58 protein-coding genes, 2 pseudogenes and 1 riboswitch (2 of these 61 running past the window's edge) are annotated in these 54,660 nt (G+C 63.4%); of the genes and pseudogenes, 21 read left to right on the top strand and 39 right to left on the bottom strand.

Going from position 1 to position 54,660, the window contains the following annotated elements; all coding sequences use genetic code 11:
* The 3 genes in view from LB556_RS18005 to LB556_RS17995 are tightly spaced (at most 11 nt apart) and all read left to right on the top strand, a layout consistent with a single transcriptional unit that may run on beyond the window.
* On the top strand, positions 1-195 hold the end of the coding sequence (locus LB556_RS18005) for a M16 family metallopeptidase (RefSeq protein ID WP_224569066.1). 1,098 nt of this gene lie to the left of the window's left edge; the window shows 195 of its 1,293 coding nt (coding positions 1,099-1,293); its start codon lies beyond the left edge, outside the window; it ends in the stop codon at positions 193-195.
* Between the two features lie 11 nt (positions 196-206).
* Entirely contained in the window at positions 207-803 is a 597-nt protein-coding gene (locus LB556_RS18000) for a GNAT family N-acetyltransferase (protein WP_224569065.1), read from the top strand.
* A gap of 2 nt (positions 804-805) precedes the next feature.
* Positions 806-3,694, top strand: coding sequence for an EAL domain-containing protein (locus LB556_RS17995; RefSeq protein WP_224569064.1), 2,889 nt, complete (start codon positions 806-808; stop codon positions 3,692-3,694).
* A gap of 15 nt (positions 3,695-3,709) precedes the next feature.
* Here LB556_RS17995 and LB556_RS17990 read toward each other — a convergent pair whose 3' ends face one another.
* Positions 3,710-4,318 (bottom strand): YqgE/AlgH family protein, encoded by a 609-nt coding sequence (locus LB556_RS17990; protein WP_224569063.1) that lies wholly within the window; start codon positions 4,316-4,318, stop codon positions 3,710-3,712.
* A gap of 172 nt (positions 4,319-4,490) precedes the next feature.
* Between LB556_RS17990 and LB556_RS17985 the strand changes: the two genes are divergently transcribed.
* The 3 genes from LB556_RS17985 to LB556_RS17975 all read left to right on the top strand — a co-directional run bounded on the left by LB556_RS17985 (position 4,491) and on the right by LB556_RS17975 (position 6,446).
* Entirely contained in the window at positions 4,491-5,297 is an 807-nt protein-coding gene (locus LB556_RS17985; RefSeq protein WP_224569062.1) for a protein-disulfide reductase DsbD domain-containing protein, read from the top strand.
* Positions 5,298-5,393: 96 nt separating this feature from the next.
* Positions 5,394-5,876, top strand: a complete 483-nt coding sequence (locus LB556_RS17980; protein ID WP_224569061.1) for a peroxiredoxin — start codon at positions 5,394-5,396, stop codon at positions 5,874-5,876.
* A 93-nt stretch (positions 5,877-5,969) separates the two neighbouring features.
* Positions 5,970-6,446 carry a DUF2938 domain-containing protein gene (locus LB556_RS17975; RefSeq protein WP_224569060.1) on the top strand — a complete coding sequence of 159 codons (477 nt, stop codon included), beginning with the start codon at positions 5,970-5,972 and terminating at the stop codon, positions 6,444-6,446.
* A gap of 82 nt (positions 6,447-6,528) precedes the next feature.
* On the opposite strand, the gene rnhA is transcribed toward LB556_RS17975, so the two are convergent.
* From rnhA to coxB, 12 genes and pseudogenes are all read right to left on the bottom strand, one after another.
* Complete coding sequence (rnhA, locus tag LB556_RS17970; protein WP_224569059.1) at positions 6,529-7,062, bottom strand: ribonuclease HI; 534 nt, start codon at positions 7,060-7,062, stop codon at positions 6,529-6,531.
* Positions 7,059-8,021, bottom strand: coding sequence for a homoserine kinase (locus LB556_RS17965; protein WP_224569058.1), 963 nt, complete (start codon positions 8,019-8,021; stop codon positions 7,059-7,061). The genes rnhA and LB556_RS17965 overlap by 4 nt, the downstream gene beginning before the upstream one ends.
* A 6-nt stretch (positions 8,022-8,027) precedes the next feature.
* The gene (gene ispH, locus LB556_RS17960) at positions 8,028-9,038 is read right to left on the bottom strand and encodes a 4-hydroxy-3-methylbut-2-enyl diphosphate reductase (protein WP_224569057.1); all 1,011 of its coding nucleotides are present in this window, start codon (positions 9,036-9,038) and stop codon (positions 8,028-8,030) included.
* An 87-nt stretch (positions 9,039-9,125) separates the two neighbouring features.
* Positions 9,126-9,881 (bottom strand): SURF1 family protein, encoded by a 756-nt coding sequence (locus LB556_RS17955; RefSeq protein ID WP_224569056.1) that lies wholly within the window; start codon positions 9,879-9,881, stop codon positions 9,126-9,128.
* Positions 9,878-10,288 (bottom strand): DUF983 domain-containing protein, encoded by a 411-nt coding sequence (locus LB556_RS17950; protein ID WP_224569055.1) that lies wholly within the window; start codon positions 10,286-10,288, stop codon positions 9,878-9,880. The genes LB556_RS17955 and LB556_RS17950 overlap by 4 nt, the downstream gene beginning before the upstream one ends.
* Positions 10,285-10,578, bottom strand: a pseudogene (locus tag LB556_RS17945) (L,D-transpeptidase family protein); the annotation flags it as partial. The gene LB556_RS17950 and the pseudogene LB556_RS17945, both read right to left, overlap by 4 nt.
* Before the next feature lie 62 nt (positions 10,579-10,640).
* The gene (locus LB556_RS17940) at positions 10,641-11,522 is read right to left on the bottom strand and encodes a cytochrome c oxidase subunit 3 (RefSeq protein WP_224569054.1); all 882 of its coding nucleotides are present in this window, start codon (positions 11,520-11,522) and stop codon (positions 10,641-10,643) included.
* 1 nt (position 11,523) lies between these two features.
* Positions 11,524-12,156 (bottom strand): cytochrome c oxidase assembly protein, encoded by a 633-nt coding sequence (locus LB556_RS17935; RefSeq protein ID WP_224569053.1) that lies wholly within the window; start codon positions 12,154-12,156, stop codon positions 11,524-11,526.
* Complete coding sequence (locus LB556_RS17930) at positions 12,156-12,317, bottom strand: hypothetical protein (RefSeq protein WP_224569099.1); 162 nt, start codon at positions 12,315-12,317, stop codon at positions 12,156-12,158. Before LB556_RS17930 ends, LB556_RS17935 begins: the two co-directional genes overlap by 1 nt.
* Positions 12,318-12,319: 2 nt before the next feature.
* Entirely contained in the window at positions 12,320-13,264 is a 945-nt protein-coding gene (locus tag LB556_RS17925) for a heme o synthase (RefSeq protein ID WP_224569052.1), read from the bottom strand.
* Between the two features lie 74 nt (positions 13,265-13,338).
* Positions 13,339-14,991 carry a cytochrome c oxidase subunit I gene (gene ctaD / locus LB556_RS17920; RefSeq protein ID WP_224569051.1) on the bottom strand — a complete coding sequence of 551 codons (1,653 nt, stop codon included), beginning with the start codon at positions 14,989-14,991 and terminating at the stop codon, positions 13,339-13,341.
* A gap of 38 nt (positions 14,992-15,029) precedes the next feature.
* Positions 15,030-15,914: a cytochrome c oxidase subunit II gene (gene coxB, locus LB556_RS17915; protein WP_224569050.1), complete on the bottom strand. Its 885-nt coding sequence runs from the start codon at positions 15,912-15,914 to the stop codon at positions 15,030-15,032.
* Positions 15,915-16,290: 376 nt separating this feature from the next.
* On the opposite strand from coxB, the gene LB556_RS17910 reads away from it, so the two are divergent.
* The 3 genes from LB556_RS17910 (at position 16,291) to LB556_RS17900 (ending at position 19,339) form a co-directional block, all read left to right on the top strand.
* A complete protein-coding gene (locus tag LB556_RS17910; protein WP_224569049.1) occupies positions 16,291-16,851 on the top strand; it encodes an invasion associated locus B family protein in 561 nt (186 codons plus the stop codon).
* A 170-nt stretch (positions 16,852-17,021) separates the two neighbouring features.
* Entirely contained in the window at positions 17,022-18,434 is a 1,413-nt protein-coding gene (gene tldD / locus LB556_RS17905) for a metalloprotease TldD (RefSeq protein ID WP_224569048.1), read from the top strand.
* 371 nt (positions 18,435-18,805) lie between these two features.
* Positions 18,806-19,339, top strand: a complete 534-nt coding sequence (locus tag LB556_RS17900; protein ID WP_224569047.1) for a transglutaminase-like cysteine peptidase — start codon at positions 18,806-18,808, stop codon at positions 19,337-19,339.
* A gap of 29 nt (positions 19,340-19,368) precedes the next feature.
* Here the strand turns inward: LB556_RS17900 and LB556_RS17895 are convergent, their stop codons facing one another.
* Together LB556_RS17895 and LB556_RS17890 are read right to left on the bottom strand one after the other, a co-directional pair.
* Complete coding sequence (locus LB556_RS17895; RefSeq protein WP_224569046.1) at positions 19,369-20,610, bottom strand: class I SAM-dependent RNA methyltransferase; 1,242 nt, start codon at positions 20,608-20,610, stop codon at positions 19,369-19,371.
* The gene (locus tag LB556_RS17890) at positions 20,607-21,371 is read right to left on the bottom strand and encodes a TlyA family RNA methyltransferase (RefSeq protein WP_224569045.1); all 765 of its coding nucleotides are present in this window, start codon (positions 21,369-21,371) and stop codon (positions 20,607-20,609) included. The genes LB556_RS17895 and LB556_RS17890 overlap by 4 nt, the downstream gene beginning before the upstream one ends.
* A 191-nt stretch (positions 21,372-21,562) precedes the next feature.
* Between LB556_RS17890 and LB556_RS17885 the strand changes: the two genes are divergently transcribed.
* Complete coding sequence (locus LB556_RS17885; protein ID WP_224569044.1) at positions 21,563-21,964, top strand: GFA family protein; 402 nt, start codon at positions 21,563-21,565, stop codon at positions 21,962-21,964.
* Here the strand turns inward: LB556_RS17885 and LB556_RS17880 are convergent.
* The 6 genes from LB556_RS17880 to LB556_RS17855 form a co-directional block, all read right to left on the bottom strand.
* Complete coding sequence (locus tag LB556_RS17880) at positions 21,961-22,254, bottom strand: hypothetical protein (protein WP_224569043.1); 294 nt, start codon at positions 22,252-22,254, stop codon at positions 21,961-21,963. The genes LB556_RS17885 and LB556_RS17880 overlap by 4 nt on opposite strands.
* A gap of 148 nt (positions 22,255-22,402) precedes the next feature.
* Positions 22,403-24,340 (bottom strand): 1-deoxy-D-xylulose-5-phosphate synthase, encoded by a 1,938-nt coding sequence (dxs, locus tag LB556_RS17875; protein WP_224569042.1) that lies wholly within the window; start codon positions 24,338-24,340, stop codon positions 22,403-22,405.
* Between the two features lie 75 nt (positions 24,341-24,415).
* On the bottom strand, positions 24,416-25,336 hold the full coding sequence (locus LB556_RS17870; RefSeq protein WP_224569041.1) for a pirin family protein: 921 nt from the start codon (positions 25,334-25,336) through the stop codon (positions 24,416-24,418).
* Between the two features lie 40 nt (positions 25,337-25,376).
* Positions 25,377-25,643 carry a DUF2277 domain-containing protein gene (locus LB556_RS17865; protein ID WP_224569040.1) on the bottom strand — a complete coding sequence of 89 codons (267 nt, stop codon included), beginning with the start codon at positions 25,641-25,643 and terminating at the stop codon, positions 25,377-25,379.
* A gap of 91 nt (positions 25,644-25,734) precedes the next feature.
* Entirely contained in the window at positions 25,735-25,986 is a 252-nt protein-coding gene (locus tag LB556_RS17860; protein WP_149904061.1) for an exodeoxyribonuclease VII small subunit, read from the bottom strand.
* A 3-nt stretch (positions 25,987-25,989) separates the two neighbouring features.
* Entirely contained in the window at positions 25,990-26,916 is a 927-nt protein-coding gene (locus LB556_RS17855) for a histone deacetylase family protein (protein WP_224569039.1), read from the bottom strand.
* A gap of 174 nt (positions 26,917-27,090) precedes the next feature.
* Positions 27,091-27,273, top strand: a riboswitch (cobalamin riboswitch).
* A gap of 47 nt (positions 27,274-27,320) precedes the next feature.
* Here LB556_RS17855 and bluB point away from each other — a divergent pair.
* A pseudogene (gene bluB, locus LB556_RS17850) lies at positions 27,321-27,980 on the top strand (5,6-dimethylbenzimidazole synthase); the annotation flags it as partial.
* 86 nt (positions 27,981-28,066) lie between these two features.
* Here bluB and LB556_RS17845 read toward each other — a convergent pair.
* The 3 genes from LB556_RS17845 to aroC all read right to left on the bottom strand — a co-directional run bounded on the left by LB556_RS17845 (position 28,067) and on the right by aroC (position 31,581).
* On the bottom strand, positions 28,067-29,050 hold the full coding sequence (locus LB556_RS17845; RefSeq protein WP_224569038.1) for a hypothetical protein: 984 nt from the start codon (positions 29,048-29,050) through the stop codon (positions 28,067-28,069).
* Between the two features lie 224 nt (positions 29,051-29,274).
* The gene (gene ribB / locus LB556_RS17840; RefSeq protein WP_224569037.1) at positions 29,275-30,375 is read right to left on the bottom strand and encodes a 3,4-dihydroxy-2-butanone-4-phosphate synthase; all 1,101 of its coding nucleotides are present in this window, start codon (positions 30,373-30,375) and stop codon (positions 29,275-29,277) included.
* Positions 30,376-30,465: 90 nt separating this feature from the next.
* On the bottom strand, positions 30,466-31,581 hold the full coding sequence (gene aroC, locus LB556_RS17835) for a chorismate synthase (RefSeq protein WP_224569036.1): 1,116 nt from the start codon (positions 31,579-31,581) through the stop codon (positions 30,466-30,468).
* 183 nt (positions 31,582-31,764) lie between these two features.
* On the opposite strand from aroC, the gene LB556_RS17830 reads away from it, so the two are divergent.
* A complete protein-coding gene (locus LB556_RS17830) occupies positions 31,765-32,028 on the top strand; it encodes a DUF1344 domain-containing protein (RefSeq protein ID WP_224569035.1) in 264 nt (87 codons plus the stop codon).
* A gap of 59 nt (positions 32,029-32,087) precedes the next feature.
* Here the strand turns inward: LB556_RS17830 and LB556_RS17825 are convergent, their stop codons facing one another.
* The 4 genes from LB556_RS17825 to LB556_RS17810 form a co-directional block, all read right to left on the bottom strand.
* Positions 32,088-32,675, bottom strand: a complete 588-nt coding sequence (locus LB556_RS17825; RefSeq protein WP_224569034.1) for a histidine phosphatase family protein — start codon at positions 32,673-32,675, stop codon at positions 32,088-32,090.
* A gap of 49 nt (positions 32,676-32,724) precedes the next feature.
* Entirely contained in the window at positions 32,725-33,543 is an 819-nt protein-coding gene (gene fabI, locus LB556_RS17820; protein WP_224569033.1) for an enoyl-ACP reductase FabI, read from the bottom strand.
* 105 nt (positions 33,544-33,648) lie between these two features.
* Positions 33,649-34,581 (bottom strand): DnaJ C-terminal domain-containing protein, encoded by a 933-nt coding sequence (locus LB556_RS17815; protein WP_224569032.1) that lies wholly within the window; start codon positions 34,579-34,581, stop codon positions 33,649-33,651.
* Positions 34,582-34,681: 100 nt separating this feature from the next.
* A complete protein-coding gene (locus tag LB556_RS17810; protein WP_224569031.1) occupies positions 34,682-35,143 on the bottom strand; it encodes an RT0821/Lpp0805 family surface protein in 462 nt (153 codons plus the stop codon).
* Between the two features lie 40 nt (positions 35,144-35,183).
* On the opposite strand from LB556_RS17810, the gene pdxH reads away from it, so the two are divergent.
* Complete coding sequence (gene pdxH, locus LB556_RS17805; protein WP_224569030.1) at positions 35,184-35,801, top strand: pyridoxamine 5'-phosphate oxidase; 618 nt, start codon at positions 35,184-35,186, stop codon at positions 35,799-35,801.
* Here the strand turns inward: pdxH and LB556_RS17800 are convergent.
* Together LB556_RS17800 and LB556_RS17795 are read right to left on the bottom strand one after the other, a co-directional pair.
* Positions 35,792-36,562, bottom strand: a complete 771-nt coding sequence (locus LB556_RS17800) for a crotonase/enoyl-CoA hydratase family protein (RefSeq protein WP_224569029.1) — start codon at positions 36,560-36,562, stop codon at positions 35,792-35,794. The genes pdxH and LB556_RS17800 overlap by 10 nt on opposite strands.
* A 19-nt stretch (positions 36,563-36,581) precedes the next feature.
* Positions 36,582-38,351: an acyl-CoA dehydrogenase gene (locus tag LB556_RS17795; RefSeq protein ID WP_224569028.1), complete on the bottom strand. Its 1,770-nt coding sequence runs from the start codon at positions 38,349-38,351 to the stop codon at positions 36,582-36,584.
* A 208-nt stretch (positions 38,352-38,559) separates the two neighbouring features.
* Between LB556_RS17795 and LB556_RS17790 the strand changes: the two genes are divergently transcribed.
* Together LB556_RS17790 and LB556_RS17785 are read left to right on the top strand one after the other, a co-directional pair.
* Positions 38,560-38,796 carry a hypothetical protein gene (locus tag LB556_RS17790; protein WP_224569097.1) on the top strand — a complete coding sequence of 79 codons (237 nt, stop codon included), beginning with the start codon at positions 38,560-38,562 and terminating at the stop codon, positions 38,794-38,796.
* A 152-nt stretch (positions 38,797-38,948) separates the two neighbouring features.
* On the top strand, positions 38,949-40,049 hold the full coding sequence (locus tag LB556_RS17785) for a glycoside hydrolase family 25 protein (RefSeq protein WP_224569027.1): 1,101 nt from the start codon (positions 38,949-38,951) through the stop codon (positions 40,047-40,049).
* 17 nt (positions 40,050-40,066) lie between these two features.
* Here the strand turns inward: LB556_RS17785 and purD are convergent, their stop codons facing one another.
* Together purD and LB556_RS17775 are read right to left on the bottom strand one after the other, a co-directional pair.
* Positions 40,067-41,344 carry a phosphoribosylamine--glycine ligase gene (purD, locus tag LB556_RS17780; RefSeq protein WP_224569026.1) on the bottom strand — a complete coding sequence of 426 codons (1,278 nt, stop codon included), beginning with the start codon at positions 41,342-41,344 and terminating at the stop codon, positions 40,067-40,069.
* A 152-nt stretch (positions 41,345-41,496) separates the two neighbouring features.
* Positions 41,497-42,318, bottom strand: a complete 822-nt coding sequence (locus tag LB556_RS17775; RefSeq protein ID WP_224569025.1) for a phytanoyl-CoA dioxygenase family protein — start codon at positions 42,316-42,318, stop codon at positions 41,497-41,499.
* A gap of 89 nt (positions 42,319-42,407) precedes the next feature.
* Here LB556_RS17775 and LB556_RS17770 point away from each other — a divergent pair, with 89 nt between their 5' ends.
* Positions 42,408-43,319, top strand: a complete 912-nt coding sequence (locus tag LB556_RS17770) for a LysR family transcriptional regulator (RefSeq protein WP_224569024.1) — start codon at positions 42,408-42,410, stop codon at positions 43,317-43,319.
* Positions 43,320-43,387: 68 nt separating this feature from the next.
* Entirely contained in the window at positions 43,388-44,371 is a 984-nt protein-coding gene (ubiA, locus tag LB556_RS17765) for a 4-hydroxybenzoate octaprenyltransferase (protein ID WP_224569096.1), read from the top strand.
* A 122-nt stretch (positions 44,372-44,493) separates the two neighbouring features.
* Here the strand turns inward: ubiA and LB556_RS17760 are convergent, their stop codons facing one another.
* The 3 genes from LB556_RS17760 to LB556_RS17750 all read right to left on the bottom strand — a co-directional run bounded on the left by LB556_RS17760 (position 44,494) and on the right by LB556_RS17750 (position 47,658).
* Positions 44,494-45,060, bottom strand: a complete 567-nt coding sequence (locus tag LB556_RS17760) for a DUF6101 family protein (RefSeq protein ID WP_224569023.1) — start codon at positions 45,058-45,060, stop codon at positions 44,494-44,496.
* Positions 45,061-45,243: 183 nt separating this feature from the next.
* Entirely contained in the window at positions 45,244-46,674 is a 1,431-nt protein-coding gene (locus LB556_RS17755; RefSeq protein WP_224569022.1) for an FAD-binding oxidoreductase, read from the bottom strand.
* 9 nt (positions 46,675-46,683) lie between these two features.
* A complete protein-coding gene (locus tag LB556_RS17750; protein ID WP_224569021.1) occupies positions 46,684-47,658 on the bottom strand; it encodes an L-threonylcarbamoyladenylate synthase in 975 nt (324 codons plus the stop codon).
* Positions 47,659-47,811: 153 nt separating this feature from the next.
* On the opposite strand from LB556_RS17750, the gene LB556_RS17745 reads away from it, so the two are divergent.
* Both LB556_RS17745 and LB556_RS17740 read left to right on the top strand, forming a co-directional pair.
* Positions 47,812-48,267 (top strand): hypothetical protein, encoded by a 456-nt coding sequence (locus LB556_RS17745; RefSeq protein WP_411908595.1) that lies wholly within the window; start codon positions 47,812-47,814, stop codon positions 48,265-48,267.
* A 173-nt stretch (positions 48,268-48,440) separates the two neighbouring features.
* Positions 48,441-48,827 carry a hypothetical protein gene (locus tag LB556_RS17740; RefSeq protein ID WP_224569019.1) on the top strand — a complete coding sequence of 129 codons (387 nt, stop codon included), beginning with the start codon at positions 48,441-48,443 and terminating at the stop codon, positions 48,825-48,827.
* A gap of 80 nt (positions 48,828-48,907) precedes the next feature.
* Here the strand turns inward: LB556_RS17740 and LB556_RS17735 are convergent, their stop codons facing one another.
* Positions 48,908-49,201 carry an ATPase gene (locus LB556_RS17735; RefSeq protein WP_224569018.1) on the bottom strand — a complete coding sequence of 98 codons (294 nt, stop codon included), beginning with the start codon at positions 49,199-49,201 and terminating at the stop codon, positions 48,908-48,910.
* A 170-nt stretch (positions 49,202-49,371) separates the two neighbouring features.
* Complete coding sequence (gene glyS / locus LB556_RS17730) at positions 49,372-51,603, bottom strand: glycine--tRNA ligase subunit beta (RefSeq protein WP_224569017.1); 2,232 nt, start codon at positions 51,601-51,603, stop codon at positions 49,372-49,374.
* Positions 51,604-52,035: 432 nt separating this feature from the next.
* Between glyS and LB556_RS17725 the strand changes: the two genes are divergently transcribed.
* Complete coding sequence (locus LB556_RS17725) at positions 52,036-52,212, top strand: hypothetical protein (RefSeq protein ID WP_224569016.1); 177 nt, start codon at positions 52,036-52,038, stop codon at positions 52,210-52,212.
* A gap of 3 nt (positions 52,213-52,215) precedes the next feature.
* On the opposite strand, the gene LB556_RS17720 is transcribed toward LB556_RS17725, so the two are convergent.
* Entirely contained in the window at positions 52,216-53,136 is a 921-nt protein-coding gene (locus LB556_RS17720; protein ID WP_224569095.1) for a glycine--tRNA ligase subunit alpha, read from the bottom strand.
* Between the two features lie 219 nt (positions 53,137-53,355).
* On the opposite strand from LB556_RS17720, the gene LB556_RS17715 reads away from it, so the two are divergent.
* Positions 53,356-53,817, top strand: coding sequence for a GNAT family N-acetyltransferase (locus tag LB556_RS17715; RefSeq protein WP_224569015.1), 462 nt, complete (start codon positions 53,356-53,358; stop codon positions 53,815-53,817).
* Positions 53,818-53,908: 91 nt separating this feature from the next.
* On the opposite strand, the gene LB556_RS17710 is transcribed toward LB556_RS17715, so the two are convergent.
* Positions 53,909-54,660, bottom strand: partial view of a tetratricopeptide repeat protein gene (locus tag LB556_RS17710; RefSeq protein ID WP_224569094.1) — the final stretch only. Its footprint extends 1,024 nt past the window's final position; 752 of the gene's 1,776 nt are visible here — the last part of the coding sequence; its start codon lies off the right edge, out of view; its stop codon occupies positions 53,909-53,911.

Genomic DNA, 54,660 nt, shown 5'->3' with positions numbered 1-54,660 from the left:
CCGATCGCAAAGGAGGAGCTCATGGAGCGGCTTGCCGCACTGACGATCGAGCGCCTGACCGACCTGTCGGCGCGGATGTTCTCGACCAAGCCGACGCTTACCGCCGTCGGGCCCGTGGGTACGCTGGCACCATATGAGGCGATCCTCGATTCGCTTCCGGGTACGCAGACCACGGCCCGCAGGCTCGCCGTCTAAGTCCAAGCGCCGTGTTCGCGCTCCCTTTCTTTCGCCGTGACCTGCCGGCACTGAAGGGCAACTTCGTCACGCTCCGCGTACCGTTCACCAACGACTATCGCGAGTGGGCGGCGGTTCGTGGCGAAAGCCGGGCGTTCCTGGAGCCGTGGGAGCCGCGCTGGACCCCCGACGAACTCGACCGCACGGCATGGCGCCTGCGCATCAGCCGCTACCGTGAGGACTATGCACAGGGAACCGCGATCGCCTTCTTCATCTTCGAGAAATCGAGCGGCAAGCTCGCCGGCGGCATAACGCTTGGCAACATACGCCACGGCGTCTCGCAAAGCGGCCATGTCGGCTACTGGATCGGCGAACGCTTCGGCGGCCGTGGCCTGATGACCGACGCGGTCAAGGTGGTGGCCCGCTTCGCCTTCGATACGCTGAGGTTGCACCGGATCGAAGCCGCCTGTATTCCCGACAATATCAGGTCGATCCGCGTGCTTGAAAAAGCCGGATTCCGGCGCGAAGGACTTCTGCGATCCTATCTCAGGATCAACGGCATCTGGCAGGACCATTACCTCTACGCCCGGATCGCCGACGATCCGCCGGGCGCTGGAACGAAGGACTGATTTTGACGAAATTCCTGCGAAACGGGCCGCTGTTCGCCTTTCTGCTGGCGACGATGCTGACGCTGTGCGCGGCTTCGTCGGCCTTCGCCGTCGAACCCATCAAGATTGCCCGCGACGATGTCGCGCTCGACCTTTCGCGCGCCGTCGAGATCTACCGCAACCAGGGCGAGAACTTCCAGGTGTCGACCGCGCCCGGGCCGGACGGCATCGTACGGCGCATCGAGGTCGAGGCCAACGACGCCCGTTCGACCGGCGACTGGGCCGTGTTCGCACTCGCCAACACCACCGACCAGCAGCTCGACAGGCTGATCGTCGCGCCGCATTTCCGGCTGGTCAATTCCGGCATCTTCTGGCCGGACCTGGGCTCGACGCGCATTGCCGCCATCACGCCGAGCGAAGGCTTCGCGCTCGACCGCCAGACCAGCCCCGACGCCGACGTGTTCCGGGTGACGCTGAACCCCGGCACGGTGATCACCTTCATCGCCGAACTCGCCTCGCCAAAGCTGCCCCAGGTCTACCTCTGGGACCCGGAATCCTACAAGGATTCGGTCAATTCCTACACGCTGTTTCGCGGCATCGTCATCGGCATCGCCGGCCTTCTGGCGCTGTTCCTGACCATCCTGTTCGTCGTCAAGGGAACGTCGATGTTCCCGGCGACGGCAGCTCTTGCCTGGGCGGTGCTTGCCTATATCTGCGTCGATTTCGGCTTCCTCAACAAGGTGATAGAGATCTCGCCCGGCAACGAACAGATGTGGCGAGCCGGAACGGAGGTGGGACTGGCGGCGACCTTCGTGGTTTTCCTGTTCGCCTATCTCAACCTCAACCGATGGCACGGCCATTTCAGCTATGGCGCCCTGGTCTGGATACTCGGCCTGCTGCTGATCGCCGGCGTCGCCATCGTCGATCCAGCGGTCGCCGCGGGCATTGCCCGCATCTCATTTGCCGCCACGGCGCTGACCGGGCTCGGCCTGATCATCTTCCTCGGTATTCGTGGTTACGACCGAGCGATCATGCTGGTGCCCAGCTGGGTCATGGTGCTGTTGTGGTTATGCGGGTCGTGGATGGCGGTTACCGGCATGCTTGACAACGACATCGCCCAGCCAGCCCTTGGCGGCGGGCTGATCCTGATCATCCTGTTGATCGGCTTCACCGTCATGCAGCACGCCTTTGCAGGTGGTGCGCTGCATCAGGGGCTGTTCTCCGACCTCGAGCGACAGGCGCTGGCCGTCGCGGGATCGGGCGATACGGTTTGGGACTGGGACGTGCTGCGCGACCGCGTGGTGACCAAACCCGATGTCAGCATCCAGCTCGGCCTTGCCCCCAACAGCCTGGGGGGCGCCGCGCGAAACTGGCTGCCGGTGCTGCATGCCGATGACCGCGACACGTTCCGCACGACGCTCGATGTGGTGCTGGAGCATCGGCGCGGCCGGGTGGCGCAGAACTTCCGCCTGCGCGGCGCCGACGGGCATTATCACTGGTTCGCCTTGCGCGCGCGCCCGGTGATCGGGTCGGACGGCGAGGTGATCCGCTGCGTCGGCACCATGGTCGACGTCACCGAACAGAAGAAATCCGAAGAGCGGCTGCTGCACGACGCCGTGCACGACAACTTGACCGGCCTGCCGAACCGCGAACTGTTCATGAACCGGCTGGAGGCGATCATCTCGATCGCCCGCACCGAAGAGAAGGTGCGTCCGACCGTCTTCGTCATCGACATTGATCGTTTCAAGCAGGTCAATGACGGGCTCGGCATCTCCGCCGGCGACACCATCCTGCTTACCATAGCACGGCGCCTGCACCGGCTGTTGAAGCCGAAGGACTCGCTGTCGCGGTTCGCCGGCGACCAGTTCGCGCTTATGCTGCTGTCCGAGCAGGATCCCGCCCGCATCGCCGGCGTGGCCGATGCGATCAAGCATGCGATAAACAATCCGATCACCTTTGCCAAACGCGAGATCGTGCTGACCGCCTCGATCGGCCTGATCACCTGGACTTCGGCGCAGACCTCGGCCGAGGACATGGTCAAGGACGCCGAACTCGCCATGCATCAGGCCAAGCGCTTCGGCGGCGACAGGATAGAGCCGTTCCGTCCTGCGTTCCGCACCGTCGGCACCGACCGCCTGCAGTTCGAATCCGACCTGCGGCGCGCCATCGAGCGGCGCGAGTTCACGCTGGCCTACCAGCCGATCGTGCGGCTCGAGGATGGCAGTGTCGCCGGCTTCGAGGCGCTGCTGCGCTGGGACCATCCACGCCGCGGCATGATCCCGCCGGCGGATTTCATCCCGGTCGCCGAAAGCTGCGGGCTGATCGTGCAGCTTGGGCTGTTTGCGATGCAGCAGGCGGCCGAGGATCTCGCGGGATGGCAAAAGCAGATCGGCGACGCGCCGCTGTCGGTTTCCGTCAACCTGTCCAGCCGCCAGCTCATCCGCCGCGACCTGGTCAGCGATGTGCGTTCGGTGATCGCACGCGCCAACCTGAAGCCGCGCTGCTTCCGGCTCGAACTCACCGAGTCGCTGGTCATGGACAATCCCGAACAGACGGCCCATGTGCTGACCAAGCTGAAGCAGCTCGGCATTGGCCTGTCGTTGGACGATTTCGGCACCGGCTACTCCTCGCTCGCCTATCTGACGCGGTTCCCGTTCGATACGATCAAGATCGACAAGAGCTTCGTCGACGACAACACGCCCAAGCGCGCCGTACTGCTCAAATCCATGGTCAACATGGCGCATGAGCTCGGCCTGTCGGTGGTCGCCGAGGGCATATCGGACGAGCGCGATGCGCTGGAGCTGCGCCAGATGGGCTGCGAATATGTGCAGAGCTTCATGTTCGGCGCGCCGATGCCGGGCGACCAGGTGCTGAAGACGCTGAAGGAGCAGTATCCGCTGACGCAGGCTTAAAAGCCTTCCGCGTCGTCAGGCGTGTCCGGCGGCCAGGCTGAGATGGGCAAGATCGATGCCGATCGAGGCGAGAATCCGGTCGTATTTGCGCTCGATGTCAGCGTCGAACAGCAATTCCGGCGTCGCCGGGCAGGTCAGCCAGCCATTCTCGGCGATCTCGGTTTCCAGTTGGCCGGCGCCCCAGCCGGAATAGCCGAGCGCCATCAGCGCGCGGCGCGGCCCGCGCCCTGACGATATTGCCCGCAATATGTCGACGGTCGCGGTCAGGCAGATGTCGTCGGAAACGGTGAGCGAGGATTCCACGCGGTAGTCGCCCGAATGGAGGACGAAGCCCCGGCTGCGGTCGACGGGTCCGCCATTGCGCACGACGAAATCGCGCGCCTGCGCCGGCAGGCGGATCGCCTCCTGCTCGTTCATGATGCCGAGTTGCACCAGAAGGTCCGGAAACAGCATCTGCTGCGTCTGGTTGATGATCAGGCCCATCGCGCCTTCATCGCTGTGCGCGCAGATATAGATGACCGAGCGCGTGAAACGGTCGTCCTTCATACCAGGCATGGCAATCAGGAACTGATCGTCGAGAAAGCCACGGCCAGCGGCTGTCTTCTTGTGGCGCAACAAATCCATGCCAGGGAGGGTAACGTGTTTCCCGGGCGCCGAAAAGATGGGCCGTACCGGATTCGACCAAAGCCCATATCGGCAGGCCGGGCTTGGCTTGCCCGCGAAGGTCACGCAAATATGATAACAGCAAGGCGATGAAATCATTGCGCGGCCACGAACGGACGATCAAATCACCACCATGCAAAGCTTGAAAATCCTGTTGCTCGGCGCGGTCATCGCATTGGCAACCGCCCTCCCCGCCACCGCCTCCTCATCAGCCTGGTACAAGAGCGAAGGCGGCAAGGTGCGGCTGGTGACCAGCGGCAGGCCGGACGACGCCGGTCGCATCCAAGGCGTTCTCGATATCGCGCTCAAACCGGGCTGGAAGACCTACTGGCGCGACCCTGGTGACGCAGGTGTTCCGCCGCAGCTGGACATTTCGGCCAGCACCAATATCGCCGATGCGATACTGTCGTTTCCCGCGCCGCAGCGCCACGACGATGGCTATGGCAAATGGGCCGGCTACAACTATCCCGTTTCGCTGCCTGTAACATTCACGCTGGCGACGCCGAACCGGCCGGCCGTCATCGATGCCGACATCTTTCTCGGCATTTGTGAGACCATCTGCATCCCCGTGCAGACACGGCTGAGCGTCGACCCCGCCTCCGATCCTGACAATGCCGACGACGCGGCATTGGTGAAGGCGAGTTTCACGGCATTGCCGGCGCCGGCAAAGCCTGACTTCGGCATCAACGTGCTGCCGGGCGATCACGAGACGCTGGTTGTCGAGGCGAGCTTTCCCGGCGACCCGGCGGCGGCGGATTTTTTCGTCGCCGGCGAGCGCGATTACATGTTCGGTACACCTTCGCGCGCGGAAAAGGACGGCAAGTTGATCTTCACCGTACCGATCCTCGATCGCCCTTCGACGACGCCGACGGAGGGCGGGCTCCACTACACGCTGACAAGTTCGGCCGGCGCGGTCGCGGGGTTGCTGCCTTTCCCTTGATGTTGGCCGTCTTGATAGCGGCTGCTGGCCAGTTGCGGAAACAACCCTGTTTCGCTATCGCAAAACACGTCCTTCCACTCCCCAAGCGAGGAATTCATGACCATCTCCGTTGGCGACAAGCTGCCCGAAGCGACCTTCAAGACCATGACCGCCGACGGCGCCAAGCCGATCACGTCGGCGGAGATTTTTGCGGGCAAGAAAGTGGTTCTGTTCGGCGTGCCCGGCGCCTTCACGCCGACCTGCAGCAACAACCATCTGCCCGGCTATCTCGAAAACCGTGACGCGATCCTGGCGCGCGGCGTCGACACCATCGCTGTCGTTTCGGTCAACGACGTTCATGTCATGGGCGCATGGGCGCGCTTCACCGGCGGCGAGGGCAAGGTCCTGTTCCTCGCCGACGGCAACGGCGATTTCGCCAAGGCGATCGGTCTCGACGCGGACTACTCCGGTGGCGGCATGGGCCTGCGCTCGAAGCGGTTTTCGATGATTATCGAGGACGGCAAGGTCTCCGCGCTCAATGTCGAGACCAAGCCCGGCGTCGACGAGTCCGGCGCGGCCCACATTCTCGGCCAGCTCTGAGCTTCGACGGCCGGGTCATGCGAAGCCGCAACGGCTGCTTCGTATGACGGGCGGCTACGCTGCGGAACTGCCGGCGTTCCGGGGGGACCAAGAATGTTTGACATCTTCTGGCGCGGTATCGCGATCGGCGTCGGCGCCACCATCCTGATGGATCTCTGGGCCTTCTTCCTGCACAAGGCATTCGGCCAGCCACGGCCGAACTGGGGGCCGGTCGGGCGCTGGGTCTGGCACCTCGGCGACAAGGTTTTTCACGACGATATCGGCGATGCGGCGCCCTACGCGCATGAGGTGCCCCTAGGCTGGGCCTTTCACTACTTTGTCGGCATCGTCTACGGCATCATCCTGGTCGTGGTGGCAGGAACGGGCTGGCTGGCCGCGCCGACCTTCCTGCCGGCCTTCATCTTCGGCATCGTTACCGTCGGCGCTGGCTGGTTCCTGCTGGCGCCAGGCATGGGCGCCGGCTGGGCGGCTTCAAAGCGGCCGAACCCGATGCGGATCCGCGCCTTCAACCTGGTGTCGCACACTGTGTTCGCGCTTGGGCTTTGGGGCACGGCGCTGCTGATCCGCTAGACGGTTCAGTGCAGGCTGTCGATCGGCCGCCATCCATGGATGATGTGGCGCGGGCCGATATCGTAGCCGAAATGGTTGGAGCTCAATAGCTCTGGGTCGAACGACGTGTTTTCGGAGCCAGGGGCTGCTTTGCCTGGACGTCAGGCTTTGGCGCCGACGCTACCGGCCTGAAAGGCCCCTTCTTGAACGGCGCCATGCCTTCCCTTGCAAGTTCGTCGGCGCGCTCGTTCTCGGCATGGCCGGCATGGCCCTTAACCCAGTTCCAGGTGACTTTGTGGCGCCGGTTGGCCTCGTCCAGCGCCTGCCAGAGCTCACCGTTCTTGACGGGCTTCCTGTCGGCGGTCTTCCAGCCGTTCTTCTTCCATCCATGGATCCATTTGGAAATGCCGTCCATGACGTATTTGCTGTCGGTGTGGAGCTCGACCGTGCAAGGTTCCTTCAAGGCGTTCAGCGCCGAGATCGCCGCCAGCAATTCCATGCGGTTGTTGGTCGTCTCGGCCTCGCCGCCTGAGAGTTCCTTGGTGGTGCCGTTGAAGCGCAGGACGGCGCCCCAGCCGCCGGGGCCGGGATTGCCTGAACAGGCGCCATCGGTAAAGATTTCAACCTGCTTGCTCATGCCAATCCATATTCCGAAGGAGATCTGATCGCCCGATGGAACCGCATCCTTCTGATGTATTCGGTCGGGTCGCGTTTCATCACCAGCCCGCCATCGGGGACGGTCAGCCAGTCGTAGAGCCGGGTCAGCATGAAGCGCAGTGCCGAGCCGCGCGCCAGCATCGGCAGCGCCGCCTTCTCCTCCGCGCTCAGGGGGCGCACGCTCTGATAGCCCGCGAGCAACGCCCTGCCCTTGGTGAGATTGAAGGAAAAGTCCTTCTCGAAGCACCAGGCGTTGAGGCAGGTGGCGACGTCGTAGGCGTAGAGATCGTCACAGGCGAAATAGAAGTCGATCAGACCCGAAAGCTTCTCGCCAAGGAAAAAGACATTGTCAGGGAAAAGATCGGCGTGGATTATGCCCGCGGGGAGGCCCTTGGGCCAGTTATGCTCGAAATCGGCGAAGTCGGCGTCGACCTCGGCGGCAAGGCCCGGCTCGACCTCGTCGGCGCGGCTGCGAGACGCACCCCAAAGCTTGCGCCAGCCGTCCAGAGCGAGCGCGTTCGGGCGCCTCATCGAAAAGTCGGCGCCAGCCAGGTGCAGCGCGGCCAGCGCCTTGCCAACCTCGGCGCAATGGGTCGCGGCCGGTCGCCGCAGCGAAAGACCCTCGAGGAAGGTGATGATGACCGCCGGCCGGCCAGCCAGCGTGCCGATGACGCTGCCGTCATGCGCGGACACCGGCAGCGGGCAGGACACCCCCTTGTTGGCGAGATGCCCCATCAACCCGAGGAAGAAGGGCAGATCCGCCTTCTCGACCCGCTTTTCATAGAGCGTCAGGATGTACGAGCCGCTGGAGGTGTGCAGCAGGAAGTTCGAATTCTCGGTGCCCTCGGCGATACCCTTGTACGACAGGAGATCGCCGACGGGGTAGTGCTTCAGGAAAGCGCCGAGTTCGCCCTCGGCAACGTCGGTGTAGACCGCCATGGCTGTTCACGCGGCCCCGTTGACGAAGGCCATGTCGGCCGGCGTCAGTTCGACATCGCGCAATACCCGCATGACCGGAAAATCCTCTGTTTCGGTGGCCGTGATGGCCAGGTCGATGGTCACATCGAAACGCTGGCGGAACGCTTCGATGATCTCGTCGACGATGATCTCCGGCGCCGATGCCCCCGCCGACAGACCGAGCGTCGAGATTGTGCCGATGTCATTCCACGGAATTTCGGCGGCGCGCTGCACGAGAAGCGACATGGCGGCGCCGGCGCGTTCGGCAACTTCGACAAGGCGGCGCGAATTCGAGGAATTGGGGGCGCCGACGATCAGATAGAGGTCAGCACCCGGGGCGGTGTCCTTGACCGCCTCTTGTCGGTTGGTGGTGGCGTAGCAGATCGACTCCGCCGCCGGCGCCTGCAGGTCCGGAAAGCGCTCCTGCAGCGCGCGGATGATGCCGGCGGTATCCTCGACCGAGAGCGTGGTCTGGGTGACGAGACCGAGCGCCTTCGGATCGGCGGGTACAAGCCTGGCGGCATCGGCCTCGGTCTCGACCAGCGTCACCGCGCCTTCCGGCAACTGCCCCATGGTGCCGATCACCTCGGGGTGGCCGGCATGGCCGATCAGCAGAACGTGGCGGCCAAGCCGCTGATGCCGCATCGCCTGTTTGTGCACCTTCGAAACCAGCGGACAGGTGGCGTCGAGATAGAACAGATTTCGCGCCTGGGCATCCGCCGGCACCGATTTCGGCACGCCATGCGCGGAGAAGACCACCGGCGACCGCCGGTGCTCGGCCGGAATTTCGGAAAGCTCCTCGATAAAGACGGCGCCCAGGCTTTGCAGCCCTTCCACCACATAGCGGTTGTGCACGATCTCATGGCGGACGTAGACCGGCGCGCCGTATTTCTTCAGCGCCAGCACGACGATCTGTATGGCGCGGTCGACGCCGGCGCAAAAGCCGCGCGGCTGGCAGAGCCGGATCGTCAGAGGAGGCTTGGCGATTGTCTGAAGCATTGAATCCTGGCCGTTCGTCAGCGCCGAAATGAGGTGCCTACCCCTGCCCTGTCAAGAGCATCGGCAAAAAGGGGGCGGCGCCCGCGTTCAGTCCTCTTTCGCGGGGCGGCGAAGCCGCAGTATGAGCACGGCGGCAAGCGCGGCGGCGAGCCCGTACCAGGTGACAGCATACTGCAGATGGCTGTTCGGCAGATCGATGATGGTCACGCCTCCGACCGGCAGACCGCCCGGATTCGGCGTCTTGTCGGCATCGATGAAGATCGGAACCAGCGTGAACCCAGCGGGCAGGCCGGCGCTCGCGGCCATGACGTCGCGGTCCTTCCAGTAGAAGATGTTCTTGGCCACGTCATTGTCGGGAAGCATCATCGAGGGCTTTGCCGGCAGCGGGTTGCGGGCAAGCCCGGTGACAGTGACCTTGCCCGTCACCTGTCCCTTGGCGCGCTTGGCCGCATCCTTGAGGTCGTAAGGCACGAAGCCACGGTTGACCAGGACGAAACGGCCATCGTCCAGGGCGAGCGGCGTGTAGACATTGAAGCCCGCATCCCCTTCCCAGGTCGCGTAGAAATGCCGCTCGCCCGAATGCAGGAAAGTGCCGGTCACCGTGACCGGCGTATAGTCGACGTCGCCGGTCGAGGCGAATTCCCTTTCGACCTCGGCCAGTGGCAGCAGCGCCGAATGCGTGCGCTGGTCGATGGTCCGCAGCAGGCCTTCCTTCCAGTGCAGACGCTGGACCTGCCAGGTGCCGAGCGCCAGCAGTACCAGGAACAGCACAAGGCCAAGGACGAACAACAGTACCGATCTCGGCTGCGAACGGCCGCCGGCTTTGACGGAAGTCTCGCTCATTCGCCGCGGTCCAGCCGGCCCTCGGCAGCTTTGTTGCTGTATTGCAGGGTGAGCAGCACGCCCTTGATCAACCGAAGCGCCGTCAGGCACAGCACAAGGGCCAGCGGGATCCATATCACCAGATGCAGCCACAGCGGCGGGCTCAGCGTCACTTCGACCCAGAGCGCAAGGCCGACGATGACGAAGCCGATGATCAGGATGACGAAGACCGCCGGCCCGTCACCGGCATCGGCGTAGGAATAGTCGAGGCCGCAATTGACGCAGCGCTTGCCGACAGTGAGAAAGCCGGAAAACAGTCGTCCCTCGCCGCAGCGCGGGCACCGGCCGTGCAGGCCGGCCGAAATGGGATCAATCGGAGGCCAGATCGCCTTGTCTTCAGTCGTGGATGGCCCGTCGCTCATGGTCATTGCTCGATCTCGATCGGTGCCCCATCGGCCACCATTGCCCAGATTTCGTCCATGGCGGAATCCGTAACGGCAATACAGCCATCGGTCCAGTCGACCAATTGAAGCAGCCAGCCCCACCAGCCGAAGCCGTTCGGCTGGCCGTGGATCATGATCATGCCGCCGGGATCTACACTGCGCGCCTTCGCGGCCGCCAGATCGTCGGCATCGGGATAGGAGACATGGATCGACTGGCGCGCGACGCAGCTGGGGTTGCGCCAGTCGAGGACATAGCGGCCTTCGGGCGTGCGCCGAAAAGAAGAAGGCGGCCACGTCGCCGCGGCCGCCTTCGCGAAATCGACATCCAAAAGTTGGATCAGTGGCCTTCGATCACCGCGCCGGCCGATCCCCAGACATAGATCGAGGCGAACAGGAATAGCCAGACGACGTCGACGAAGTGCCAGTACCAGGCGGCCGCCTCGAAGCCGAAATGCTGCTTGGGGGTGAAGTCGCCCTTCATCGCGCGGATCAGGCAGACCAGCAAGAAGATGGTGCCGATGATGACATGGAAGCCATGGAAGCCGGTCGCCATGAAGAAGGTGGCGCCATAGATCGAATCCTTGAAGCCGAATGGCGCGTGTATGTACTCGTAGGCCTGCACCATGGTGAACAGCATGCCGAGACCGACGGTCAGCACCAGGCCGTTGATCAGCCCCTTGCGGTCGCCATGGATGAGCGAGTGGTGCGCCCAGGTGACCGTGGTGCCCGAGAGCAGCAGGATGATGGTGTTGTAGAGCGGCAAATGGAAGGGATCGAGAACCTCCATGCCCTTCGGAGGCCAGACACCACCGGTAAAGGTGTGACGCGCGTAGTTCTGCACCTCACCGGCAAAAAGGCTGGCATCGAAGTAGGCCCAGAACCAGGCAACGAAGAACATCACCTCCGAGGCGATGAACATGATCATCCCGTAGCGCAGATGCAGCGACACGACGCGCGTGTGGTGACCCTCATGCGCTTCCTTGATCGTGTCCGACCACCAGGCGAACATGGTGTACAGCACGATCACGATGCCGATGAAGAACAGCCAGGGATTGGCGATGTTGATGCCGAAGATCGGGAAGGAGCCGGCCTTCAGGTATTCCATAAGGCAGACGCCGCCAAAAGCGGTGACAAGCGCCCCTATCGATCCCAGGAAAGGCCACGGGCTCGGGTCGACGAGATGGTAGTCATGGTGTGGTTTTGCGTGCGCGTCTGCCATATCAACCCCCGAGATTTCCTTCGGTATCTGAAACTGTCTTGCTCTTGCCCTGGACCGGCTCCGAGGAGGCGACCGGCTTGTTCTTTTCGACCGGGAACATCGTATAGGACAGAGTGATCGTCTTGATGTCCTTCAGTTCCGGCACATTCACGATATCAGGGTCCACATAGAACAGGACCGGCATGTCCAGCGTCTCGCCGGGCTTCAGCGTCGTATCGGTGAAGCAGAAGCATTCGACCTTGTTGAAGTACGGGCCTGCCAGTTCCGGCTGCACGTTGAAAGTGGCACGACCGGTGACGACGCGATCGAACTTGTTGGTCGCCTGGTAATGCGCCTGCACGGTCTCGCCTATCTTCATGGTCATCGAGCGCTGGACCGGCTGGAAATCCCACGGCACACCGGCGATGTTGGCGTCGAAACGGACGGTGATCTCACGGTCAAGCACGTGACCGGCATACTGCTTTTCGACACGCTGCGTCGTGCCGCCATAACCTGTCGCCTGGCAGAACATCTTGTAGAGCGGCACGGCTGCATAGGCCATGCCGATCATGCCGGTGAAGAAGGCGAGGCAAACGGCCGCGACGACGAGGTTGCTGGTTTTCCCGGCCGATTTTCTGGGCGTCTCGCCGCTCATCACATCTTGCCCGACAAATTGTGGCCGAACTTCACGATCGTCGCGATGTAGAAAATGACGACGAGCACCGCCAGCGCGAAGCCGATCGCGATGGAACGTCCGCGCTGGGCCTTCTTCTGGGGTTCGGTCAAGGTGACCGTTTCGAGTTTGTCGTCTGCCATGCTCATGCTCCACCAGCCGTGATTATGCGCCCGATGACGCTGTCGGCGAGATAGACGGCGAAAATGGCGAAGAGATAGAGCAGCGAATAAGCGAACAAGGCCTTGGCCGGCTTCATCGCGCGATCGCTGTCGGGCATGCCAAGCACTTTCCAGGCATACCAAACAAAGCCCGCGCCCAGCAGCAGGGCGGCCACGCCATAGATCGGTGTCGTGTAGCCGAGCAGCCAGGGCAGCACGCCGACCGGGGCCAGCACCAGTGCGTAGGCGAAAATCTGACGGCGGGTCGATGCATGGCCGGCAACATTCGGCATCATCGGGATGCCGGCCCGGCCATAGTCTTCGGACTTGAACAGCGCGAGCGCCCAGAAATGCGGCGGCGTCCACAGAAAGATGATCAGGAACAGGATGATGCTTTCGAGGCTGACCGACCCGGTCACCGCGGCCCAGCCGATAACCGGCGGGATCGCGCCAGCGGCACCGCCGATGACGATGTTCTGCGGCGTCGAGCGTTTCAGCCACATCGTGTACACGACGGCATAGAAGAAGATGGTGAAGGCCAGCAGCGTGGCGGCCAGCCAGTTGACCAGAACGCCGAGTGTCATCACCGACAGGACCGAAAGCACCAAGCCGAAGCTGAGCGCCTCGTGCGGCTGGATACGGCCGGACGGGACCGGGCGGCTGGCGGTCCTGGTCATCACCGCGTCGATGTCGGCGTCGTACCACATGTTGAGGGCGCCCGAGGCGCCGGCGCCAATCGCGATGGCCAGGATGGCGATCACCGCCAGCAGCGGGTTGATGGTCACCGGTGCGGCAACCAGCCCGACAAAGGCGGTGAACACCACCAGCGACATGACGCGTGGCTTCAGCAGGGCGAAGAAATCGCCCGCCGTCGCTTCCGACATGCGGAAGCCCACTTCGTCAATGCCTGTTTCGTCGACTAGGGCCATGCGTACTCAAGTCCATTCTTCCGTTGGCCAAACCGCCGGCGGACCGGCGGCTTCGCATTCGAGGGGGAGCCGCTTTACTTGATCTTCGGCAGTTGCTCCCACTGGTGGAAGGGCGGCGGCGAAGGAAGCTGCCATTCGAGAGTCGTTGCACCCTCGCCCCATGGGTTAGCACCGGCCACCCGCTTCTTCTGGAACGCTTCGAACACGCAGTAGAGGAAGATCAGGACGCCGACGGCCGAGATGTAGGAACCGATTGACGACACATAGTTCCAGCCCGCAAACGCGTCGGGATAGTCGATGGTGCGGCGCGGCATGCCGGCGAGGCCGAGGAAATGCTGCGGGAAGAAGATCAGGTTGACGCCGACGAAGGTGACCCAGAAGTGGGTGTTGGCGATGACAGGCGAATACATGTAGCCGGTCATCTTCGGGAACCAGTAGTACCAGCCGGCGAAGATGGCGAACACCGCGCCCAGCGACAGCACGTAGTGGAAGTGGGCGATGACGAAATAGGTGTCATGCAGAGAACGGTCGAGGCCGGCATTGGCCAGCTGGACGCCCGTGACACCGCCGATGGTGAACAGGAAGATGAAGCCCAGCGCCCACAGCATCGGCGTCTTGAACGAGATCGACCCGCCCCACATCGTCGCGATCCAGGAAAAGATCTTCACGCCCGTCGGCACCGCGATGACCATGGTGGCGAAAACGAAATAGCGCTGCGTGTCGAGCGACAGGCCGGTCGTGTACATGTGGTGCGCCCAGACGATGAAGCCGACGGCGCCGATCGCGACCATGGCATAAGCCATGCCGAGATAACCGAAGACCGGCTTCCTCGAGAAGGTCGAGACGATATGGCTGATGATGCCGAAGCCCGGCAGGATCAGGATGTACACTTCCGGATGGCCGAAGAACCAGAACAGGTGCTGGAACAGCAGCGGATCGCCGCCGCCCTCGGGAACGAAGAAGGTGGTGCCGAAATTGCGATCGGTGAGCAGCATGGTGATGCCGCCGGCCAGAACCGGCAAGGACAGCAGCAGAAGGAATGCGGTGACCAGCACCGACCAGGCAAACAGCGGCATCTTGTGCAGCGTCATGCCAGGCGCGCGCATGTTGAAGATCGTGGTGATGAAGTTGATGGCACCCAGGATCGAGGACGCGCCGGCGATGTGGATCGACAGGATGGCCAGATCCATGGCGGGACCGGGCTGACCCGAGGTCGACAGCGGCGGATAGAGCGTCCAGCCACCACCGACACCGTAAGCACCTGATGCGCTTGGCACGAACATCGAGGTGAGCAGCAGGATGAAGGCCGGCGGCAGCAGCCAGAACGAGATGTTGTTCATGCGCGGGAACGCCATGTCCGGAGCACCGATCATGATCGGCACCATCCAGTTGGCAAAACCGCCGATCAACGCCGGCATGACCATGAAGAAGATCATGATCAGGGCGTGCGCGGTGGCGAAGGCGTTGTACATGCTCTTGCCGCCGTCGATCGCCGCATCACCGTTCATGCCGTAGACCATCTGCGCCAGACCGCTGAAGATCTGGATACCAGGCTCCTGCAGTTCCATGCGGATGGCCACCGACAGCGCGCCGCCAATGATACCCGCCATGATCGCGAAGATCAGGTAGAGCGTACCGATGTCCTTGTGGTTGGTCGAATAAACCCAGCGCACCCAACCGTGATAAGGCTTGTGGTCGTGCCCGTCGTGAGCTGCAGCGTCTGCCATGTTCCGCTCCGTTCCCTAAATCTTACTGACCGGCGGCATCAATTGCCGGCGGCCGCTACCTTGTTATGGCCGTCGACCTCGGCCATGAGCGTCTTGTTGGCGCCCGGCAGATCGGTCTTGGCCGCCGCCAGCCAGGTCTTGAACTGCGCGTCCGAGACGACACGGATGGCGATCGGCATGAAGGCGTGGTCCTTGCCGCAGAGCTGCGAGCATTGACCATAATACAGGCCCTCCTTCTCCGCCTTGAACCAGGTTTCATTGGTGCGTCCCGGAATGGCGTCGATCTTGATGCCGAAGGACGGCATTGCAAAGGAATGGATCACGTCGGTCGCGGTGACCAGCACGCGGGTCATGGTGTTGACCGGCACCACCAGCTCATTGTCGACGGCAAGCAGTCGCGGATAGACCTTGCGGTCTTCCTTGCCGGCCTTGGCGCGATCGCTATCCTGGAGGATGGCGGAGTTGAAGGCGAGCGTGTTGTCGGTCTGGTATTCGTAGTCCCAGTTCCACTGGTTGCCGGTCGCCTTGACTGTCAGCTTGGCCTCTTCCGGCGGCGTGTATTGCGCGGTCAGGAGTTGGAATGACGGGATGGCAAGACAGAGCAGAACGACGACCGGGCCGACGGTCCAGACCACCTCGATCAGCGTGTTGTGGCTGGTCTTGGAAGGAACCGGATTTGCGCTCGCGCGGAACCTCACGATGCAGTAGGCGAGGAGAAGGAGCACCAGGACGGTGATCGGAACGATGAACCACATCGTGTAATTTCCGAACCATTCGATCTGCCGCATCATATCGGTCGCCGGCGCCTGGAAGGTGGTCTCCCACGCCACTGGCTGATCGGCATGGGCGGATGTGCCGGCCAAAAACGCGGTGGCGGCCCCAGCACTTGCTAGAAACCTGGCGTTTGCTAGGAAATTTCTCATCGCCCTCTTCGTCTCCCAGTTCCTCGCGGCCGTGCCAGCGAGAATAACGAACAATGCCGGAACGGGAATCCCGACAGTCTCAAGCTGGTTCAAACCATACTCCTTTTCCCTCCGCAAGAAAGGAGCGGCCGAAACCGTGCGGCATTTTTGCGCGCAAGCCGGCATGGCTCTTCCGCGGCAATAGCCACAGTGGCGAATCGGGTATGTTATGCTGGCTGTCCGCGCTATGCCGGCGATGCGGGCAAGGCGTCGTAATTCAGGCGAATTTGGCAGGGAGAAGCGCTGTATTGCCTCTTTCGGGACAGTCCGGCCGCGGTCTCGTCCTTTACTTGGTATTGGCGCGGCTTAAAGTGCCGTGATTCGCAATGGAGCCGTCATGAACTCTTGGCTTTCGAGACTGAGGCATAAGCGATCGGGACTTTCGAGGCCCATGGCGAACGCCGTGTTTCTCGCCGTCCTGTCCGCTGTCGGCCTGTTCGTCGCCGGTCAGGCCGATGCCGCCCAGCCGAGCGGCACGGTGCGCTCGACGCATGGCGCCTGGTCGATCATCTGCGACACGCCGGCCGGCGCCACCTCGGAACAATGCGTGATGATGCAGAACGTCGTCGCCGAGGACCGGCCGGAGATGGGGCTTTCTGTCGTCGTGCTGCGCACCGCGGACAACAAGGCCGAGATCCTGCGCGTGCTGGCGCCGCTCGGCGTGCTGTTGCCGAACGGCCTCGGCCTCAACGTCGACGGCAAGGACATCGGCCGCGCCTATTTCGTGCGCTGCTTCCAGGACGGGTGTTATGCCGAGGTCATTCTCGAAAAGCCGCTGCTCGACACGCTGAAGACCGGCACGTCGGCGACCTTCATCGTCTTCCAGACGCCTGAGGAAGGCATCGGCATCCCTGTCGACCTCAAGGGTTTCGCCGAAGGTTTCGCCGCCCTGCCCTGATCAGGGCTTCGCGCGGAGCCAAACCTGGACGCGGCTTTTGCCGACCCCAGAAGCATGCCCCACGTCAAGCGGACAGCGTCATTCGCCGGCGTCGTCTTCATTGCCGATTGTCTGGACGGGGCTTCACGCCTACATCGGGGTAAAGCAATCATCCCACGGACGGACGCGCCATGAACAGCCTGATCGGCCAATTCGACATTTCAGACGACCGCATCAAGCAGATCGTCGCCGACACCATCAAGGGCGCCGACGACGGCGAACTGTTTCTCGAATACAGCGAGAGCGAAGCGCTGATGTTCGACAACGGCCGGCTCAAGACCGCCAGCTTCAGCACCGACCAGGGCTTTGGCCTGCGCGCGGTTGCCGGCGAAGCCAGCGGCTATGCTCATTCCAGCGACCTGTCCGAGGCGTCGCTGCTGCGCGCGGCCAATGCCGTGTCGACCGTCAAGGGCGGCTATTCCGGCACGCTCGCCGCGGCCCCCGCCCGCACCAATCGCCACCTCTACGGCGACGAGAATCCGATCCCCTCGCCTTCCTTCGAGGCCAAGGGGAGGCTGCTTCAGGAAATCGACGCCTGGCTGCGCGCCGAGGACCCACGCGTGCGCCAGGTGACGGCCTCGATCGCCGCATCCTGGCAGCATGTCGAGATCGTTCGTGCCGATGGCCAGGTGGTGCGCGATATCAGGCCGATGGTCCGAGTCAACGTCTCGGTCGTCGTCGGCGATGGTGAGCGCCAGGAGAGCGGCTCCTACGGCATGGGCGGGCGCAAGGCGTTCGGCGACTTCCTGGTCGAGGATAGCTGGAAGCACGCCGCCAGAGAGGCGCTCCGGCAAGCGCTCGTCAATCTGGAGGCGATCCCGGCCCCGGCCGGCACGTTCGACATCGTGCTGTCCAGCGGCTGGCCCGGCGTCATGCTGCATGAAGCCGTCGGGCACGGGCTGGAAGGCGACTTCAACCGCAAGAAGACATCGGCCTTCGCCGGCCTGATGGGGCAGCAGGTAGCCGCCAAGGGCGTTACGGTCGTTGACGACGGCACCATCCCCGAGCGGCGCGGCTCGCTCACCGTCGACGATGAAGGCACGCCTTCGGCCCGCAACGTGCTGATCGAGGACGGCAAACTGGTCGGCTACATGCAGGATCGGCAGAACGCGCGGCTGATGGGCATGAAGGCCACCGGCAATGGCCGGCGCGAAGGCTATGCGCATCAGCCGATGCCGCGCATGACCAACACCTACATGACCTCGGGCGACATGGAGCCGGATGAGATCATCGCCTCGGTGAAGAACGGCATCTATGCCGTCTCCTTCGGCGGCGGACAGGTCGACATCACGTCGGGCAAATTCGTGTTCGGCTGCACCGAGGCCTACATGATAGAGAACGGCAAGGTGACGCAGCCGATCAAGGGCGCCATGCTGATCGGCAACGGGCCCGATGCCATGCACCGCGTCACGATGGTCGGCAACGACATGAAGCTCGACAATGGCATCGGCATGTGCGGCAAGGCCGGCCAGGGCGTGCCCGTCGGCGTCGGACAGCCGCATCTGAGGATGAACCAGATGACGGTCGGCGGCACCAGGGTTTGAGGCTCGGTGCCGTTGCGGTATCGTTACCCGCCAAGCGATCTTTCCGGATGCGGGCGCCCTCCACCATGCCAGTCGCCATCCTGCCGGGTGCGGGCATTTCGGCGGCCGGCACCTTGAAGTGGACACAATCCACATTAAGAAATTATTAAGTCTTTGACTGCCTGGGCTGCCTTTGCGCACGAACGCAGCGCCAGTTCCTCGTTGCGGTGGTGGTTTTGGCAATGCGGCACTCCCCCGTCCTGGTTCTCCTGCTTGGCTTTGTTTCGTTGACTGGTGCGACATTGCTACCAGCCAGTCCGGCGTCGGCACAGTCGACATTGTTCAAGTCGCGATCGAGCCAATCTTCCACCGATGGGTTACGCTCCGCCGCCGTGGGCGGACGCACCAGCGTCCCCTACGGTTGGGTCGATTTCTGTCATCGCCGACCAAGGGAGTGCAGGGTTCCCACCCTGCCGGCCGCGAACGTCAAGCTGACAGCGCGGAACCTGCGCATCCTCAAGCGGATAAATCAGAAGGCGAACAGCGCCATCCAGCCGGTCAGCAATTTCGATCACTGGGGCACGATGATGGACCATTGGGATTATCCGGTTGACGGCAAGGGCGACTGCAAGATCTACGCGCTCTACAAGCGCAAGCTGCTTCAGGAGGCTGGATTTCCCCGGCAGGCGCTGTTGATGACGGTCGTGCGCGACCTCAACAACGAAGGCCACACCGTCCTGACGGTGAAAACCGACAAAGGCGATCTCATCCTCGACAATATGGTCGACGAAATCAGGCCCTGGAACGCAACAGGCTACTATTTTCTGAAACGTCAGTCACAGCAGAATCCGAATATCTGGCTGTCGGTCAACCAGCGCGGTGGCACGCCGAAAACCCTCACGAATGTCGCAAAGCTCGTAGACTGAGCCTGTCGGGACCGTAGCAGTCCAGGCGCTCAGCGCCTCTTCCTGGGCTTTTCCAGCAAGGCGACCGCTTCGACATGTGGCGACCACAGGAACTGGTCGATCGGCGTCACGCTCTTCAAAGTGTAGCCGCCGTCGATGAGGACGCGCAGGTCTCGAGCCAGCGTCACCGGGTTGCATGACACCGCGGCAACGAAGGGAACATCCGAGCGGGCGATCTGCTTCGACTGGTCTTCCGCACCGGCCCTTGGTGGGTCGAACACGAGGCCGTCGAAGGCGTTCAATTCCTTGAAAGTCAGTGGCCGCCGAAACAGGTCGCGACGCTCGCCCGTCACGCGCTTGAGCCCGGTCGCGAAGCGGGAGCCCCGGTCGAGCGCCGAAAGCGCGGCCGCATCGCCTTCGACCGCATGGACTTCCGACTTCGCGGCCAGCCGCAAGGCAAAGCTGCCGCAACCGGCGAAGAGATCCGCGATCTTCCTGGCTCGCTTCAGATGTCCGCCGACGATCTCGGCCATGGCCCGTTCGGCTGCCTCGGTCGCCTGCAGGAAGGCGCCGGGTGGCACGGCGACGGCGACGCTGCCGAACATGACGATGGGCTTCCTCGGCTCGATGACGATCTCGTCGTCGATGGACAGTCTGGCAAAGCCGTGCGCAATGACGAAATTGGAGGCGATACGGCGCTGGTGTTCGCCGAGCTTGCCGGAGTCGTGCGCGGCGACATCGAGGCCCGAAGCAGTCACGGTGACCGCCATCCGGAATGATTTGGTGGTGGCACATATCAACTCGGCCAGCGACTTCAACGGGCCGAGCGCGGCGACGATTTCGGGCACCGAGATCGGGCATTCGGATATGGAAATGATTTCCGGCGACAGATGCCGGTTGAAGCCCAGCAGCATGCCCGTATCGGTGCGCCGGGCGGCAAGCACGACACGGCGGCGCGTGTGCGGCGCGCAGGCGACCAGTTCACCGATATCGCAGTCGATGCCCTTGCCCTTCAGCGCGTGCACCACCTTGTCGCGTTTCCACTGGCGATAGGCTTCGGCCTCGAAATGCTGGAGCGCGCAACCGCCGCATTCGGTGAAATGGCGGCAGGCGGGTTCGATGCGCAGCGGCGAGGCGTCCAGCACCGCCATCAGCGTGGCGCGATCCCGTTCGCGAACGGCGGTGACGGTCTCGCCCGGCAGCGAGAAGGGAATGAACAGGTCGCCGCTTTCGGTTTCGGCGATGCCGTCGCCCTGTGCGCCCAGTTTCCTGATGGTGAAGCGTGCGCTCATCGGTCCTTAGTCCCACCGAGCAGGAATTCGCGATTGCCGTCGCCACCTTCGATCGGCGACAGATGCAGGCCAAGCGCGCGCCAGCCGGGAATGGCATCCAGCCAATCCTGCAGCAGGCCCGCGACACGGGCGGCATCGAAGGGATCCTTCAACAGCCCACCCCTGCCGATCGCCTCGCGACCGGCCTCGAATTGCGGTTTGACCAGAAAGATCGCGTCGGCACCGGGCTTGGCAAGGGCAAGCGCCGGCGGCAGCGCCAGTTTCAGCGAGATGAAACTGACGTCGGAAACAATAAAATCCGGATCGCGGCCGGCAAGATCGGCGGCCGTGAGATCGCGTGCGTTAAGGCCTTCGATCACGGTTACACGCGGATCACCGCCGATATCGGGGTGCATCTGGCCATGCCCGACATCGATTGCCGTGACATGCGATGCGCCGCGTTCGAGCAGCACCTGGGTGAACCCGCCTGTCGAGGCGCCGATGTCGAGGGCTTCGCGGCCGGCGGGGTCGAGGCCAAAATGGTCCAGTCCGCCGATCAGTTTCAGCGCCGCGCGCGAAACATAGCCTTGCGCCGGATCGCCGATGGCGACAAGGCATCGCGGCGAAACGTTCTGGCCAGGCTTGCGGGCAATGGCGCCGTCAACCGTCACCGTGCCGCGCTCGACCGCGTCGCGGGCTCGCGAGCGGCTGGCAAACAGCCCGCGCTGGACGAGCAAGTCGTCGAGTCGCTGGCGAGAGCTGGCTGGCAGAGGCGAATTCATCGACCCTCTCTGGCGAAAGCCGGCCGCGAAGGCAAGCGCATTGGATGAAACCAAGCGCATCGGATGAAACGCGGAGAAGTCGTGTGAAGGCTGATGGACCCGGTCACGCGGCGACTTGCGCGCATGCTATCGGGTCCGGCAAAATGATCGTCGAGAAGAGCCCCCCATCGCTAGAACCCCGGGGAGAACGAATGCTGACGGGAACCTGCCACTGTGGCGCAACCCACTGGACGCTGGAAGGCGATCCCGGCCCGGTGACCGCCTGCAACTGCACGCTTTGCCGCCGCTATGGGACGCTCTGGGCCTATGATTATGACAATGAGCGCATTCGCGTCTCGGGGCCGACGGCCAGCTATACGCGCGCCGGAAAAGACAGGCCGTCGCTCGAGATCCTGTTCTGTCCGACCTGCGCGTGCGTCCTGGCCTGGCGCGGCTTGCACGCCAGCGATTCTGGCCGAACACGCATCGCCGTCAACGTCAGGCTGGCGCCGCCGGAGGCCGTCGCCGACTTGCCGATCGACCATTTCGATGGCCTCGACTCTTTCGACGATCTGCCACGCGATGGCCGTTGCGTACGCGATATGTGGTTCTAGAAGATCGTTCGTGACACCTGGCGCTCGACAGCTGGAGACAAACCGTCGTCCCGATTCCCCGATACCTGTTCCCGTGGATGCTCGGTCGCAACGGCGGGTACAGGCGAAGGGTCCGGCAGCACCACAAGTTGCGGGACCTGCTTGTAGGAAAAGCCGCCCCTGATATCGCCCATCTTGCTGGCGACGATGCCCAGCGCCGCGTTTTCGAGATTGCGGTCATAGCGCGTCTCGGCGGCGGCCGGTGCCGCGATGACGGCTAAAACCGCCACGCCATACAGAAACATTTTCATTGTTGTTATCTCCCTGCCTGATCACGATCTAGCAGGGCGCCGTTGAAAAAAGGCCAAGGGACACGGTAAGCGAAACGCCAAACGGCAGCGTTAACAATGCATTACGAAACCAAGCCGGCAAATTGGTTCAAGCTGTTCAGGTCTTGATTCAGGCGCGCTGGGCGCGGGCGGCCTGACCGAGGGCCGTGAAAACGGTGCCAACGATGCCGGCGGCGTCGAGGCCGGCGTCGGCATACATCTTCTCCGGTTTGGCGTGGTCGGCGAACACGTCGGGCAGAACCAGCGGGCGTACCTTCAGGCCGCTCTCCAGCAACCCTTCGTGGGCGAGGAACTGCAGCACGTGGCTGGCAAAGCCGCCGATCGCGCCCTCCTCCACTGTCACCAGGACCTCGTGCGAACGGGCTAGCCGCCGGATCAGATCCCGGTCGAGCGGCTTGGCGAAGCGGGCATCGGCAACCGTGGTGGATAGCCCGGCAGCGCCGAGTTCCTCGGCGGCGGCAAGGCAATCTTGCAGCCTTGTACCGAAGGACAGCAGCGCCACCTTCCCGCCTTCCCGGACGATGCGGCCCTTGCCGATCTCGAGAACCGAGCCCCGCTCGGGCATGTCGACGCCGACGCCGTTGCCGCGCGGATAGCGGAAGGCGATCGGGCCTTCGTCATAGCTGGCGGCGGTGCGCACCATGTGGCGCAGTTCCGCTTCGTCGGCCGCCGCCATGACGACAAATCCGGGCAGGCTTGCCAGGAAGGTGGTGTCGAACGCGCCGCAATGGGTGGCACCGTCGGCGCCGACGAAGCCGGCACGATCGATAGGAAAACGCACCGGCAGTTTCTGGATCGCGACGTCGTGGACGACCTGATCGTAGGCGCGCTGCAGGAAGGTCGAATAAATCGCCGCGAACGGCTTGTAGCCCTCGGTCGCCAGGCCGGCGGCGAAGGTCACCGCATGCTGCTCGGCGATGCCGACATCGAAGGTCCTTGACGGGAACACCTCGCCGAACAGGTCGAGGCCGGTGCCGCTCGGCATGGCGGCGGTGACGGCGACGATGCGGTCGTCCTCGTGGGCTTCCCTGATCAGGCTTTCGGCAAACACCTTGGTATATGCCGGTGCATTGGCCGGCGCCTTGGCCTGCGCACCGGTGATGACGTCGAATTTGTTGACGCCGTGGTATTTGTCGGCGGCCGCTTCCGCCGGCGCATAGCCCTTGCCCTTCTGGGTAACGACATGGATCAGCACCGGGCCCTTGCCGTTGTCGCGGACGTTTTTCAGGACCGGGATCAGGTGCTCCAGATTGTGACCGTCGATGGGGCCGATGTGATAGAAGCCGAGTTCCTCGAACAACGTGCCGCCGGTGACGTAGCCGCGCGCGTGCTCCACCGCCCTGGTGATGGCTCGATCGGCCCGTTTGCCGAGATATGAGGTCAGCTTCTTGCCGAAATCGCGCAAGCCGATATAGGCCTTGCCGGAAGCCAGGCGCGCCAGATAGGCGCTCATGGCGCCGGTCGGCGGGGCGATCGACATGTCGTTGTCGTTGAGGATGACGATGAGACGGGCATCGAGCGCGCCGGCATTGTTCATCGCTTCATAGGCCATGCCGGCCGACATGGCGCCGTCGCCGATGACGGAAATGACATTGTTGCGGCCGCCCGAGAGGTCGCGGGCGGCGGCCATGCCGAGACCCGCCGATATCGATGTCGAGGAGTGAGCGGCGCCGAACGGGTCGTATTCGCTCTCGGCCCGGCGGGTGAAGCCCGACAAGCCGCCTTCCTGGCGCAAAGTGCGGATGCGGTCGCGGCGTCCGGTCAGTATCTTGTGCGGATAGGCCTGGTGGCCGACATCCCAGATCAGCCGGTCATCGGGGGTGTTGAAGACATAATGCAGCGCCACCGTCAGTTCGACCACGCCAAGGCCGGCACCGAGATGGCCGCCGGTGCGGGACACGGCGTCGACCAGTTCGGCGCGAAGCTCGGTTGCCAGTTGCGGCAATTCGCTCTCGGCCAGCGTGCGCAGGTCGGCCGGGACGCGGACCTTGTCGAGAAGCGGCGTATGCGGCGTTGCGTTCACGTTGAGCCCAGACTTTCTGTTCATCGGCGGGATAGGCCGCCGGCCGGCGAAAGTAAATGCGTGTCGGTGACGCTGGCGGTCCGCCTGTCTGCGATCCGCTCAGCCTTCCGGCAGCGGAATGAATTCTTTCTCATCGCCAGGAACGATATCGAAGCGGCCGGTCTTCCATTCCTGCTTTGCCTGCTCGATGCGCTCCTTGGACGAGGAGACGAAATTCCACCATATGTAGCGCTGCGAACCGAGCGAAGCGCCGCCGAACAGCATGAAATGCGCACCGGCCGGCGATGATATGACGATCTCGTCGCCGGGCCGGAACACCAGCAGCCGCTCCGCCGGAAAGACGTCGCCCGAGATCGAAACCTCGCCCTCCAACGTGTAGATGGCGCGCTCTTCCGCATCGGCCGGGATCTTGACACTGGCACCAGGCGCCAGCCGCAAATCGGCGTAAAGCGTTTCGGAATCGGCCCGCACCGGAGATCGCAACCCTTGGAAATCGCCGATGACGACGCGCCCGCTGACGCCTTCGGCATCGATTTCGGGAAGGCGAAGGGCCGCTGTGTTCTCGAACACCGGCGCCACCTCTTCCTTGCCGTCCGGCAGCGCCAGCCAGGTCTGCAGGCCGGAGATGGACATCGGCGCGCCGCGCAATTCCTGCGGCGTGCGCTCGGAGTGGACGATGCCGCGGCCCGCCGTCATCAGGTTCACGTCGCCGGGCTCGATCACCATTTCGGTGCCGAGCGAATCGCGGTGCCTGATCTTGCCGTCGAACAGATAGGTCACCGTCGACAGGCCGATATGCGGGTGCGGACGCACATCGAGCGTCTGGCCGGCGCGCATGATGGCCGGCCCCATACGGTCGAAAAAGATGAACGGGCCGACCAGCCTTCTCTTGGCGGTCGGTAAAGCGCGGCGCACCTCGAAGCCGCCAATATCCTTGGCGTTGGGGATGACCATCAATTCGATCTGCTCGCTGGCGAAAGCGTCGCCGGCCTCAGGGTCTTTCCCCGGGAAGAAACTCATGAACCCTCCTTGTCAGCGCTTGGTGGCCGCCTCAGCCCCATCAGGCAAAGCGGATCGCTGCTTTTGCACGCAGTCTAGCCGCCACCTCTTCGCGATTGCGCGGATGCTGGCTGGTTTCGAGCGAATCGAGCAGCTCACGTGCCGCCGCGGCGACAGCTTCGACCGCATGATCGAAGGCATGCTGGTTCTTGGCAGAAGGCCGCGTCGTACCACTCAGCTTGCGGACAAACTGGAGTGCCGCGTCGCGGACTTCGTCATTGGTTGCCGGCGGATCAAAATTGAACAGGGTCTTGATGTTTCTGCACATCGCTTCCGTATCTCCTCTTGTCCGTTTCAATCGGGACGAACTGTATCCTCAATCACGATCGTGTCCAAAAATCGGTAGGCCGCTCCAGGCCTCAGTCCGCGTCGAGCGGCTCGGTTCCAACCGGCTTGCCGTCGCGCGACAGGCGGATCTTCTCGACCTTGTCCTCGGCGGCCTTCAGCAACCGGTCGCAATGCGCTTTCAGCGCCTCGCCGCGCTCGTAGATCCGGATAGACTGGTCGAGCGGGACGTCGCCACGCTCCAGATCATCGACGATCTTTTCCAGTGCGTCGAGTGCCTGTTCGAAGCTCATCGCCTTGACGTCTTCGTTGATCTCACCAGTCATCGTTCATCCTTTCATCAGTCGCCCGACATGGGCGGCGACTGAAAATGCCAATCCCTGCAGATCGTAGCCGCCCTCGAGCAGGCTGACGAGCCGGTTACCGCCATGGCGTGCGGCGCGCTGCATCAACTGGCCGGTCGCCCAGTCGAAATCGTCCTCGGTCAGATTGATCTCGGCCAGCGGATCGCGGTGGTGTGCGTCGAAGCCGGCCGAAATGATGATCAGGTCGGGCGCGAAATTATCGATCGACGGCAGCACGCGCGACAGGAAGGCGTCGCGAAACACCTCGCTGCCGGTCTGCGGCGCCAGCGGCGCGTTGACGATGTTGCCGGCCCCGGTCTCGTTCTTCGCGCCGGTGCCGGGGTAGAGCGGCATCTGGTGCGTCGAGCAATAGAGCACCGACGGATCGTCCCAGAAAATATCCTGAGTGCCGTTGCCGTGATGCACGTCCCAGTCGACGACGGCGACGCGCTCCGCGCCATGCTTCTTCTGCGCATGGCGGGCGGCGATCGCCGCCGTGTTGAAGAAGCAGAAACCCATTGCCGTGGTCTTTTCGGCGTGGTGGCCGGGCGGGCGGGCGGCGACGAAGACATTGTCGGCGCGGCCCGCGAAGACGTCGTCGACCGCGGCATTGGCAGCACCGATCGCCGTCATCACCGCCTGCCAGCTCTTCGGGCTGGCGGTGGTATCGGCATCGATGCGGGCGATGCCTTCGTCGGGAATGGCGCCCCGGACACGCGCGACGAAATCAGCGGGATGCGCGTAGAGGATGGTCGCCTCGTCACCTTGCGGCGCATTGGCTCGGTCAAGCGCGGCAAAGGCTTCGTCGTCGAGCACCCGTTCGATGGCGCGCAGGCGATCAGGCCGCTCGGGGTGACCGGGAGGGGTGATGTGTTCGAGAAAGATCGGGTGCGTGTAGAGACGGGTGACCATGTCCCTTATCTAGTGCCCCGGCGCCGCGATGACCATGCGCCGCCGCTTGATCGCTGGGGAAAATGACGCCTGCGTCCATTCGCGTCGCTGCGGGGATTGGCGGCGCCGGTGCTTCGGCGTAAGGTCGCCGCACTGTCAGGTGCCCGCCGGTCTGTTTGTTGTCGCGTCCTGCGACGCCAAGTGATTCCACTTGGCTGCAAATGTTCTGGCGGGAGAATCGGGAACACGGTTTGATTCCGTGGCGTGCCCAACGCTGTGAGGGGGACCGCGCCGGTAAATGCCACTGTCGACGACGGGAAGGCACCGGAGGCGGGTTGATCCCAAGCCAGAAGACCGGCCTGGCAGGCATTGTAATCCGCATGGTCAGGCGGATGATATCGATCGCAATCGCAAGGGGACACGCGATGCCGGAAGCCATGACCGCTCCTGTGGGCGATGGATTTGACCAGGGCGCACGTGACGCGGTCTACCGCGCCATGTTCACGCGGCGCGACGTGCGCAGCCATTTTACACCGGAGGCGATCGACGATGCGGTGCTGGCGCGGCTGCTGCTTGCCGCCCATCACGCGCCTTCGGTCGGTTTCATGCAGCCATGGAATTTCATCGTCATCCGCGATGCCGCGCGACGGGCGGAGGTGCGCGATCTCTTCCTCGCGGCGCGCGAACAGGAACTGCCTGAAATCGACGCGGAAAGGCAGGCGCTCTACCGCAAGCTCAAGCTCGAAGGCATCTGCGAAAGTGCGCTCAACATCTGCATTACCTGCGACCGGGAGCGCTCGAAAGGCTCGCCGCTGGGACGCTGGCACAATCCCGAGATGGATCTCTACAGCACTGTCTGCGCGGTGCAGAATTTCTGGCTGGCGGCACGGGCCGAAGGCATCGGCGTCGGCTGGGTCAGCATCATCGAGCCACGAGCGCTGAAAGGGCTGCTGGCCATTCCAGACCACGTAACGCCGATCGCCTATCTTTGCGTCGGCCGTGTGTCGGAGTTCGCGCCGAAACCCGACCTCGAGACGCATGGCTGGGGCCGGCGGCTGCCGCTGCCCGACCTGATCATGAGCGAGACGTTTTGCGGCCAGGGGGAGACACCGCTCAAATCGACGATAGCCCGCCTCAACACCGTCGCCGGTTCGCTGGCGAGCCCCGCCGATCAGCGCGTCGCGCCGGCGGTGCCCCAGCGTGAGCCACCGAAAGACGCCAACGCCTTGTCCTTGAGTTCCCGGAACTTCGACGAAGCTTCGGTCAGCCGGGTGTCCCAGGCGGGGTCGGGCACCTGGCCCTCGATGGTCTTGAAATAGACCTGCATCAGGCAGGCGATGGCGAAAGGTTCGATGAACGCCGCCTTGAAGGCCCAGGCGAAGACGATGGCCAGAACGAAGGCCCAGCCGGCGAGTTGCCCGGGCATGGCGTAAAGAACAGCGGCTGCCGGGGCCAGCATCAGCAGGAAGATGACGAAAGAGACCCCCCACATGATGACCGCCAGCCAGACGGCGTTCTTGACCATGGTCTTGCCGTTCTGGGCGTAGAGCACGACGCCTTGCCGTGCGGTCTCGAACGGCGAGGACGAGCCTATGCGGATGTTGTAGCCGAGGATGATCTCGTCGACATAGGTCAGCGACAGGCGGATCACCGTGTTGATGAAAGAGACCAGGCCGCTGAGGCCGGGAATAGGCAGGAAGGCCGCGATGCCACCGAGCAGGCCGGTGATGGCGCGGATGGCGCCCTTGACCAGCTGATCGACGACGAAAAGGACATTCGCCTCGGCAAAACGCTCGGTCACAACCTCTTTTGCGTAGGCGATCTGGTTCTGGCCGGCTGGAACGTCATGACCGTCGATCAGATGCACCATGACGGCGATGTGACCTGCCTTGACGACGTAGAGGATGTATTCGCGGACCCAGTAGACGGCGATCGAGACGAGCCCGAAACCGACCACGCCGCCCCACAAGGCAAACGACAGCGGCCCTTCCGGATCGGTCGAGATATGGCCGACGCCATAGCCGACGGAGGCGCCGGTGCCGGTGGCCATGATATAGGCCAGCGTGATGCCGAAATAGACGATCATGCGAAAGACAATGAAGGGCCAGGTCCGCATCATGATGGACACCGACCTGCCGATATCGAAATCCCACATGCCCGACTCTCCCCTCAGAGATGGTTGCGGAGGATGCGCTCAAACCGGCTATTGTCAATTGCAGGATGGCGGGAACGCCAGGGCGCCCGAACGGATTCTGGCTTCAGGTGTCATCGCATTGGTCACCGTGTTGCTCGCCCAGCGAGCCCTCGCGACCCGTGGATGCGAGCGGGAAGGAATGCAAGGTGGCAATCCCGGCCGGTGACAGCCAGGGTTTGTCGAGCTCAAATAATCTCGGTCTTGGCGATGTGAATACCAAACCCTTCGAGCCCGACATAATGCCGCTCGCGCGAGGCGATCAGGTTGATCGAGGAAATGCCGAGATCCTTCAGGATCTGGGCGCCGAGGCCGATCTCGCGCCATTCGCTTTCGCGCCGGCGCGCCTCTTCGTGATCCTCGCGGTCGCCTGACACAGGCCGGTTGCGCTCCTGGTGGGCGACGCCGACCGAGCCCTCTCGCAGATAGACGATGACGCCGCGCTTGCGCTCGCCCATCGCCTTCATGATGCCGTCGAGCCGGTGGCTGGTGCCGAACACATCGGTCACGACGTCTTCCGAATGCAGCCGAACCGGCACCTCCTCTCCGTCGCGGATGTCGCCGAAGACGACGGCGACGTGATGCATCGTGTCCCAGGGCAGCGTGTAGGTGAAGACCTGCGCCTTGCCGCCCAGCGTCTCGATGTCGGAGCAGGCGACACGCTCGACCAGCGTTTCCTTGCGCTGCCGATAGGCGATGAGGTCGGCAACGGATACCTGCTTCAGACCATGCTCCTCGGCGAACGCCGCGACTTGCGGCCCGCGCTTCACGGTGCCGTCGTCATTGACCAGTTCCGAGATGACGCCGATCGGCGGCAGCCCGGCGAGTTTGCAGAGGTCAACGGCGGCCTCGGTGTGCCCCGAGCGCATCAAGACGCCGCCTTCGCGCGCGATGAGCGGGAAGATGTGGCCGGGGCGGACAAAATCGGAGGCGCCGACATTGCCGTTGGCAAGATTGCGCACGGTCAGCGTGCGGTCGTCGGCCGAAATGCCTGTCGTCGTGCCATGCTTGAAATCGACACTGACGGTAAAGGCGGTGGTGTGGGCCGAATCATTGTCGGCGACCATCGGCTGCAGATTGAGCCGCTTGGCTTCCTCGCGGGGCATTGGCGTGCAGACGATGCCCGAGGTGTTGCGCACGATGAAGGCCATCTTCTCGGGCGTGCAGTGGACGGCGGCAACGATCAGGTCGCCCTCGTTCTCGCGCCCGTCATCGTCCATGACGACGACGATCTCGCCGCGCTCGAAGGCACGGATGGCTTCGACGATCTTCTTCTGGTCGTAAGGCATGGCAATGCTCGCTTCGCTCGCAGGACATAGGGACTAGGCAGTAAAGACAGTAGGGGAAACGCAGAAGCTGTGTCGGGCGGACAGGCTGGCCTACTGCCTACTGCCCATCCCCTTCCCTGTCTGTCCTCGATGCCGCAGATAGTGGTCGGCGATGGCGCAGGCGACCATCGCTTCGCCGATCGGTACGGCGCGGATGCCGACGCAGGGGTCGTGGCGCCCCTTGGTCATCACTTCCACGTCGTTGCCATCCTTGTCGATCGATTTGCGCGGCGTCAGGATCGACGAGGTCGGCTTGACGGCGAAACGTGCGACGATCGCCTGGCCGGTCGAGATGCCGCCCAGGATGCCGCCGGCATTGTTGGACAGGAACACCGGCTTGCCGTCATTGCCCATGCGCATCTCGTCGGCGTTCTGTTCGCCGGTGATGCGGGCGGCCTCGAAACCATTGCCGATCTCGACGCCCTTGACGGCGTTGATCGACATCAGGCCCGAGGCAATGTCCTGGTCGAGCTTGGCATAGATCGGCGCGCCGAGGCCGGGAGGCACACCGTCGGCGATGATCTCTATCACCGCCCCGACCGAGGAGCCGGCCTTGCGGATGCCGTCGAGATACTGCGTGAAGACGGGAACGGAAGCCGGATCGGGGGTGAAGAACGGATTCTCGGCGTCGCCGACGAAATTCCAGTTCCAGTTGGCGCGGTCGATCGACTTTTCGCCCATCGACACCAGCGCGCCCCGCACCACCATGCCCGGCACCACCTTGCGGGCAAGTGCGCCGGCGGCCACCCTGGCCGCCGTCTCGCGCGCCGAGGAGCGGCCGCCGCCGCGATAGTCGCGTATGCCGTATTTGACGTCATAGGTGTAGTCGGCATGGCCCGGCCGGAATTGGCGGGCGATCTCGCCATAGTCTTTCGAGCGCTGGTCGACATTCTCGATCAACATCGACACCGGCGTGCCGGTGGTGATCATCGTCGCGCCGTCCTCGTCGAGGACGAAGCCCGAGAGGATATTCACCTCGTCCGGTTCACGGCGCTGGGTGACGAAGCGCGACTGGCCCGGGCGGCGCTTGTCGAGTTCGGCCTGGATTTCATCGCGCGTGAAGCGGATCCCCGGCGGACAACCGTCGACCACGCAGCCGAGCGCCGCGCCGTGGCTCTCGCCCCAGGTGGTGACGCGGAAAAGATGGCCAAACGTGTTGTGAGACATGTAAAGTGCCCTACCCGGCAAAGAAACCGGCTGAAGCCAGCCTTCTATTGGCGTTTTCCACAGTGGTCAAACTGTGATCTGGCGGATTTAGTTTTGACACATTCGGTTGGTTTCTGCTCTGCTCCATCCGCCGTTGAGGATCCGCCGCCATCCAAGCCGGCGCAATGACCAAAGAGGACGATAATGCGTATCCTGATCGGCGCTGTTGCCGCCACGCTGCTGCTCTCCACTGCCGCCTTTGCCGGCCAGACCGAAGGCCTGATCAAGAAGATCGACAAGGACGCGCTGACACTGACGCTGGACGATGGCAAATCCTACAAGCTGAACGCCGAGACCGATCTTGACGCACTGAAGCCAGGCATGGACATCGTCATCGCCTATGATGTGTCCAATGGCGAGAACGTCGTCACCGATATGCAGTTGCCTGGCGACAGCGACACAAACTGAGTCAGGAATTGGCTGAATCAGGAATTGGCTGAATCAGGAACTGGCCGTCACCAGGCGGCCTAAAGCCACTTCAGGCTCTTGCCTTCAAGCTTGAGCACGCGATCGTGCGGTATCTCCAGGTTCGCGGCCTCGTCCTCGGGCATATCAAGCACGAAGCGAAACAGGGTGCGCATGACGCCGCCATGCGTGACACAGATCGTCCTGCGGTCGATCTCGTCGAAACAAGGCTTCACCCGTTCGAGCAGCATCTGGTAGCTTTCCGCACCGTCGCCGGGCGGCTGAAAGTTCCATTTGTCCCGTGCGCGGGACCGGCTCGTCCCGGGAGACCGCGCCTCGAGCTCGGCGAAGGTATAACCCTGCCAATCACCGAAATTGACTTCAACGAGTCTGATATCGGTTCGGTAGGCGGGCGGATCGAGCTTCATGGCGGCGCGGATTCGTTCCATCGTTTCGCGCGTCCGTCTCATTGGACTGGCGACGAAGTCGAATTCCTCGGGGTCGCCGACGAGTTCGGCCAGCCGATGTCCGTTACCGGTCGCCTGTTCGCGTCCGAGAGCATTGAGATCGGTATCGGCCTGGCCCTGAAGCCGGAACTCGGCGTTCCACGCCGTCTGGCCGTGGCGCACGATATAAACCAGCGGATACATCAGCTCTCCGGAGATCGGGCCAGGGCCTGGACGGAGGATAGGCGGAGAACTAATCCTTGACCGTCGAAATATCAGGCGCGTCGACCGCCTTCATGCCGACGACGTGATAGCCGGAATCGACATGGTGCACCTCACCAGTGACGCCACGCGACAGGTCGGACAGGAAATAGACGCCGGAATCACCGACTTCTTCCTGCGTGACCGTCTGTTTCAGGGGCGAATTGTATTCGTTCCACTTCAGGATGTAGCGGAAATCGCCGATGCCGGAGGCGGCAAGCGTCTTGATGGGGCCGGCGGAAATCGCGTTGACGCGGATCTTCTTGGCGCCGAGGTCAACCGCGAGATAACGAACGCTGGCCTCGAGTGCCGCCTTGGCGACGCCCATGACGTTATAGTGCGGCATCACCTTTTCGGCGCCGTAATAGGTCAGCGTCAGCAGCGAACCGCCCTCGGTCATCAGCGCTTCGGCGCGCTTGGCGATGGTGGTGAAGGAATAGACCGAGATGTCCATGGTGCGCAGGAAATTGTCGCGCGTCGTCTCGACATAGCGGCCGGTCAGCTCGTCCTTGTCGGAAAACGCGATGGCATGGACGAGGAAATCGAGCTTGCCCCAATGATTGGCGACATTGGTGAAAACCTCGTCCAGGCTCGCCGGATCGGTGACGTCGCAATGGCCGGCGACAAAGGCGCCCAGTTCCACCGCCAGCGGCTCGACCCGTTTCTTGAAGGCTTCGCCCTGATAGGTCAGTGCGATCTCGGCGCCGTGGTCGACGCAGGCCTTGGCAATGCCATAAGCAATCGACCTGTTGTTGGCGATGCCAAGAATAAGGCCGCGCTTGCCGGCCATTAGGCCCTGTTCACCCGCCATGTCAGCGCTCTCCGCAAGGTTTCTGCTTTGTGGAGTGCCTATCGCACAGGCACACAGCCCCTTCAAGCGTTCAAACCGGACAGTTCGGGGGACAAAAGCGGTCGATCAGCCTTTTTGGCCGCGCAACAGCGATTCGAGCGCGCTGTCACCACCCTCCGGCAGCATGATGCGCACATGGGCATAGAGATCACCATGGCCGCCGGCCTTTTCCGGCAAGCCCCTGCCCTTGAGTCGCAGGACCTTGTCCGAACTCGACCAGGCAGGCACGTTGACGGCGAGCCTGCCGGTCGGAGTCTCAACCGGGACCTTGGCGCCCAGCACCGCATCCGCCAGCGAAACCGGCAGATCGGCGTGCAGGTCGCGCCCCTCGATGCGGTAGCGCGGATGCCGGCGGATGTGGATCTTGACCAGTGCGTCGCCGGGTTGGCCCGGCCCCTGCTCACCCTGACCTTTCAACCGGATGGTCTGGCCGTCCTCGACATAGGCCGGCAGCTTGACCGCCACCTTGCGACCATCCGGGAACATCGCCGTCACCTTTTCGGCGTTCGCGGCTTCCTCGATGGTGATGTCGAGTGTCACATTGAGATCAGCCGATGCCGCCGGCTGGCGGCGGTCGCCCTGGCCCGGGCCGCGCGCGCCGGCGAAGGCGTCGCCGAAAATCTGGCTGAAGATGTCGCTGTTGCCGTCGAACGGATCGCCACTGGGGCGGCCAGAGCGGAACTCGAATCGCGAGCCGCCGGCCCCCTGCTGCTGACGGCGAAACCCGGCAAAGGGGTCGCCACCGCCGGCCGCACCTTCAAAACCCTGGAAACGCGGCTTGCCGTCGGCGTCGATCTCGCCACGGTCGAAAGCGGCACGGCTCTTCTCGTCGCCGATAACCTCATAGGCCTGATTGGCCGCGGCAAAACGGTCCTTCGCCTTCGGATCATTCGGATTCTGGTCCGGATGATGCTTCTTGGCGAGTTTCCGGTACGCCGATTTTATGTCCTTGGCCGATGCGTTCTTTGCAACGCCCAGCACCTCATACGGGTCGCGCATGCGTTCTGCCCTGGAATAGGAGTGAGTCCATACTTGCCCCCTATATGCGCTCGCATAGGAAGAAATTCCAGTAGCGGACCGTCATATCAAAGGCGGAAATTCAGAGCGCCTTGAAGCCCTGCATGTGCCAGCCGCCGGCGCTGGCAAGGCAGAGCTCGCCCTCGAACATGGCAACGCCGTCGAAGCTCTCGCGCGAAGCCTTGAAGCGGCGGCACGTCTGGCCGCTGTCCTTCAACTCCGCCAGTTCGGTGATGGAACCGCGCGACCCGGTGCCGGCATTCGCCCAGGGCACTGCCTGGCCACCGAGTTGCTCGATGTCGGCGGAGGACACCGCATTGCCGATCGTCGTCTGGTCGGAGTCGCGATCGGAATCGGCCGGCTTGGCCGGAGCCAACGTGCTGCTGGTCAGGATCGAGCGGTCGACTTCGGCTTTCTCAAGACTGAAACCACCCGCACCGCAGCCGGCAAGCGGCAGGACGATTGACACGATCGCGGCTTTCGCGCTGGCTGAAGCGATAACGCCCCATTGCCTGCTGTCAAAAGCTTGCGCGATACGCGACAATCGGCAACCTCCCTGATCTCGTGACAATTTGAGAAAAACTATGAGTGACACAGAGTTAACAACCGGTGACTTTACCGAGGCCGCCGAGCCGTTTCGTCTTTTTGCCGCATGGCTGGACGACGCGACCAAGAGCGAAATCAACGACGCCAACGGCGTGGCGCTGGCGACCGTCGATGCCGAAGGCATGCCGGACGTACGGATGGTGCTGCTCAAGGGATTCGATGAAAGCGGCTTTGTGTTCTACACGAATTTCGAGAGCGCCAAGGGCCAGGAGATTTTAGGCAGCATGAAGGCGGCGATGTGTTTCCACTGGAAATCGCTGCGCCGGCAGGTGCGCGTGCGCGGTCCCGTGGAGATCGTCACCGAAGCCGAGGCCGATGCCTATTACGCGACGCGGCCGCGCGGCAGCCGCATCGGCGCCTGGGCCTCGAAGCAATCGCGACCGCTGGAAAGCCGCTTCGCTCTGGAAAAGGCGGTCGCCGAATACACGGCGCGTTATGCCATCGGTGAAATCCCGCGACCCAAGCACTGGTCGGGCTTCCGCATCGTGCCGAAGACGATCGAATTCTGGCAGGACAGGCCGTTCCGGCTGCATGACCGGATGGTCTTTTCGCGCAACGCCAAAGGCGGCTGGGACAAGACCAGGCTTTATCCCTGAAAAGGGACCTCAGCCCTTTTTCTGGTCATGAACGCGGTCAGCGCGGCGCGCGCCTCATCGGATTTCAGCCGCTCGCGGAAATGCTCGCTTTCCGCCCCGATGCGGGTGACGAGGTCGTCGCGCGAGCCGCGCATGAGATCGCGCGCGATCTTCAGCGCCTGCGGCGGCTTGGCGGCGATCTGGCCGGCGGCAGCCAGCACCGAAGCCTCCAGCGCGCCTTCCTCGACCACTTCGTATATCAGTCCGGCGGCCTTCGCGCGCTCGGCCGAAAAACCCTCGCCGAGGCCGAGCAGCGCGAAAGCGCCCTGCTGGCCCAGGATGCGCGGCGCCAAAAGGCTTGAGCCCGCCTCGGGCACAAGGCCGAGATCGACGAAAGGCGTGCGGAACACGGTGCGTGGCGTGGCGAAGGTCAGGTCGCAATGCAGGTTGATCGTGGTGCCGATGCCGACCGCGATGCCGTCGACGCCCGAGACAATGGGCTTTTCGACCCGGGCCAACGCCATCAGGAAATCCCAGACCTCCGTGCCGCCATCGCCCCCGGTGGCCACCACCATGAAGTCGGCAAGGTCGTTGCCGGAGGAGAAGGCGCCGGGGACGCCGAGCAAGACATGAACGCGGACCGCCGGATCGGCGTCGCCTTCGGCAAAGGCCGTCGACATCTTCGCATACATGGCGCGCGTCAGCGCGTTCTTCTTGTCCGGGCGGTTCATGCGAATGATCTGGATGGCGCCCTGGCGCTCGACGAGGATGTGGTCCGTCACGGTCTTTTCCTTGTGAATATCAGGCAGAAATCAGTGCCTTGCCGGCAGCGGCCAGGCTTTCGGCGCCGTCGATGACACGCTCCTTCAAAGCGCTGACTTCGCCAAGCAGGTTTTCGGCGAAGAAGCGGCAAAGCGCGATGCGGCCCTGGTCGGCAAGAGCGGCCCGCGCCAGATAGGCACCGCCGGCAGCGAGCGAAATCAGCCGCAGATAAGGCGTCGCACCCGCGAGCGCCTCTTCCGTCCGGCCGTCAGCCGACAGCTTTTGCAGGAATCGCGTCGCCTGCGTCAGATCGCCAAGTGCCGCGTCGAGAGCATCCGCAGTGCGGCCGAAACCTTGCAGGTTTGAGGTACGCACGGCGTTCGTGACCGCGACGAGTTCGTCGATGAAACCATGAATGTGCCCACCGCCGCCAAGCGGCAGCTTGCGCGTCACCAGATCGATCGCCTGGACGCCGTTGGTGCCTTCATAGATCGGCGCGATGCGCGCATCGCGGTAGAGAGCCGCCGCGCCCGTTTCCTCGATGAATCCCATGCCGCCATGCACCTGGACACCGAGCGAGGCGACTTCCACGCCGACATCGGTCGAAAAGGCCTTGGCCAACGGCGTCAGCAGATTGGCACGGTCGCGCCAATGCGCCGCCTCGTCGCCGCCCGAGACCCGTGCCATGTCGATGGCGTGGGCACAGGAATAGCTGATCGCCCGTGCCGTTTGCGTCAGCGCCTTCATCGTCAGCAAGTTACGCTGCACGTCGGGGTGATGGACGATCGGCGCCATGCCGGCGCCACCGAAGCTCGCCGCCTTGCCCTGACGCCGGTCATTGGCATAGGCGATCGCCTTCTGGGTCGCGGCTTCCGCGACCGCGACGCCCTGCATGCCCACGGCGAGGCGCGCATTGTTCATCATGGTGAACATGCAGGCGAGGCCCTTGTTCTCCTCGCCGATCAGCCAGCCGATCGCACCCGGCTGGGCGCCCTGAAAACCGTCGCCATAGATCATGGTGCAGGTCGGCGAGGCATGAATGCCGAGCTTGTGCTCGAGGCCGGAACAGAAGACATCGTTGCGGGCGCCGATCGAGCCGTCGTCGCCAACCAGGAACTTCGGCACCAGGAACAGCGAAATGCCGCGCGTTCCGGCCGGTGCATCGGGCAGCCGCGCCAGCACCAGATGGACGATGTTGTCGGTGAAATCATGCTCACCATAGGTGATGAAAATCTTCTGGCCGAAGATGCGGTAGGTGCCGTCGCCGGCGGGCTCGGCGCGGCTGCGCAAGGCAGCGAGGTCCGATCCGGCCTGCGGCTCGGTCAGGTTCATCGTGCCCATCCACTCGCCGGACACGAGTTTCGCGAGATATTTGGCCTTGAGCTGCTCCGAGGCGTGCTTGTCCAGCGCTTCGACCGCGCCCATAGTCAGCGTCGGCCCGATGCCGAAGGCCATGGCAGCCGAGTTCCACATTTCGAGCGCGGCGACGCTGAGCATGGTCGGCAACGCCTGGCCGCCGTAGTCTTCGGGACCGGAGAGCGCATTCCAGCCACCGTCGATCCAGCGGCGGTAAAGCTCCTTCCACCCAGGCGGCGTGGTGACGACAGCATCCTTCAGCACGGCACCTTGCTCGTCGCCGATCTTGTAAAGCGGCGCCACCTCCTCGGTGGCGAAACGGCCCGCCTCGCCAAGGACGGCGTCGACCAGATCCTCGCCCAGATCGCCGAACGCACCGGCATCAAGAGCGGATTTCATGCCGGCCACGTGCTTCAGGGTAAACGCGATATCCTCAACCGGTGCCCGATACATGCCGCTCGATCCTCCTGATGCATCGGCCTCGCAGACCCTAGAGCCAGGACCGCCGCAAAACCATCCGCCTTTGGGCGGTCTCCCATCTTCTTTTTACGTAAACGTCAAATTTTGTCACGGATTTTGCAATCGCGCCGGGCTGGACTAAATTCGACCAATGCCGGATCAATTGACCGGCAACAGAAAACCCGCCGACCGGAACATTATCATGCTTGCCAGACCTGACGCCTATCGCTGTATCGAATGTGGCTTACCCTACCGGGCAGCCGGGTTTTCCTACTATCACGGCGACTTGGCAAACGGCGCCGCCTACTGGTCGGATCGCGGCATATTGTGCTCGCCGCAGTGCTCTCTGGCGCATCATCGCAAGCGCGCCGCCGAAGGGACGCTCCGCCAAGAGCCCGCGCCTGACCCATTTGAATTCCAGCCGTTCAGCCGGCGGTAACCTCCCCGGTGCCCGACCCCGGAGAAGTAAATCCTTAACCATAGCGGTTCAGGATTTGCCTTTGACCAACGGGGATTCCCTGTTTGAAAAGGACGGCGTGTTTCCTTCGCCGCACAGCGCTTCCCGCTTTCGCGGCGACCGTGGCGCTGGCGATGGCGGCAAAAGCTTCGGACTTCTCCCAGCCATGGAAGAACGCCGACCGCGCGCTCGTCGTTGACGCCTACGAATACAATTCGATCGACTGGGCGCAACTCGCCACGGACAAGCGCGTCGTCGCCTTCATCAACAAGGCCTCCGACGGCATGCCGCCGCCCTATTTCTGTTTCGGCGGCGACACCGACGTGAAGCTCTGCAAGGCACTGTGGAAGCGCCATGCGGTGACGCGCGAGCTGTTCCAGACACGCAGGGTCGTGGCCAAGGCGCTCGGCATGAAATGGGGCGCCTATCATCTCGCCCGTCCCGGCAATCCGGTCGAGCAGGCCAACAATTTCCTCGATTTCGCCGATCCCGCGCCGGACGATCTCATGGCTCTCGACATCGAGGGCATCGATCCCTCGCAATGGATGTCGCTCGACGATGCAGAGGAATTCGTGCGCCAGGTGCATCGGCGCGCCGGGCGGTTCCCGGTGCTCTATACCAATGGCAAGACCGCCCAGTACATCGCCGACAATCGTTACAAGTACCGGCTCCTGTCGCGTCTGCCGCTTTGGTATGCACGCTACAAGCCTGACATCGACGTGCATTTTCCGATGGGCAACTGGCGGGGATATGCGCTTTGGCAGTTCTCGGCGCAGGCCAATTGCGGCCGTCTCCGTTGCCCCTACAGGGTTGCCGGCACGCCCATCGATATCGACGTCAACGTCGCGCCGGCGGATGGCACCACGCTGCGCCAGCAATGGCCCTTTGGCGGGCTGATCGACGTGCCGCCCGATTATCTAGCCAGCGTGCCGGTGCCGCTCTCGCGGGAAGCCGCGCTGGCCGGCAAGGCGACCATCATCTATGCCGATGTGGCGACGCCGCCGACATTCGAGGAAATGGTTGCGGTGCTGGGTTCGCGCTGGTCAAGATTCCGCGACGGGTTCCGCATGCCTGTCGTGAAGACGGTGCCGCGACGGCCGAGCTTCGGCATTGTCCAGTATGTTGCCTGGAAGCAGGCCGGACAGCGCTCGCCCGCGCAACTCGAAGCCGCTTTCGAGGCGGCCGCCGACCCGCTGAGCACGGCTTCGACGGAACTCGATCGCGGCCAGCGGTAGCGCCGCTGGTCGTAGCTTCAGCCTGCCTTCTCGCGCGCCACGGCCTGCCAGCCGATGTCGCGACGGCAGAATCCGTCCGGCCAATCGATGCGGTCGAGCGCGGCATAGGCCCGCGCCTGCGCCTCCGCGACCGTGGCGCCGGTCGCCGTGACGTTGAGCACGCGGCCGCCATTGGCAACCAGCGCACCACCATTGATGGCGGTACCGGCATGGAAAATCTGGACGCCTTCGCCCGCGGCGTTCTCGACGCCGCGGATGACGGAGCCTTTTTCCGGCGTGCCGGGATAGCCCCTGGCCGCCATGACCACTGTCAGCGCTGCCTCATCGCGCCAGCGCACCGACATATGCGCGAGCTGGCCGTCTGTCGCGGCATTGAGCAGCACCAGCAGATCGTCCTTCAGCCGCATCATCAGCACCTGGCACTCAGGATCGCCGAAGCGGGTGTTGTATTCGATCAGCTTCGGCCCGTTATCCGTGATCATCAGGCCGGCGAAGAGAATACCGGCGAAAGGCGCGCCTGATGCCGCCATGCCGCGCATGGTCGGCTCGATGATCTCACGCATGGTGCGCTCGACCATCTCCGGCGTCATCACAGGGGCTGGCGAATAGGCGCCCATGCCGCCGGTGTTGGGGCCGACGTCGCCATCGCCGACGCGCTTGTGATCCTGCGCGGTGCCGAAAGGAAGTGCCGTCGTGCCGTCGCAGAGGCAGAAGAAACTCGCCTCCTCGCCGGTCATGAATTCCTCGATCACCACCTCCGCGCCGGCGGCGCCGAAAGACCCCTCGAAGCAGGAAGCGAGTGCCGCCCGTGCCTCAGCCATCGTCATGGCGACGGTGACGCCCTTGCCGGCGGCGAGCCCATCGGCCTTGATGACGATCGGCGCGCCCATCTTCTCGACATAGGCCTGGGCGGAGGCCAGATCGTCGAAACGGCCATAGGCGGCGGTCGGGATGTTGTAGCGGGCGCAGAGGTCCTTGGTAAAACCCTTCGAGCCTTCCAGCCGGGCGGCGGCCTTCGAAGGCCCGAAGACGCGGATGTTTTCGGCGCGCAGGTCATCGGCAATGCCGGCGACGAGCGGTCCTTCCGGGCCGACCACCACGAGGTCGATTTCCTTATCCCGGCAGAACGCGGCGACGGCGGCATGATCGGTGATATCAAGCTTCACCAGTTCGGCCTCGCTGCCGATACCCGGATTGCCGGGCGCCGCGTAGAGCTTGGTCAGCAGCGGCGAAGCGGCGATCTTCCAGGCCAGCGCATGTTCGCGGCCGCCGGAGCCGAGAAGAAGAACGTTCATGGCCACCTCTTGATGCCGATAGAGAGAACAACCCGCTATTGCTCTCTGGACGACGGGTCAAGGCATCAGGGTGGATTGATGGGAATTGCGCACGGGAACGTTATCCCAGCCGAATACGGCATCGACCACGGGCGCCCTATTCCGGCTCTCGTTCAGCCGTGGTGGACGATCGGGAACCAATCCTCGCGCAGCTTCTGCCCCGGCTGCATGCCATGGCCATGGTAGGGCGGCGAGGTGCGGCCCGGCCGCTCGACATAATGGGCATCGTCGCCGACCCAGCGCAGCGACAGCGCCCAGCGCCGTGCCGCGGTCATATTGCCGCGCGCGCCATGCGCGGTGCGAAAATCGAACAGGATGGCGTCGCCCGGCTCCATCTCCCATTCGATAACTTTCATCGACGGATCGTTGTCGGGATCCGGCACCGGACGATAATCGCCCTCGGCGGCGTAAAAATTGCCGTCGTCCAGCCAGCGTACCGGCAGGATCATCTTGTCCCATTTGTGGGAGCCGGCGATCAGGCGCAGCGTCGCCTCCTTCACCGGATCGATAGGGATCCAGAAGCTCACCGTCTGCTGGCCGTCGACAAAATAATAGGGAATGTCCTGGTGCCACGGCGTCGGCTTCTGGGTCCCAGGTTCCTTGACGAGGACGTGGTCGTGGAAGAACTGCGCGGTGCGCGACCGCATCACCGCGGCTGCCAACCGGGCCGCAGGCGATTCGCGCACCACCTTGACGAATTCGGGGATGCGCTCCCAGTTGCAGTAATCGTCGAAGAAACTGCCGCGGCCATTGGCGATGTCGGACGCCGTGGCGCTGCGGTTCTGAATGTTGCGCTCGATGCCGGCGGCGATCGTATCGACCCACCCCTTGAAGGCGCCGCGGATGCAGACCGCGCCGTCGCGCTGGTAGTCGGCGATTGTCTGCGCATCGATCAGGTCCCTGTCGATTGCTGGGGTAGCAGTTTGGGAAGCCATGGCGTCCTCCTTTCAGGATCGAGGCACTATCGCGCTCCCTATTCATTCAGTAAAATAATAACTTATCATCTGACACATAGATTTTTGCTATGAGCCTGACCCTCACGCAACTGCGTTATCTTGTTGCCGTCGCCCGCCACGGCAGCGTCACCGGCGCCGCCAGGGCGCTGAATATTTCTCAGCCATCGATCTCGGTGGCTATCGACGCAATCGAAAAGGATCTCAGGCAAAAGCTCTTTGTGCGCCAACGCGGAAGCGGGGTTTCACTGACGTCCTTCGGCCGTGTCGTGGTGGCCAAGGCAAAACAGGTTCTTGCCGAGACGGACGAACTCCTGGGCCTGGGGAAGGTCAATTCAGCTGTCGGCGGCGAACTGGTGCTCGGCTGCTTCGAGGATCTGGCGCCCTATTTCGCGCCGGGCCTTCTGCGCGCTTTCTCGGAAAGCCATCCAGCGGTCGCCGTCATCGTCCGCGACGAGACGTTCGAGACGCTCGGGCGACGCCTGGCGGACGCCGCCGTCGATCTCGGCCTCAGCTACGATCTCGGCCTGCCGTCGCATTTCGCCCGCGTCCTGCTGCACGAGCTGCGGCCGCATGCGCTCTTGCCGGCGGGCCATGCGCTGGCGGACCGTCCCGAGGTCAGCCTGGCGGATCTGGCCGCCTACACGCTGATCACGACCGACCAGCCGCACAGCTGGCAGCATATGCTCGACCTGTTCCGCGGCCGTGGCCTGTCGCCCGCCGCCGACATTCGCACAAGCTCGTTCGAACTCCAGCGCAGCATGGTGGCGAACGGCTTCGGCGTCGCGGTCAGCTATACACGGCCGCATGGAGACCACAGCTATGACGGCCTGCGCCTCGTCTGTAAACCGCTGTCGGATCCGCTGCCGATGCAACGCATCATCCTCACCCACGATACGCATCAGCGCGTATCGAATGCGGCGCTGGCTTTCATCGAGGTGGCGAAAGTCTGGTTTTCCACGCGCGACATCTTCACCTCCTGACGGTTTGACGGGCGTTGCTCGTCCGCTTGCCGCTTGACGGGTTCCGCCGCTGCTGCCACTCCATGCCAATGGAACCTGTCCAGTCGAAAGCGGCCCAGGGCCGCGTCGCCGATGCGCCGAACGGCCATTGGGTATACCGGGTGCTGCCGCGCGCGATCTGGCCCTATGCGCAGCTTGCGCGGTGGGACAGGCCGATCGGCTGGCAGTTGCTTTTGTGGCCGTGCTGGTGGTCGGCCGCGCTCGCCGCGAGCGCCTATCCCAGGCCTGGCGATCCGTTGCTTTCGCTGCTGCCGGCGCCCTTGTACCTGGTGCTGTTCCTGATCGGCGCCATCGCCATGCGCGGTGCCGGCTGCACCTTTAACGACATTGTCGACCAGGACATCGACAACCAGGTCGAGCGCACGCGCTCGCGCCCGCTGCCGTCCGGCCAGACCACGCGCCGGCGGGCCTGGCTGTTTCTTGTGCTGCAGGCTTTGGTCGGTCTGGCGGTGCTGTTGCAGTTCAATAGCTTCGCCATTCTACTGGGCATCTGCTCGCTGGCGATCGTGGCCGTCTATCCATTCATGAAGCGGATAACCAACTGGCCGCAACTGTTTCTCGGCCTTGCCTTTTCCTGGGGCGCGCTGATGGGATGGGCGGTCGAGTTCGGTGATCTCGATGGTCCCGCCATCATGCTCTATATCGGTTCGATCCTGTGGGTGATCGGCTACGACACGATCTATGCACACCAGGACAAGGAGGACGACGCCATTGTCGGCGTGCATTCGACGGCACGGTTGTTCGGTGACAACACCAAGGCGTGGCTGGCCGGGCTCTATGGCGGTACGCTGGTCTGCTTCGCCATCGCCTTCGCCTCGGCGCAGGCCCCGGTGGTGGCGCTCGCCGGACTGATCGCCGCCGGCGCCCATATGGCCCGGCAGATCGCGGTTCTCGATATCGACAATCCGGACCAGTGCCTGCGGCTGTTCCGGTCGAACAACCAGGTCGGCTGGCTGATCTTCCTCGGCTTGATCGGCGGCGCGCTTTGGGTGGCGCTGAAGCCGCTGGTATAGCGGCCCTTCTCTCCGTCACTATACCGCCCCTCATCGCCCTGCCGGGCACTTCTCCCCGTAAGTGCCGGGGAGAAGGAGGCTGTCATTGATGGTTTCGCCAATCGCCAGTGTGCGAAGCGAAGCTACTCCCGCGCAATGATCTCCTGGCCGCCGATGACCAGCCTGAGGCCAAGGTCGCCGGCCCTGCGGCGGGCAAGGAAGCGCGGGCGGCGCATGTTGGAAACACGGCCCTTGCGGCGGTCCTTCGCCGGCAACGTCTTGATGGCGGCGCCGAGCGATTCTTCCAGGGTGCGGGCAACGCCGTCGGATTCGATCAGCAGCATCGGCAGACGGTAGGCGTCGGCCCAGGCGCGCCAGTCGGCGGCGACGTCTTCGAGATCGTCGGCCACCAGCAGCGGCACCGACAGCATCGGATCGTTGTGCAGGAGTTCTAGGGTCACCGTGACATTGCCTTCCGCATCCTCCATGGCGCGGGCGGCGACGCCGCGAAATGCGTTGGCCGGCAGCACAATGATCGCCGGCAGGCCGCTCATCTCGAGCAGGCGGCGGATCACAGCGCCGCGCTGGTCGATGGTGAAGGTTACGTCGCCGTAATCGTCACGCGTCGCGTAGCTCACCACCTGCGGCAGGCGGAATGGATCGAGACGCATGTTGCGTCCCGCCCAGACTGGCTTCAGTCCAGTGTTCATAGAGTGCCTTCCTGTCTGTCTCCTGAGAGCCGGTGTCCGGTTCTCTCCGGGCCAGTTTTCCCGGCCTCGTATGGGGAAACAGTAGCGCTGGCTCCTTACCGCCGCGCTTAAGAAAGTCGGTTAAATTTTGCTGATCTCAGGGATGGTTATCGGAATGCCACCAGCCACAAGATGTTGAAAGGATCAGATAACCTTACCAGGATTCATGATGCCGGCCGGATCAAAGGCGGCTTTCACCCTGCGCATCAGATCGATCGCCATCGGCGGCGCGGTGGCGATCAGTTCGTCGCGCTTCAACTGCCCGATACCGTGCTCGGCCGAGATCGAACCGTGCAGGCCGCGCACCACGTCATGCACGGCCTTGTTCATGGCGTGGTAGAGCGCCAGAAACGCCTCGTCGTCGCCGTCGACAGGCCGCGAGATGTTGTAGTGGAGATTGCCGTCGCCCATATGGCCGAAGCAGACGACGCGGGCGCCGGCGCTCACCGACGCCACCGCGCCGGCGGCCTCCGCAATGAAGCGCGGTATCGATGCGATCGGCACCGATATGTCGTGCTTGATCGAGGCGCCTTCCGGCTTCTGTGCCTCGGGCAACAGCTCGCGGAAACTCCAGAAGGCATCGCCCTGCCCGACGCTGGCGGCAATGACGGCGTCACCGACGAATTCCTGCTCGAGGCCCGCCGAAAGCACGTCCTCGATCAGCGCCCGCGAATCCTCCGATGAGCGGCCGGACGATATCTGCATGAGCACATACCAGGGCCAATCCACCATCAGCGGCCGCGTCACGCCCGGGGCATGCGCCAGCGTGAAATCGTATGGCCGCTTGCCGATCAGTTCGAAGGCGGTGAGGGCTGCCCCGGCGCGGTCCATGGCCAGGCTGAACAGGGAAAGCGCGGCCTCGGGCGACGACAGGCCGACGAAGGCGACGTCGCGGCCCTTCGGCTTCGGAAACAGCTTGAGCACGGCGGCGGTAATGATGCCGAGCGTGCCCTCGGCACCGACGAACAGGTTCTTCAGGTCGTAGCCGGTGTTGTCCTTCTTCAGCTTGCGCAAGTCGTCGAACACCTCGCCGGTCGGCAGCACCACCTCGACGCCAAGGCACAGTTCGCGCGCATTGCCGTAGGCCAGCACGCCGGTGCCGCCGGCATTGGACGACAGGTTGCCGCCGATCTGGCAGGAACCTTGCGCGGCGAGCGACAACGGGAAAAGCCGGTCGGCGGCCTCGGCCGCTTCCTGCAAGGTCTGGAGGATGACCCCGGCCTCCGCCGTGACTGTGTTGGACAGGACATCGATCTCGCGGACGCGGTTGAGCCGCGACAGCGACAGGACGATTTCGTGCCCGGATTTGTCCGGCACCTGAGCGCCGACCAGCCCGGTGTTGCCGCTTTGCGGCACGATTGGCGTTCCGGTCTCGGTCGCCAGCCGCATGATCCGGCTGACCTCATCGACGCTGCCCGGCCGCAGCACCAGGGACGTCGCGCCATGCCAGAGGCCGCGCCGCTCGGTCAGGTAAGGCGCGATGTCCTGCTGGTCGCGCAGGGCGTATTTATCGCCGACGATCGCCGCGAAGCGATCGATGAGAGCGGGATCGAGTGTCTTTGCAGTTTCGGCCATGTGGGAAAACTACGTTGTGGGCTCAGTGTTGTCACGAGGAGCGGCGGCGCGGGAAAGCCGGTCGTTGATCGCCTCTCCGAGCCCGTCAAAGGGGATCTTCTCGACCGCGATGGTGCACGCGCCGCTGCGGTCGAGATCCTGCATGTAGGCGAAGAGATTGCTTGCCGCTTCACGCAGGTCACCTGTTGTGGACAGGTTTAAAAACGCGGCGGCATGTTGCCAGCCTTCCGCGCGGTGATTGCCGAAGGCAAGCAACGCCTCGTCTTCGCCAACCGTGCCGGCATTGAGCCGAACGGCGGCGCCCGGCGCATAGTGCGAAGCGAGCATGCCCGGCGCCTCGACGCCGGCCGCGCCGCGGCGCAGCAGGTCCATGCCGATGGCGGCCTCGATCTCCCCGGCGGCGATGCCACCGGGCCTCAGCAGCCGCAGTCTTTCTCCCTCGGCCTTGACGATGGTCGATTCCAGCCCAACCGGCGTGGCACCGCCATCGACCACCAGCTTGATGCGCGCTCCTAAATCCGCCGCCACCGCTTGCGCCGTCGTCGCGCTGATCTTGCCGGATGAATTCGCGCTGGGTGCCGCAAGCGGTCGCCCAAGCCTGGCGATCAGGTCGCCGCCAAAACCCCGCGGCATGCGCAGGGCGATCGTGTCGAGCCCGGCGGTGACCAGCGGATGAATGCCGTTGCCGGGGCGCTGCGGCAACACCAGCGTCAGCGGACCCGGCCAGAAAGCAAGCGCGAGTTTCCTGGACAGCGGATCGAAAATAGCGATGCGCTCGGCCATCGCCATGTCGGCGACATGGGCGATCAGCGGATTGAAGCGCGGCCGGCCCTTGGCTTCGAAAATGCGCGCCACGCCGATGCCATTGGTGGCGTCGCCGGCCAGCCCATAGACGGTCTCGGTTGGAATGGCGACGATATCGCCGCCCTCAAGCAGCGCCAATGCCGGCTCCATCGCTTCGCCGACGGCAAGTATTTCAGCCACTCTCGTCACCTCGCGGATGCCGGCTGCGTAATACGACGGCGTCGTCGGGGCAAGCGGGCATTGGCAATTCATCAATTCCTAAAATGCTATCTTTTCGTGAAAGCCGGCATCAATCGCCGAGCACTATCGTTCGGCTTCTGGGCAATGGGAGCTATGTCAGTGTCTGTGCGTATCTGGGGAACGCTTGCTATCACGCTGGCTGCGACGGCTGGCGGGGCTCAGGCCTCGTCGCTGGTCTTTCCCGGCGCGCCGGCCTCGACGCCTTCCGTCCTTACGCTGAAGGCAGCCGACGGCACGGCGAGCGACGTGGTGTCCGTCGTTTCGCCTGGCGAGCCCGACGTTACCTATGAAAAGGTGGCGGCAATCCCGGATAAGGACGAGGCGAAGCACGCCTTCTCTCAGAGCCCGATGATCATTCGTGGCGGCATCGTCGGCGGCGCCTTCGCGACGCCCGTTCAAGCCAAGGCACCTGCCGCGGCGGCCGCCCCCGCCACGGCCACCGCCTCGGCAGCCCCCGCGCCGGCAACGCAAGGGAAGGCAGCAGCGGCACCGGCGGCCGCCGCGCCGGTCGCCCGACAGCCGGCTTCGGGAGCCGGCAAGGTCAAATAGCGACCTCGCCAAACAGCGCACTCGGAATGCTGAGCGGCTTGACGGCGGTCTGGCTCCCTGCGCACCATTGTCCGGCGCATTCGTCCCGGTATCTCGCCGGTCCGCGCCGTCGCCTGAATTTCGCCAACAGCCGGCAGACGCGATTGCATTGTTCAAGGCAAGGGGGGTTGCTGATGAAGAAATCGAAGACCGTTACCGTGGCAGGGCTTCTGTTAGCATCGTTGCTTGGCGGCGCGGCGCATGCCGACGACATGCTGGGGTCCTATGTCGCGCGCATTTCAGACCGCGATCACCAGGCGAGCGACGGCTATGCGCTGGACAGCGCCGCGCAAATGGTACGGCAGGATCGCGCGAACTGGCACAAGTTCCATCGCCGCGACAGAGACGATCAAGGCGACGAGCGGTTCACGACCAATGATCGGCGCGCCGAGCTACAGCGCCTGCTCGAGCGCCCCGGCGCGATGAGCTCCTCGACCAAGCGCGCCATCATCAATGGCGAGCCACTGATCCAGGTCGACGTCTACGAAAACAGCGTGCGCGTCAGCATTCTGGAGAACTGAAAAGTCATCATTTGGAATGACCGCAAAAAAGGGCGGCGCTGATGCGCCGCCCACTCTTCTCGACAGACCGTACTGAAATCTCAGGCTGCTTCTTCCTTGTCGTCGTCGTCTTCCGGCTCGCCGTCCTCGGATTCTTCTTCGGCGTCGTCGCCTTCGGCCTTCACGGCCTCATCGGCGTCGTCTTCGTCTTCATCAGACTCTTCGCCGTCTTCGTCGTCGCCTTCTTCATCATCGCCATCTTCGTCTTCATCGGACAGGTCGGCGGCTTCGACCGTGGCAATGGCATGATCGACGGCGGTTTCGGAAGCGGATTCAAGCGCCTCGGCGGGGGCCGAGGTTTCTTCTGTCACTTCGATTTCGTGATCGGAATTCATGGAAGCCTCCGTTGGGTTGGGGAACATGTCCCTTTTGCCACGGAGAGGTCATCGTCATATGACTGTAAGCCGGCTCGAACGGTCGGCTCGAAGATATTTTTTCCCGAGGCCTGCGGCCCCTTTATCCTGCACGACCATGTCCGAAAAACCACTGTTCGGGATCATGCCTCTCAGCCGGCGATTTTCGAGAAATCCGCGACCTGACCGGTGGCCGTGCGAATGCGCGTGAGCAGCGCAAGACGGTTGGCGCGCACGGACAAGTCCTCATCATTCACGAGAACATGCTCAAAGAATGAATCAACGGGTTCGCGCAACACACTAAGCGCCAGCATGGCAGCAGAAAAGTCTTCATTCTGAATCGCTTCGCCGGCTTGCTTCTCGGCCTGATTCACCGCCGCAAACAGCGACTTCTCCGCATCCTGCCGGAACAATGCAGGCTCAACGGTTTCGGCGACCGCCGTTTTCTTCTTCTCCTCGGCGGCCAGGATGTTGGCCGCGCGCTTGGTGCCGGCGAGCAGGTTTTTGCCATCCTCTGTGTCGAGGAAGGAACCAAGCGCTTCGACGCGGCGCACGATCTGCAGCAGGTCGTCGGACTGAGGCGTGATCACCGCGTCGATCAGATCATGGCGCGCGCCCTGGTCGCGGAGATAGACTTTCAGGCGGTCGTGGAAAAAGGCGAGGAGGTCTCGATCCACAGATTTCCCGTCGCCGATTTGCCCGCGCCCGCGCACATGGTCGCCGCCCGATCCAGCCTGCTCACTGGCGTGTCTTTCAACGATCTGGTCAACAGTGGTCTTTCGATGTTTGGCCATGATGGCAAGAAGCGACAGCGGCGTCCCATTCTCCAGAGCCAGCCTCACCATCCCAAGCGCGGCTCTGCGCAATGCGTAGGGGTCCTTCGACCCCGTCGGCTTTTCATCGATGATCCAGAAACCAACCAGCGTATCAAGCTTGTCGGCGAGCGCCACGGCCACCGACACCGGATCGTTCGGCACATAGTCGGACGGACCTTGCGGCTTGTAGTGTTCCTCGATGGCGGCGGCGACAGAAGGATGTTCGCCTTGGAGCAGCGCGTATTTGCGGCCCATGGCGCCTTGCAATTCGGGAAACTCGCCGACCACTTCGGTGGTGAGATCGGCCTTTGCCAGGACAGCGGCGCGACGCGCCAGCGCGGGATCGGCGCCGACGACCGGCGCCAGTTCTCCAGCAAGCTCGGCAATCCGCTCCACCCGTTCACCCTGCGTGCCAAGCTTGGCATGGAAGGTAACACCAAGATGGTCGAGGCGTGCCATGCGCTGGTCGAGCGGCTTCTTCAGATCGAGTCCGAATTTTTCCGCGGATGCATGGAGTTGGTCGAGATCAGGCAGGTCGCCCTGGTCGGTCGTCCAGAAATAGAGCGCATCCGACAGGCGCGCGCGCACCACCTTGCCGTTGCCGTGGGCGATTTCCTTGCCGCCGTCCTTCGCTTCGATGTTGGCGGTCAGGATGAAGCGGTTGGAGAGCCCGTCGCTTTCGCCCTGCGGCCGCGTCACAAAGCACTTCTGGTTGGCGCGGATGGTCAGGCGGATCACTTCCGCCGGAATGGCCAGGAAAGCCTGTTCGAATTCGCCCATCAGCACGACAGGCCATTCGACCAGCCCGGACACTTCTTCAAGCAAGCCCTCGTCCTCGACCAGGTCGAGCCCGTTGGCGAAGGCAAGGTTGCGGGCGTCGGCAAGGATGATTTCCTTGCGCCGGTCGGCATCAAGCACGACCTTGCCCGCTTCCAGCTTGCTCACATAGTCGTCGAAGCGGCGCACGGTGATTTCGCCGGGCGCGAGGAAACGATGGCCGTAGGTGATGTTACCCGAGCGGATGCCGTCGATCTCGAAATCGACCACGACCGGCTCCTCGGTCTCGGGGCCGAAGGTGCACAGGATCGATTGCAGCGGGCGCACCCAGCGCAGCGAGCCCGGTTTTGCCGAGGCCGGCCCCCAGCGCATCGATTTCGGCCAGGGAAAATTGCGGATGATATCAGGCACCAGTCCGGCGATGATCTCTTCGGCCGCCCTGCCCGGCTTCGCAATATGCGCGACATAGAAGTCGCCCTTCTTCGGATCGGAATGAACATGCGCTTCGGCGATCGAAGACAGCCCTGCCTTGCGCAAAAAGCCCTGGACCGCCTGCTCAGGCGCTGATGTCGACGGCCCTTTGATATCCTCGTGAATATCCTTCGAGCGTGCATTGAGCCCACGGACATCAAGGGTAAGGCGCCGCGGCGTCCAGTACTCACGCGCCGCCTCGTAGGTCAGGCCCGCCTCGACCAGACCGTCGGTCAGCATCTTCCTCAGATCGCCCGCCGCCTTGCGCTGCATGCGGGCGGGGATCTCCTCGGAGCGAAGTTCGAGCAATAAATCAGGCATCAGAGCCTCTCCACCCGCATGCCGTTTTCCTGTTTGCACGTCCTCGCGCCTCCGGCGCTGCGGTCGCGCGGCTGGGCAGGGATTTCCTCGGAGCGAAGTTCGAGCAATAAATCAGGCATCAGAGCCTCTCCACCCGCATGCAACTTTCCTGTTTGCACGTCCTCGCGCCTCCGGCGCTGCGGTCGCGCGGCTGGGCAGGGATTTCCTCGGAGCGAAGTTCTAGAAGCAGGTCAGGCATAGGGGTCAGCTCATGCGGGAGAGTGGTCCGCGCGGGGCATAGCAACTCGGCTGGCCGCTGTCACCCTTTCCAGAAATTTTGGGCTCCGTCTCGGGACCGGGCGATCGCGCGCATCCTTGGATCAAGATTTCCATGAACCGAAGGCTGCGCTGAAGCGACCCACGCTCAGGCAGGCAATTATTGGCTGAACGATCATGAAAACCGCATCCAGACTTCTTCAGATCCTCGCGCTCAGCGCCTGCTTTGCCGCACAGGTCCACGGCGCCTTCTCGATGCCGGGCGTGCGGCAGGCGCTGCGCACGATCGCTGGTCCGAGCGGCCAGATCCTGCCGCCGATCAACGCTTCCCTCGAAATGATCAACGGCGCCTGAGGCTCAAGCCGCCAATCCACCGGCCTGCGTCTTCAAGAACGCCTCGCCGCAGGCTTTCGCCAGATTGCGCACACGCAGGATATAGCTCTGCCGCTCGGTGACCGAGATCACGCCGCGCGCATCGAGCAGGTTGAAGACATGGCTGGCCTTGATGCACTGGTCGTAGGCGGGGAAGACCATCTTGTGCATCGGCAGATTGTCGTTCGACGCCGGCGCGCCGGCGTCGAGCAGCGCCTTGCACTCGGCCTCGGCGTCCTCGAAATGCCGAAGCAGCATCGCCGTGTTGGCATATTCGAAATTATGGCGCGAATATTCCTGCTCGGCCTGCAGAAAGACGTCGCCATAGGTGACCTTTTCGGCACCTTCGCGGCCGTTGAAATTGAGCTCGTAGATGTTGTCGACGCCCTGAACATACATGGCCAGGCGCTCGAGGCCGTAGGTCAGTTCGCCCGCCACCGGCGCGCATTCGATGCCGCAGACCTGCTGGAAGTAGGTGAACTGCGACACTTCCATGCCGTCGCACCAGCATTCCCAGCCAAGGCCCCAGGCGCCCAGCGTCGGGCTTTCCCAGTCGTCCTCGACGAAACGGATGTCGTGGAGCAGAGGGTCGACGCCGATCGCGGCGAGCGAGCCGAGATAAAGCTCCTGCAGGTTCGGCGGATTGGGCTTCAGGATCACCTGATACTGGTAGTAATGCTGCAGCCGGTTGGGATTCTCGCCATAGCGGCCGTCCTTGGGGCGGCGCGAGGGCTGGACGTAAGCGGCGTTCCAGCGCTTGGGTCCGAGTGCGCGCAGCGTCGTTGCCGGGTGAAATGTGCCGGCGCCGACCTCCATGTCATAGGGTTGGAGAATGACGCAGCCATAAGCCGCCCAGTAATTGTGCAAGGTCAGGATCAGCCCCTGGAACGAGCGGCTGGGGTGCATATGGGCTGATGTTTCAATCGTCACGATGGCCTCGGCGACACAGGCTGCTTGCGGCCACGTCCTAGAGACACGGCGGCAAAGCGTCAAGCAAGGTGCGTCCGATGCCGGGCCGCGGTGAGGCGAGGTTGAAGACTTTGCCAGTGACTGGCCCATTGCCCGCCGCAAGAGTCCGCGATCCAATTCGACAAAGCGTCCGCTCCCATCACAGCAGGTTCCGCCATGTCCAACCCGATCATCATCCGCTCCGTCACGCGCCAGGATTTCGATCGATGGCTGCCGCTGTGGGACGGCTACAATGCATTCTATGGCCGCTCGGGCGGAACGGCGCTGGCAAGCGAGATCACCGCGATGACATGGTCGCGCTTCTTCGACGCTTATGAGCCGGTCCATGCGCTGGTCGCCGAGAGCGGCGGCCGGCTTCTTGGCCTCGTCCACTACCTGTTCCACCGCAGCACCACGGCGATCGCGCCGAACTGCTATCTGCAGGATCTTTTCACCAACGAGGCCTCGCGCGGCAAAGGTATCGGCCGGGCGCTGATCGAAGGCGTCTATGAGCGCGCGCAGGCGGCCGGTTCCGGCCGGGTATACTGGCTGACGCATGAAACCAATCACACGGCGATGAAGCTCTATGACAAGGTCGGCGAACGCTCGGGCTTCGTCGTCTATCGAAAGATGTTCTGAGCACTCTTCCTGCGCGTCCGCGGATATTTTGAGCGGGCAGATATGAAAACGGGGCTCCGAGAGCCCCGTTCGCGTTCGAAAAAAGCCGATTTCAACCCTTAGGTGCGGGAACGGGCTCCGGCTTGACCTTTGGGGTTTCCTGCGCCGTGTTGGACTCGATCGGCGGCAAGCCCTTCATCAGCTTCTGCTGCAACGCGGCAAGCACGTCCGGATCCGGCTTCAGGTCGCGCGCCTGGGCCCACTGGTAGGTCGCTTCCAGCTTGCGGCCGACGCGCCAATAGGCGTCGCCGAGATGGTCGTTGAGGACCGGATCTTCCGGCTTCAGCGAGACCGCGCGTTCCATCTCGCGCACAGCGTCATCGAACCGGCCGAGGCGGAAATAGGCCCACCCGAGGGAATCGACGATGTAGCCGTCGCTTGGCCTGAGATCGACGGCCTTCTGGATCATCTCCAGGCCTTCCTTCAGGTTCGTGTTCATGTCGACCCAGGAATAGCCGAGATAGTTCAGCACCTGCGGCTGGTCTGGCTGCAATTCCAGCGCCTTGCGGAAATTCGGCTCGGCCTTCGGCCATTCCTTCAGCCGCTCATAGGCGATGCCACGTTGATAGAAGATGTTCCAGTTTGCGGCGGTCGGTGTCTTCAGCACCTCGACGGCCTTGTCGTAGAGATTGGCGGCGGAGCGGAAATCATCCTTCGAGGAGTAGACACCGCCGAGCGCCAGATAGGCGCGCATGTCGTTGGGATGGGCTTCGACAAAGGCCTTCAGATGCGTGATCGCCTCGTCCTGGCGGTCGAGATCGGCAAGGTTGAGGCCAAGCTGCAGGTCCGAAATCTCCTTCAGCG

The organism is Mesorhizobium sp. ES1-4 (assembly GCF_020164745.1).
Classification (GTDB): domain Bacteria; phylum Pseudomonadota; class Alphaproteobacteria; order Rhizobiales; family Rhizobiaceae; genus Mesorhizobium.
The sequence above is the reverse complement of the archived record's forward strand: the minus strand, read 5'-3'. Positions and strand labels throughout refer to the sequence as shown.

Excerpts from the sequence above, each read along its gene's own strand:
- LB556_RS17990 (WP_224569063.1), bottom strand. The coding sequence starts at position 4,318 with ATGGATTTGTTGCGCCACAAGAAGACAGCCGCTGGCCGTGGCTTTCTC.
- LB556_RS17985 (WP_224569062.1), top strand. The coding sequence starts at position 4,491 with ATGCAAAGCTTGAAAATCCTGTTGCTCGGCGCGGTCATCGCATTGGCA.
- LB556_RS17980 (WP_224569061.1), top strand. The coding sequence starts at position 5,394 with ATGACCATCTCCGTTGGCGACAAGCTGCCCGAAGCGACCTTCAAGACC.
- LB556_RS17975 (WP_224569060.1), top strand. The coding sequence starts at position 5,970 with ATGTTTGACATCTTCTGGCGCGGTATCGCGATCGGCGTCGGCGCCACC.
- rnhA (WP_224569059.1), bottom strand. The coding sequence starts at position 7,062 with ATGAGCAAGCAGGTTGAAATCTTTACCGATGGCGCCTGTTCAGGCAAT.
- LB556_RS17965 (WP_224569058.1), bottom strand. The coding sequence starts at position 8,021 with ATGGCGGTCTACACCGACGTTGCCGAGGGCGAACTCGGCGCTTTCCTG.
- ispH (WP_224569057.1), bottom strand. The coding sequence starts at position 9,038 with ATGCTTCAGACAATCGCCAAGCCTCCTCTGACGATCCGGCTCTGCCAG.
- LB556_RS17955 (WP_224569056.1), bottom strand. The coding sequence starts at position 9,881 with ATGAGCGAGACTTCCGTCAAAGCCGGCGGCCGTTCGCAGCCGAGATCG.
- LB556_RS17950 (WP_224569055.1), bottom strand. The coding sequence starts at position 10,288 with ATGACCATGAGCGACGGGCCATCCACGACTGAAGACAAGGCGATCTGG.
- LB556_RS17940 (WP_224569054.1), bottom strand. The coding sequence starts at position 11,522 with ATGGCAGACGCGCACGCAAAACCACACCATGACTACCATCTCGTCGAC.
- LB556_RS17935 (WP_224569053.1), bottom strand. The coding sequence starts at position 12,156 with ATGAGCGGCGAGACGCCCAGAAAATCGGCCGGGAAAACCAGCAACCTC.
- LB556_RS17930 (WP_224569099.1), bottom strand. The coding sequence starts at position 12,317 with ATGGCAGACGACAAACTCGAAACGGTCACCTTGACCGAACCCCAGAAG.
- LB556_RS17925 (WP_224569052.1), bottom strand. The coding sequence starts at position 13,264 with ATGGCCCTAGTCGACGAAACAGGCATTGACGAAGTGGGCTTCCGCATG.
- ctaD (WP_224569051.1), bottom strand. The coding sequence starts at position 14,991 with ATGGCAGACGCTGCAGCTCACGACGGGCACGACCACAAGCCTTATCAC.
- coxB (WP_224569050.1), bottom strand. The coding sequence starts at position 15,914 with ATGAGAAATTTCCTAGCAAACGCCAGGTTTCTAGCAAGTGCTGGGGCC.
- LB556_RS17910 (WP_224569049.1), top strand. The coding sequence starts at position 16,291 with ATGAACTCTTGGCTTTCGAGACTGAGGCATAAGCGATCGGGACTTTCG.
- tldD (WP_224569048.1), top strand. The coding sequence starts at position 17,022 with ATGAACAGCCTGATCGGCCAATTCGACATTTCAGACGACCGCATCAAG.
- LB556_RS17895 (WP_224569046.1), bottom strand. The coding sequence starts at position 20,610 with ATGAGCGCACGCTTCACCATCAGGAAACTGGGCGCACAGGGCGACGGC.
- LB556_RS17890 (WP_224569045.1), bottom strand. The coding sequence starts at position 21,371 with ATGAATTCGCCTCTGCCAGCCAGCTCTCGCCAGCGACTCGACGACTTG.
- LB556_RS17885 (WP_224569044.1), top strand. The coding sequence starts at position 21,563 with ATGCTGACGGGAACCTGCCACTGTGGCGCAACCCACTGGACGCTGGAA.
- LB556_RS17880 (WP_224569043.1), bottom strand. The coding sequence starts at position 22,254 with ATGAAAATGTTTCTGTATGGCGTGGCGGTTTTAGCCGTCATCGCGGCA.
- dxs (WP_224569042.1), bottom strand. The coding sequence starts at position 24,340 with ATGAACAGAAAGTCTGGGCTCAACGTGAACGCAACGCCGCATACGCCG.
- LB556_RS17870 (WP_224569041.1), bottom strand. The coding sequence starts at position 25,336 with ATGAGTTTCTTCCCGGGGAAAGACCCTGAGGCCGGCGACGCTTTCGCC.
- LB556_RS17865 (WP_224569040.1), bottom strand. The coding sequence starts at position 25,643 with ATGTGCAGAAACATCAAGACCCTGTTCAATTTTGATCCGCCGGCAACC.
- LB556_RS17860 (WP_149904061.1), bottom strand. The coding sequence starts at position 25,986 with ATGACTGGTGAGATCAACGAAGACGTCAAGGCGATGAGCTTCGAACAG.
- LB556_RS17855 (WP_224569039.1), bottom strand. The coding sequence starts at position 26,916 with ATGGTCACCCGTCTCTACACGCACCCGATCTTTCTCGAACACATCACC.
- LB556_RS17845 (WP_224569038.1), bottom strand. The coding sequence starts at position 29,050 with ATGTGGGATTTCGATATCGGCAGGTCGGTGTCCATCATGATGCGGACC.
- ribB (WP_224569037.1), bottom strand. The coding sequence starts at position 30,375 with ATGCCTTACGACCAGAAGAAGATCGTCGAAGCCATCCGTGCCTTCGAG.
- aroC (WP_224569036.1), bottom strand. The coding sequence starts at position 31,581 with ATGTCTCACAACACGTTTGGCCATCTTTTCCGCGTCACCACCTGGGGC.
- LB556_RS17830 (WP_224569035.1), top strand. The coding sequence starts at position 31,765 with ATGCGTATCCTGATCGGCGCTGTTGCCGCCACGCTGCTGCTCTCCACT.
- LB556_RS17825 (WP_224569034.1), bottom strand. The coding sequence starts at position 32,675 with ATGTATCCGCTGGTTTATATCGTGCGCCACGGCCAGACGGCGTGGAAC.
- fabI (WP_224569033.1), bottom strand. The coding sequence starts at position 33,543 with ATGGCGGGTGAACAGGGCCTAATGGCCGGCAAGCGCGGCCTTATTCTT.
- LB556_RS17815 (WP_224569032.1), bottom strand. The coding sequence starts at position 34,581 with ATGCGCGACCCGTATGAGGTGCTGGGCGTTGCAAAGAACGCATCGGCC.
- pdxH (WP_224569030.1), top strand. The coding sequence starts at position 35,184 with ATGAGTGACACAGAGTTAACAACCGGTGACTTTACCGAGGCCGCCGAG.
- LB556_RS17795 (WP_224569028.1), bottom strand. The coding sequence starts at position 38,351 with ATGTATCGGGCACCGGTTGAGGATATCGCGTTTACCCTGAAGCACGTG.
- LB556_RS17790 (WP_224569097.1), top strand. The coding sequence starts at position 38,560 with ATGCTTGCCAGACCTGACGCCTATCGCTGTATCGAATGTGGCTTACCC.
- LB556_RS17785 (WP_224569027.1), top strand. The coding sequence starts at position 38,949 with ATGGCGGCAAAAGCTTCGGACTTCTCCCAGCCATGGAAGAACGCCGAC.
- purD (WP_224569026.1), bottom strand. The coding sequence starts at position 41,344 with ATGAACGTTCTTCTTCTCGGCTCCGGCGGCCGCGAACATGCGCTGGCC.
- LB556_RS17775 (WP_224569025.1), bottom strand. The coding sequence starts at position 42,318 with ATGGCTTCCCAAACTGCTACCCCAGCAATCGACAGGGACCTGATCGAT.
- LB556_RS17770 (WP_224569024.1), top strand. The coding sequence starts at position 42,408 with ATGAGCCTGACCCTCACGCAACTGCGTTATCTTGTTGCCGTCGCCCGC.
- ubiA (WP_224569096.1), top strand. The coding sequence starts at position 43,388 with ATGGAACCTGTCCAGTCGAAAGCGGCCCAGGGCCGCGTCGCCGATGCG.
- LB556_RS17760 (WP_224569023.1), bottom strand. The coding sequence starts at position 45,060 with ATGAACACTGGACTGAAGCCAGTCTGGGCGGGACGCAACATGCGTCTC.
- LB556_RS17755 (WP_224569022.1), bottom strand. The coding sequence starts at position 46,674 with ATGGCCGAAACTGCAAAGACACTCGATCCCGCTCTCATCGATCGCTTC.
- LB556_RS17745 (WP_411908595.1), top strand. The coding sequence starts at position 47,812 with ATGTCAGTGTCTGTGCGTATCTGGGGAACGCTTGCTATCACGCTGGCT.
- LB556_RS17740 (WP_224569019.1), top strand. The coding sequence starts at position 48,441 with ATGAAGAAATCGAAGACCGTTACCGTGGCAGGGCTTCTGTTAGCATCG.
- LB556_RS17735 (WP_224569018.1), bottom strand. The coding sequence starts at position 49,201 with ATGAATTCCGATCACGAAATCGAAGTGACAGAAGAAACCTCGGCCCCC.
- glyS (WP_224569017.1), bottom strand. The coding sequence starts at position 51,603 with ATGCCTGATTTATTGCTCGAACTTCGCTCCGAGGAGATCCCCGCCCGC.
- LB556_RS17725 (WP_224569016.1), top strand. The coding sequence starts at position 52,036 with ATGAAAACCGCATCCAGACTTCTTCAGATCCTCGCGCTCAGCGCCTGC.
- LB556_RS17720 (WP_224569095.1), bottom strand. The coding sequence starts at position 53,136 with ATGCACCCCAGCCGCTCGTTCCAGGGGCTGATCCTGACCTTGCACAAT.
- LB556_RS17715 (WP_224569015.1), top strand. The coding sequence starts at position 53,356 with ATGTCCAACCCGATCATCATCCGCTCCGTCACGCGCCAGGATTTCGAT.